Annotated in this window: 61 protein-coding genes and 2 tRNA genes (1 of these 63 only partly in view); 22 read left to right on the top strand and 41 right to left on the bottom strand. The window is 66.6% G+C overall.

The features are described 5' to 3' along the window. Positions 1-41: the end of an energy transducer TonB gene (locus tag U1H82_RS09245; protein WP_322964637.1), read on the top strand. 772 nt of this gene lie to the left of the window's left edge; only the last 41 of its 813 coding nucleotides appear in the window; its start codon lies off the left edge, out of view; it ends in the stop codon at positions 39-41. A gap of 4 nt (positions 42-45) precedes the next feature. Here U1H82_RS09245 and U1H82_RS09240 read toward each other — a convergent pair whose 3' ends face one another. The 5 genes from U1H82_RS09240 to glmM form a co-directional block, all read right to left on the bottom strand. Then, the gene (locus U1H82_RS09240) at positions 46-1,101 is read right to left on the bottom strand and encodes a 5-(carboxyamino)imidazole ribonucleotide synthase (RefSeq protein ID WP_322964636.1); all 1,056 of its coding nucleotides are present in this window, start codon (positions 1,099-1,101) and stop codon (positions 46-48) included. Between the two features lie 4 nt (positions 1,102-1,105). Then, on the bottom strand, positions 1,106-1,585 hold the full coding sequence (gene purE / locus U1H82_RS09235; RefSeq protein ID WP_322964635.1) for a 5-(carboxyamino)imidazole ribonucleotide mutase: 480 nt from the start codon (positions 1,583-1,585) through the stop codon (positions 1,106-1,108). 386 nt (positions 1,586-1,971) lie between these two features. Next, a complete protein-coding gene (gene gpmA, locus U1H82_RS09230; protein WP_322964634.1) occupies positions 1,972-2,658 on the bottom strand; it encodes a 2,3-diphosphoglycerate-dependent phosphoglycerate mutase in 687 nt (228 codons plus the stop codon). A gap of 57 nt (positions 2,659-2,715) precedes the next feature. After that, positions 2,716-2,940, bottom strand: coding sequence for a DUF1272 domain-containing protein (locus U1H82_RS09225; protein ID WP_322964633.1), 225 nt, complete (start codon positions 2,938-2,940; stop codon positions 2,716-2,718). Next, on the bottom strand, positions 2,940-4,280 hold the full coding sequence (glmM, locus tag U1H82_RS09220) for a phosphoglucosamine mutase (RefSeq protein ID WP_322964632.1): 1,341 nt from the start codon (positions 4,278-4,280) through the stop codon (positions 2,940-2,942). Before glmM ends, U1H82_RS09225 begins: the two co-directional genes overlap by 1 nt. Positions 4,281-4,377: 97 nt before the next feature. Between glmM and U1H82_RS09215 the strand changes: the two genes are divergently transcribed. Together U1H82_RS09215 and U1H82_RS09210 are read left to right on the top strand one after the other, a co-directional pair. Continuing rightward, positions 4,378-5,622 carry a dicarboxylate/amino acid:cation symporter gene (locus U1H82_RS09215; protein WP_322964631.1) on the top strand — a complete coding sequence of 415 codons (1,245 nt, stop codon included), beginning with the start codon at positions 4,378-4,380 and terminating at the stop codon, positions 5,620-5,622. Further along, the gene (locus tag U1H82_RS09210; RefSeq protein ID WP_322964630.1) at positions 5,619-6,611 is read left to right on the top strand and encodes an aldo/keto reductase; all 993 of its coding nucleotides are present in this window, start codon (positions 5,619-5,621) and stop codon (positions 6,609-6,611) included. Before U1H82_RS09215 ends, U1H82_RS09210 begins: the two co-directional genes overlap by 4 nt. A gap of 196 nt (positions 6,612-6,807) precedes the next feature. Here U1H82_RS09210 and U1H82_RS09205 read toward each other — a convergent pair whose 3' ends face one another. Further along, positions 6,808-8,394 (bottom strand): peptide MFS transporter, encoded by a 1,587-nt coding sequence (locus U1H82_RS09205; protein ID WP_322964629.1) that lies wholly within the window; start codon positions 8,392-8,394, stop codon positions 6,808-6,810. A 131-nt stretch (positions 8,395-8,525) separates the two neighbouring features. Between U1H82_RS09205 and U1H82_RS09200 the strand changes: the two genes are divergently transcribed. Next, entirely contained in the window at positions 8,526-9,116 is a 591-nt protein-coding gene (locus U1H82_RS09200; protein ID WP_322964628.1) for a nitroreductase family protein, read from the top strand. 83 nt (positions 9,117-9,199) lie between these two features. Next, entirely contained in the window at positions 9,200-9,556 is a 357-nt protein-coding gene (locus U1H82_RS09195) for a GntR family transcriptional regulator (RefSeq protein ID WP_322964627.1), read from the top strand. On the opposite strand, the gene U1H82_RS09190 is transcribed toward U1H82_RS09195, so the two are convergent. The 4 genes from U1H82_RS09190 to cobS form a co-directional block, all read right to left on the bottom strand. Then, positions 9,537-10,541 carry a PepSY-associated TM helix domain-containing protein gene (locus U1H82_RS09190; RefSeq protein WP_322964626.1) on the bottom strand — a complete coding sequence of 335 codons (1,005 nt, stop codon included), beginning with the start codon at positions 10,539-10,541 and terminating at the stop codon, positions 9,537-9,539. The two genes, U1H82_RS09195 and U1H82_RS09190, sit on opposite strands and share 20 nt — an antisense overlap. Positions 10,542-10,708: 167 nt before the next feature. Further along, positions 10,709-10,960, bottom strand: coding sequence for a ribbon-helix-helix domain-containing protein (locus tag U1H82_RS09185; RefSeq protein WP_322964625.1), 252 nt, complete (start codon positions 10,958-10,960; stop codon positions 10,709-10,711). Continuing rightward, on the bottom strand, positions 10,957-12,780 hold the full coding sequence (gene cobT / locus U1H82_RS09180) for a cobaltochelatase subunit CobT (RefSeq protein WP_322964624.1): 1,824 nt from the start codon (positions 12,778-12,780) through the stop codon (positions 10,957-10,959). The genes U1H82_RS09185 and cobT overlap by 4 nt, the downstream gene beginning before the upstream one ends. A 5-nt stretch (positions 12,781-12,785) precedes the next feature. Then, positions 12,786-13,790: a cobaltochelatase subunit CobS gene (gene cobS, locus U1H82_RS09175; RefSeq protein WP_294269930.1), complete on the bottom strand. Its 1,005-nt coding sequence runs from the start codon at positions 13,788-13,790 to the stop codon at positions 12,786-12,788. Positions 13,791-13,994: 204 nt separating this feature from the next. On the opposite strand from cobS, the gene U1H82_RS09170 reads away from it, so the two are divergent. After that, positions 13,995-14,759 carry a VOC family protein gene (locus U1H82_RS09170; RefSeq protein ID WP_322964623.1) on the top strand — a complete coding sequence of 255 codons (765 nt, stop codon included), beginning with the start codon at positions 13,995-13,997 and terminating at the stop codon, positions 14,757-14,759. Between the two features lie 160 nt (positions 14,760-14,919). Here U1H82_RS09170 and U1H82_RS09165 read toward each other — a convergent pair whose 3' ends face one another. Next, a complete protein-coding gene (locus tag U1H82_RS09165; RefSeq protein ID WP_322964622.1) occupies positions 14,920-15,534 on the bottom strand; it encodes a J domain-containing protein in 615 nt (204 codons plus the stop codon). Between the two features lie 40 nt (positions 15,535-15,574). On the opposite strand from U1H82_RS09165, the gene U1H82_RS09160 reads away from it, so the two are divergent. From U1H82_RS09160 to U1H82_RS09145, 4 genes are read left to right on the top strand one after another with little or no spacing between them, the layout of a single operon-like run. Further along, complete coding sequence (locus tag U1H82_RS09160) at positions 15,575-15,859, top strand: BolA family protein (RefSeq protein ID WP_322964621.1); 285 nt, start codon at positions 15,575-15,577, stop codon at positions 15,857-15,859. Position 15,860: 1 nt separating this feature from the next. Continuing rightward, positions 15,861-16,553: a glutathione S-transferase gene (locus tag U1H82_RS09155; RefSeq protein WP_322964620.1), complete on the top strand. Its 693-nt coding sequence runs from the start codon at positions 15,861-15,863 to the stop codon at positions 16,551-16,553. After that, on the top strand, positions 16,550-17,011 hold the full coding sequence (locus U1H82_RS09150; protein WP_322964619.1) for an NUDIX hydrolase: 462 nt from the start codon (positions 16,550-16,552) through the stop codon (positions 17,009-17,011). Before U1H82_RS09155 ends, U1H82_RS09150 begins: the two co-directional genes overlap by 4 nt. Next, complete coding sequence (locus U1H82_RS09145) at positions 17,004-17,903, top strand: pirin family protein (protein ID WP_322964618.1); 900 nt, start codon at positions 17,004-17,006, stop codon at positions 17,901-17,903. The genes U1H82_RS09150 and U1H82_RS09145 overlap by 8 nt, the downstream gene beginning before the upstream one ends. A 54-nt stretch (positions 17,904-17,957) precedes the next feature. Here U1H82_RS09145 and U1H82_RS09140 read toward each other — a convergent pair whose 3' ends face one another. The 11 genes from U1H82_RS09140 to U1H82_RS09090 all read right to left on the bottom strand — a co-directional run bounded on the left by U1H82_RS09140 (position 17,958) and on the right by U1H82_RS09090 (position 27,823). After that, positions 17,958-21,026, bottom strand: coding sequence for a TonB-dependent receptor domain-containing protein (locus tag U1H82_RS09140; RefSeq protein WP_322964617.1), 3,069 nt, complete (start codon positions 21,024-21,026; stop codon positions 17,958-17,960). Between the two features lie 288 nt (positions 21,027-21,314). Next, positions 21,315-21,390, bottom strand: a tRNA-Phe gene (locus tag U1H82_RS09135). Positions 21,391-21,421: 31 nt separating this feature from the next. Beyond that, positions 21,422-21,589: a DNA gyrase inhibitor YacG gene (locus U1H82_RS09130; RefSeq protein WP_322964616.1), complete on the bottom strand. Its 168-nt coding sequence runs from the start codon at positions 21,587-21,589 to the stop codon at positions 21,422-21,424. After that, positions 21,586-22,539 (bottom strand): ribonuclease, encoded by a 954-nt coding sequence (locus U1H82_RS09125; RefSeq protein WP_322964615.1) that lies wholly within the window; start codon positions 22,537-22,539, stop codon positions 21,586-21,588. The genes U1H82_RS09130 and U1H82_RS09125 overlap by 4 nt, the downstream gene beginning before the upstream one ends. Beyond that, positions 22,532-23,101, bottom strand: coding sequence for a Maf family protein (locus tag U1H82_RS09120; RefSeq protein ID WP_322964614.1), 570 nt, complete (start codon positions 23,099-23,101; stop codon positions 22,532-22,534). Before U1H82_RS09120 ends, U1H82_RS09125 begins: the two co-directional genes overlap by 8 nt. A 14-nt stretch (positions 23,102-23,115) precedes the next feature. Continuing rightward, positions 23,116-23,334 (bottom strand): translation initiation factor IF-1, encoded by a 219-nt coding sequence (gene infA, locus U1H82_RS09115; RefSeq protein ID WP_007403889.1) that lies wholly within the window; start codon positions 23,332-23,334, stop codon positions 23,116-23,118. Positions 23,335-23,465: 131 nt separating this feature from the next. Further along, a complete protein-coding gene (thiL, locus tag U1H82_RS09110) occupies positions 23,466-24,371 on the bottom strand; it encodes a thiamine-phosphate kinase (protein WP_322964613.1) in 906 nt (301 codons plus the stop codon). A gap of 10 nt (positions 24,372-24,381) precedes the next feature. Continuing rightward, complete coding sequence (gene nusB / locus U1H82_RS09105) at positions 24,382-24,837, bottom strand: transcription antitermination factor NusB (RefSeq protein WP_322964612.1); 456 nt, start codon at positions 24,835-24,837, stop codon at positions 24,382-24,384. A 140-nt stretch (positions 24,838-24,977) separates the two neighbouring features. Continuing rightward, a complete protein-coding gene (gene hisD, locus U1H82_RS09100; RefSeq protein WP_322964611.1) occupies positions 24,978-26,273 on the bottom strand; it encodes a histidinol dehydrogenase in 1,296 nt (431 codons plus the stop codon). Further along, positions 26,270-26,932: an ATP phosphoribosyltransferase gene (hisG, locus tag U1H82_RS09095; protein ID WP_322964774.1), complete on the bottom strand. Its 663-nt coding sequence runs from the start codon at positions 26,930-26,932 to the stop codon at positions 26,270-26,272. The genes hisD and hisG overlap by 4 nt, the downstream gene beginning before the upstream one ends. A gap of 177 nt (positions 26,933-27,109) precedes the next feature. Then, positions 27,110-27,823, bottom strand: a complete 714-nt coding sequence (locus U1H82_RS09090) for a murein L,D-transpeptidase catalytic domain family protein (protein ID WP_322964610.1) — start codon at positions 27,821-27,823, stop codon at positions 27,110-27,112. Between the two features lie 197 nt (positions 27,824-28,020). Between U1H82_RS09090 and U1H82_RS09085 the strand changes: the two genes are divergently transcribed. After that, positions 28,021-28,623 (top strand): L,D-transpeptidase family protein, encoded by a 603-nt coding sequence (locus tag U1H82_RS09085; RefSeq protein WP_322964609.1) that lies wholly within the window; start codon positions 28,021-28,023, stop codon positions 28,621-28,623. Positions 28,624-28,627: 4 nt separating this feature from the next. Here U1H82_RS09085 and U1H82_RS09080 read toward each other — a convergent pair whose 3' ends face one another. Both U1H82_RS09080 and ykgO read right to left on the bottom strand, forming a co-directional pair. Next, entirely contained in the window at positions 28,628-29,251 is a 624-nt protein-coding gene (locus U1H82_RS09080; RefSeq protein ID WP_322964608.1) for an HAD family hydrolase, read from the bottom strand. A 48-nt stretch (positions 29,252-29,299) separates the two neighbouring features. Next, entirely contained in the window at positions 29,300-29,425 is a 126-nt protein-coding gene (gene ykgO, locus U1H82_RS09075; RefSeq protein ID WP_003046794.1) for a type B 50S ribosomal protein L36, read from the bottom strand. A gap of 187 nt (positions 29,426-29,612) precedes the next feature. Here ykgO and U1H82_RS09070 point away from each other — a divergent pair, with 187 nt between their 5' ends. Both U1H82_RS09070 and U1H82_RS09065 read left to right on the top strand, forming a co-directional pair. Next, positions 29,613-30,230 (top strand): DUF4136 domain-containing protein, encoded by a 618-nt coding sequence (locus U1H82_RS09070; RefSeq protein ID WP_322964607.1) that lies wholly within the window; start codon positions 29,613-29,615, stop codon positions 30,228-30,230. A 4-nt stretch (positions 30,231-30,234) separates the two neighbouring features. Next, entirely contained in the window at positions 30,235-31,341 is a 1,107-nt protein-coding gene (locus U1H82_RS09065; RefSeq protein WP_322964606.1) for a M14 family metallopeptidase, read from the top strand. 242 nt (positions 31,342-31,583) lie between these two features. Here U1H82_RS09065 and pgmG read toward each other — a convergent pair whose 3' ends face one another. From pgmG to U1H82_RS09050, 3 genes are read right to left on the bottom strand one after another with little or no spacing between them, the layout of a single operon-like run. Further along, positions 31,584-32,969 carry a phosphoglucomutase/phosphomannomutase PgmG gene (pgmG, locus tag U1H82_RS09060; protein ID WP_322964605.1) on the bottom strand — a complete coding sequence of 462 codons (1,386 nt, stop codon included), beginning with the start codon at positions 32,967-32,969 and terminating at the stop codon, positions 31,584-31,586. Then, positions 32,962-33,231, bottom strand: a complete 270-nt coding sequence (locus U1H82_RS09055) for a DnaJ domain-containing protein (protein ID WP_322964604.1) — start codon at positions 33,229-33,231, stop codon at positions 32,962-32,964. Before U1H82_RS09055 ends, pgmG begins: the two co-directional genes overlap by 8 nt. Beyond that, positions 33,228-34,055 carry a division plane positioning ATPase MipZ gene (locus U1H82_RS09050; protein WP_322964603.1) on the bottom strand — a complete coding sequence of 276 codons (828 nt, stop codon included), beginning with the start codon at positions 34,053-34,055 and terminating at the stop codon, positions 33,228-33,230. The genes U1H82_RS09055 and U1H82_RS09050 overlap by 4 nt, the downstream gene beginning before the upstream one ends. Positions 34,056-34,130: 75 nt before the next feature. On the opposite strand from U1H82_RS09050, the gene panC reads away from it, so the two are divergent. Both panC and U1H82_RS09040 read left to right on the top strand, forming a co-directional pair. Beyond that, entirely contained in the window at positions 34,131-34,976 is an 846-nt protein-coding gene (gene panC, locus U1H82_RS09045) for a pantoate--beta-alanine ligase (protein ID WP_322964602.1), read from the top strand. Between the two features lie 75 nt (positions 34,977-35,051). Then, entirely contained in the window at positions 35,052-35,357 is a 306-nt protein-coding gene (locus tag U1H82_RS09040) for a hypothetical protein (RefSeq protein ID WP_322964601.1), read from the top strand. A gap of 72 nt (positions 35,358-35,429) precedes the next feature. On the opposite strand, the gene topA is transcribed toward U1H82_RS09040, so the two are convergent. From topA to plsY, 3 genes are all read right to left on the bottom strand, one after another. Beyond that, positions 35,430-38,024, bottom strand: a complete 2,595-nt coding sequence (gene topA / locus U1H82_RS09035) for a type I DNA topoisomerase (protein ID WP_322964600.1) — start codon at positions 38,022-38,024, stop codon at positions 35,430-35,432. A 451-nt stretch (positions 38,025-38,475) separates the two neighbouring features. Continuing rightward, the gene (dprA, locus tag U1H82_RS09030) at positions 38,476-39,555 is read right to left on the bottom strand and encodes a DNA-processing protein DprA (RefSeq protein ID WP_322964599.1); all 1,080 of its coding nucleotides are present in this window, start codon (positions 39,553-39,555) and stop codon (positions 38,476-38,478) included. Beyond that, positions 39,552-40,157, bottom strand: coding sequence for a glycerol-3-phosphate 1-O-acyltransferase PlsY (gene plsY / locus U1H82_RS09025; RefSeq protein WP_322964598.1), 606 nt, complete (start codon positions 40,155-40,157; stop codon positions 39,552-39,554). The genes dprA and plsY overlap by 4 nt, the downstream gene beginning before the upstream one ends. A 102-nt stretch (positions 40,158-40,259) precedes the next feature. On the opposite strand from plsY, the gene murI reads away from it, so the two are divergent. Then, positions 40,260-41,057: a glutamate racemase gene (gene murI, locus U1H82_RS09020; protein WP_322964773.1), complete on the top strand. Its 798-nt coding sequence runs from the start codon at positions 40,260-40,262 to the stop codon at positions 41,055-41,057. A 145-nt stretch (positions 41,058-41,202) separates the two neighbouring features. After that, positions 41,203-42,444 (top strand): 5-aminolevulinate synthase, encoded by a 1,242-nt coding sequence (gene hemA, locus U1H82_RS09015; RefSeq protein ID WP_322964597.1) that lies wholly within the window; start codon positions 41,203-41,205, stop codon positions 42,442-42,444. A 220-nt stretch (positions 42,445-42,664) separates the two neighbouring features. On the opposite strand, the gene U1H82_RS09010 is transcribed toward hemA, so the two are convergent. Together U1H82_RS09010 and U1H82_RS09005 are read right to left on the bottom strand one after the other, a co-directional pair. After that, positions 42,665-43,222, bottom strand: a complete 558-nt coding sequence (locus U1H82_RS09010) for a Uma2 family endonuclease (RefSeq protein WP_322964596.1) — start codon at positions 43,220-43,222, stop codon at positions 42,665-42,667. A 35-nt stretch (positions 43,223-43,257) separates the two neighbouring features. Beyond that, on the bottom strand, positions 43,258-43,704 hold the full coding sequence (locus tag U1H82_RS09005; RefSeq protein ID WP_322964595.1) for a hypothetical protein: 447 nt from the start codon (positions 43,702-43,704) through the stop codon (positions 43,258-43,260). 118 nt (positions 43,705-43,822) lie between these two features. On the opposite strand from U1H82_RS09005, the gene rpiB reads away from it, so the two are divergent. The 4 genes from rpiB to nrdR are packed head-to-tail and all read left to right on the top strand — an operon-like array spanning position 43,823 to position 46,254. Next, on the top strand, positions 43,823-44,266 hold the full coding sequence (rpiB, locus tag U1H82_RS09000; protein ID WP_322964594.1) for a ribose 5-phosphate isomerase B: 444 nt from the start codon (positions 43,823-43,825) through the stop codon (positions 44,264-44,266). A gap of 21 nt (positions 44,267-44,287) precedes the next feature. Next, positions 44,288-45,586 (top strand): serine hydroxymethyltransferase, encoded by a 1,299-nt coding sequence (gene glyA / locus U1H82_RS08995; RefSeq protein ID WP_322964593.1) that lies wholly within the window; start codon positions 44,288-44,290, stop codon positions 45,584-45,586. Between the two features lie 11 nt (positions 45,587-45,597). Then, entirely contained in the window at positions 45,598-45,789 is a 192-nt protein-coding gene (locus tag U1H82_RS08990) for a hypothetical protein (protein ID WP_322964592.1), read from the top strand. Continuing rightward, positions 45,790-46,254 (top strand): transcriptional regulator NrdR, encoded by a 465-nt coding sequence (gene nrdR, locus U1H82_RS08985; protein ID WP_322964591.1) that lies wholly within the window; start codon positions 45,790-45,792, stop codon positions 46,252-46,254. 75 nt (positions 46,255-46,329) lie between these two features. Here nrdR and U1H82_RS08980 read toward each other — a convergent pair. Then, positions 46,330-46,405 (bottom strand) — tRNA-Lys (locus U1H82_RS08980). Between the two features lie 20 nt (positions 46,406-46,425). Continuing rightward, a complete protein-coding gene (folK, locus tag U1H82_RS08975; protein WP_322964590.1) occupies positions 46,426-46,902 on the bottom strand; it encodes a 2-amino-4-hydroxy-6-hydroxymethyldihydropteridine diphosphokinase in 477 nt (158 codons plus the stop codon). Between the two features lie 22 nt (positions 46,903-46,924). Between folK and U1H82_RS08970 the strand changes: the two genes are divergently transcribed. Beyond that, positions 46,925-47,596 carry a uracil-DNA glycosylase gene (locus U1H82_RS08970; protein ID WP_322964589.1) on the top strand — a complete coding sequence of 224 codons (672 nt, stop codon included), beginning with the start codon at positions 46,925-46,927 and terminating at the stop codon, positions 47,594-47,596. Positions 47,597-47,732: 136 nt separating this feature from the next. Here the strand turns inward: U1H82_RS08970 and aguB are convergent, their stop codons facing one another. From aguB to rpsD, 7 genes are all read right to left on the bottom strand, one after another. Then, positions 47,733-48,581 carry an N-carbamoylputrescine amidase gene (aguB, locus tag U1H82_RS08965; RefSeq protein ID WP_322964588.1) on the bottom strand — a complete coding sequence of 283 codons (849 nt, stop codon included), beginning with the start codon at positions 48,579-48,581 and terminating at the stop codon, positions 47,733-47,735. 32 nt (positions 48,582-48,613) lie between these two features. Further along, positions 48,614-49,624: a hypothetical protein gene (locus U1H82_RS08960; RefSeq protein ID WP_322964587.1), complete on the bottom strand. Its 1,011-nt coding sequence runs from the start codon at positions 49,622-49,624 to the stop codon at positions 48,614-48,616. A 48-nt stretch (positions 49,625-49,672) separates the two neighbouring features. Next, the gene (locus U1H82_RS08955; protein WP_322964586.1) at positions 49,673-50,125 is read right to left on the bottom strand and encodes a hypothetical protein; all 453 of its coding nucleotides are present in this window, start codon (positions 50,123-50,125) and stop codon (positions 49,673-49,675) included. A 142-nt stretch (positions 50,126-50,267) separates the two neighbouring features. After that, positions 50,268-51,236, bottom strand: coding sequence for an agmatine deiminase family protein (locus tag U1H82_RS08950; protein WP_322964772.1), 969 nt, complete (start codon positions 51,234-51,236; stop codon positions 50,268-50,270). Between the two features lie 32 nt (positions 51,237-51,268). Beyond that, a complete protein-coding gene (locus tag U1H82_RS08945) occupies positions 51,269-52,912 on the bottom strand; it encodes a M28 family metallopeptidase (protein WP_322964585.1) in 1,644 nt (547 codons plus the stop codon). Between the two features lie 136 nt (positions 52,913-53,048). Beyond that, a complete protein-coding gene (locus U1H82_RS08940) occupies positions 53,049-53,417 on the bottom strand; it encodes a hypothetical protein (RefSeq protein WP_322964584.1) in 369 nt (122 codons plus the stop codon). 121 nt (positions 53,418-53,538) lie between these two features. Beyond that, the gene (gene rpsD, locus U1H82_RS08935; RefSeq protein WP_042490485.1) at positions 53,539-54,153 is read right to left on the bottom strand and encodes a 30S ribosomal protein S4; all 615 of its coding nucleotides are present in this window, start codon (positions 54,151-54,153) and stop codon (positions 53,539-53,541) included. Positions 54,154-54,194 lie beyond the last annotated feature (41 nt).

The following is a 54,194-nucleotide window of genomic DNA, read 5'->3' as shown; positions in this document are numbered from 1 at the left end:
CCCAGGTGCTGGTGCCGGTGACCTTCACCATTCATCGATAGGGTTTTACCGCGCCACCCGCGTAATATGCCCCATCTTGCGGCCCGGCCGCGCTTCGCCCTTGCCGTAAAGGTGCAGATGCGCGCCCTTTTCGGTCAGCGCGTCTTCCCAGGCATCGTCGCCGATCAGGTTTTCCATTGCCACCCGCGCGCCGGTCAGCGTCGTATCGCCCAGCGGCAGGCCGCAGATCGCGCGGATGTGGTTCTCGAACTGCGAGGTTTCGGCTCCCTCGATCGTCCAGTGACCGGAATTATGGACGCGCGGCGCCATCTCGTTGAAGACGGGGCCGTCCTCGGTCGCGAAGAACTCGCAGGCCAGCACGCCGACATAGCCCAGCTCTTCGGCGATGCGGATGGCGAGCGCGGTCGCTTCCTCGGCCTGGGCGGCGATCTCGGGCGGCGCAGGCAGGGTCGAGGTGCGCAGGATCGCATCGCGGTGGACATTGTGCGGCGGATCGTAGCGCACCGCCTGCCCGTCTTCCCGACGCGCGATCAGGATCGAGAATTCGTGGCTGAAGCGGATGAACCCCTCCAGCACGGCGGGGCCGCCGATCGCCTCCCAGGCGGCGGGGGCTTCGGACATGTCGCGGATCAGGACCTGGCCCTTGCCGTCATAGCCGAAGCGGGTGGTCTTCAAGATCGCGGGGCAGCCGATCCGGTCCAGCGCGGCGGTCAGGTCGGCGGCGCAGTTCACCTCGGCCCAGGGGGCGGGGCGGCCGCCGACCGTCTCGACGAAGCGCTTCTCGGCGATCCGGTCCTGCGCGACGCGTAGCGCGGTAGGCGAGGGGTGGACGGGGACTCGTTCAGCCAGCCATTCGACCGGCGCGACGTCGACATTCTCGAACTCATAGGTGACGACGTCGCAGGCGGCGGCGAAATCGGCCAGCACGACCGTATTGTGATAGTCGGCACGGGTCAGCGAGGAGGCGGTCTGTGCCGCCACGCTTTCATCGTCGGGGGCCAGGACATGGGTGCGATAGCCGAGCTGCGCGGCCGCCACCGCCAGCATCCGGCCCAGTTGGCCGCCCCCCAGGATTCCGATCGTCGAACCCGGCTTCAACATTGGCTTACCCTTGCGGATCGTTGGCGACGCTGTCGGTCTGGCGCTGGCGCCAGGCCTTCAAACGCTCGGTGAGGCCCTCGTCCGACAGCGACAGGATCGAGGCGGCGAGCAGCCCCGCGTTGATCGCCCCCGCCTTGCCGATGGCGAGCGTGCCGACCGGAATGCCGCCGGGCATCTGGACGATCGAGAGCAGGCTATCCATGCCCTTCAATGCCTTGGATTCGACCGGCACGCCCAGGACCGGCAGATGCGTCATCGACGCGGCCATGCCCGGCAGATGCGCCGCACCGCCCGCGCCCGCGATGATGACCTTGATCCCGCGATCGGCGGCAGTGGTTGCATAGTCGTACAGACGCTGCGGCGTGCGATGCGCGGAGACGACGCGGGTCTCATGCGCCACGCCCAGCGCGTCGAGCGTCTCGGCGGCATGCCGCATGGTTTCCCAGTCCGATGTGGACCCCATGATGATCCCGACCGACATCATATCCGCTGTTCCGCTCTGTCCCCCAGTGGCCCCGGTGCCGTGGGGGAAGCGGCGTGACTAGCGGGGCGCGGCGGGGGGGGCAAGTTTCCGTATGCGTTCGGGAATAACTTAGCGGATTTTGGGTTCGCGCGGAGGCGCGGAGACGCGGAGGTGGCGTATCCAGCCGCAAGGCTGGCCTATCAAACGCCAGGCAGAATAGGGGAGGGCCGGAGACGGCGGATGTCGCCGCCGCCCGCCATAACTCTCCGCGTCTCCGCGCGAACCAAATCTTCGCGCCTTCGCGGCTTCGCGCGAAATCAAAATTGGTTCACGCCAAGCCGCGATGACGCGAAGAGGAGCGAATGAGAGACGATCTTGGATGCGACGGCTCTCTGTCTCCCGATCGCTTAGCGCTCGGACAGGTAATAGCGGTCGGTCGGGGTCAGGTCGTCGGCCAGTTCATAGACGATCGGCTGGCCGGTCGGAATTTCGAGGCCGGTGATCTCGTCGTCCGGGATGTTCGACAGATGCTTGACCAGCGCGCGCAGCGAGTTGCCGTGCGCGGAGATCAGCACGCGGTTGCCGTCGCGCAGCGCCGGGGCAATGCGTTCGTCCCAATAGGGCAGGACGCGCCCGATCGTGTCCTTCAGGCTTTCGGTCGCAGGGACGGGCACGCCCGCATAGCGGCGGTCGTTCGACAGGTCGAACTCGCCGCCCGCCTCGGCCGGGGGCGGGGGCACGTCGAAGCTGCGACGCCAGATCTTGACCTGTTCCTCGCCATGCTTGGCCGCCGTCTCCGCCTTGTCGAGGCCGGTCAGCCCGCCATAATGGCGCTCGTTCAGCCGCCAATGCTTCTCGGTCGGCAGCCAGAGGCGGCCCATCACCTCCAGCGCCAGGTTCAGCGTCTTGATCGCGCGGGTCTGGAGGCTGGTGAAGGTCAGGTCGAAGTCCAGCCCCTTCTCGGCCATCAACGCGCCTGCCGCCCGCGCCTCGGCGGCGCCCTGCGCGGTGACGTCGACGTCCCACCAGCCGGTGAAGCGGTTCTCCAGATTCCAGGCGGACTGGCCGTGGCGGATCAGGACGAGCTGGGGCATGGAAACTCCTTCAGATTGATGGGGCCCGCATAGAGGGACGGGCCGCCAAGGTCGAGGTCAGCCGCGAAAACGGCCTTGCGTGGAGGCGGGATTGGCCTTCAGCACCCGGCCCATCCGCGTGGGCCGATCGAGCAGTTCGCCGCCGCAATCGGGGCAGATCTCGTCCAGTGCGTCGGCGCATTCGGCGCAGAAGGTCGTCTCCAGCGAGCAGATGAACGCGCCGCCCTGGCTCGGGGGCAGGTCCGTGCCGCAACGCTCGCAATCGGGACGCATCTCCAGCATCAGGCGGCCACCTCGCGCACCACGTCGCAGATGCGGTCAACCAGCGTCTCCACCTGGCGCTTGTCCTCGCCCTCGGCCATCACGCGGATGACCGGCTCGGTGCCGGAGGGGCGGATGACCAGGCGGCCGCGCCCGGCCAATTCGGCCTCGGCGGCGGCGATGACGCCTTGCACCTTTTCATGCTCCAGCGGCTTGCCGCCCGCGAAACGGACATTCTTGAGCAACTGCGGCAGCGGGTCGAAGCGGTGCAGCACCTCGCTGGCGGGCGCGCCCGACCGCTTCAGCTCGGCCAGCACCTGAAGCGCCGCGACCAGCCCGTCGCCGGTGCGGGCATAGTCGGACAGGATGATATGCCCCGACTGCTCGCCGCCGACATTGTAACCGCGCGTGCGCATCGCTTCGAGAACATGGCGGTCGCCGACCTTGGTACGGATCAGGCCCAGCCCCTGTGCGGCGAGATGCCGCTCCAGCCCGAGATTCGACATGACGGTGGCGACGAGGCCGCCGCCCGCCAGACGGCCTTCGCGGGCATAGCTGGTCGCGATCATCGCCATCAGCTGGTCGCCATCGACGACCGCGCCGGTCTCGTCGACGATGATCAGGCGGTCGGCGTCACCGTCCAGCGCGATGCCGATGTCCGCGCCGCTCGCCACCACCGTCTCGGCCAGTGTCTGCGGCGCGGTGGAGCCGACGCCGTCATTGATGTTGGTGCCGTTCGGCGTCACGCCGATCGCGACCACGTCCGCACCCAGTTCCCACAAGGCAGCGGGCGCGACCTTATAGGCGGCGCCGTTCGCGCAATCGATCACGACGCGCAGGCCGTCCAGGCGCAGCGCCTGTGGGAAGGTGGACTTGGCGAAGTGGATATAGCGTCCGGCGGCGTCATCGACCCGGCGCGAACGGCCGATCTTGCCCGAGGGGACGAGCGGTACATTCTGCTCGATCAGGTCCTCGATCGATTCCTCGTCCTCGTCGGACAGTTTGTAGCCGTCCGGGCCGAACAGCTTGATGCCGTTATCGGCGAAGGGATTATGGCTGGCCGAGATCATCACGCCGATGTCGGCGCGCATCGAATGGGTCAGCATCGCGACGGCGGGCGTGGGAAGCGGCCCCAGCATCACTACGTCCATGCCGACGCTGGTGAAACCTGCGACCAGCGCCGATTCGAGCATATAGCCCGACAGACGCGTGTCCTTGCCGATCACGACGCGGTGGCGGTGATCGCCGCGCAGGAAATAGGCACCCGCCGCCATGCCGACCTTCATCGCCATCTCGGCGGTCATCACCGGGCCGTTGGTCGCACCGCGAATGCCATCGGTGCCGAAATATTTTCTTGCCATACGGTCAGGTCCCTGGCGGTCTAAAAGAGGAAACACTTTGTGGTTGCGCCCCGTTTAGCGTGACCTTTCCAAAAGCTCAAAGACGCCAAAGGCCCTCATGTCGCGTGCCACGCTGATCCTCCTGTCGCTCGCTGCCGGTCTGTTGGTCGGGGTGGGACTGTCCGCCGTCTCGCCGGGGGCGGCGGGGTATGGCCTGCTGGTCGCAGGGCCGGTGGGGACGCTGTGGCTTAACGGGTTGCAGATGACGGTCATCCCGCTGGTCGTCACGCTGCTGATCACCGGGGTCGCCGCCACGGCCGAGGCGGCGCAGGCCGGGCGGATCGCCGCGCGGGCGATCGCGACCTTCCTGGCGCTGGTCACGCTGACCGCGACCATGGCGGCGTTCGTCACCCCGTTGCTGCTGTCGCTGGTGCCGATCCCGCGCGGGGCGGCGGAGGCGCTGAAGACGGCGCTGGGCCATGCCGCGCCCGTCGGGCCGACCCCGCCGATCGCCGAGTTCCTGTCCTCGATCGTGCCGACCAACATCTTTGCCGCCGCGACCAACAATGCGCTGCTGTCGCTGATCCTGTTCACGCTGGCCTTCGCCTTTGCGATCACCCGGATCGAGGGGGAGGGGCGTGGGTTGCTGCTCGGCTTCTTCGCCGCGATCCGCGATGCGATGCTGGTCCTGATCGGCTGGGTCTTGTGGCTGGCACCGATTGGGGTGTTCGCGCTCGCCTTCGGGGTGGGGGCGAGTGCGGGGGGCGCGGCGTTCGGAGCGCTGGCCCATTATATCGCGATCATCGCCAGCATCGGCGTCATCGTCATGCTGATGGCCTATGGCGTGGCACGGATCGCCGCGCGGGTGCCGCTGAGCCGTTTCGCCCGTGCGCTGGCACCGGCCCAGGCGGTGGCGATCTCGACCCAAAGCTCGCTGGCCAGCCTGCCCGCGATGGTCGAGGGGACCCGGACCCTGCGCATCGCCCCCGCCACCGCCGGGCTGGTCCTGCCGATGGCGGTGGCGATGTTCCGCGCGACCCAGCCCGCGATGAACGTCGCGGTCGCGCTCTATATCGCCGACTGGTTCGGGATCGTGCCGGGCATGGCCTCGGTCGCCGCCGCCGTGGTGGTCGCGATCCTGTGTTCGCTGGGCTCGGCCAGCCTGCCGTCGCAGATCACCTTCTTCGCCTCGATCGCGCCGGTCTGCGTCGCGCTGGGCGTGCCCGCCGCGCCTTTGGGGCTGCTCATCGCGGTGGAGACGATTCCCGACATCTTCCGGACGCTGGGCAATGTCAGCATGGACCTTGCCGCCACCGCGACCGTTTCTCGGGCAAGCGGCACGATTGATGAGGAACGCCCATGAAATATCGCACGCTCGGCCCCGACTTCGAGGTGTCCGCACTGGGCCTCGGCTGCATGCCGATGGCCGGTGTCGGTCGGAACATGTATGGCGAGGCGAACGAGGCGGAGAGCATCGCCACCATCCACCGCGCGATCGAACTGGGCGTGACCCTGTTCGACACCGGCGAAATCTATGGCCCGCTTGTCAATGAGGAACTGGTCGGCCGCGCCATTCGCGGCAAGCGCGACGCGGTGGTGATCGCGACCAAGTTCGGCTTCCGCTATGACGAAACCGGGATGACCGGCGTCGATTCCACCCCGGCCAATGTCCAGCGTGCCTGCGAGGGCTCGCTCAAGCGGCTAGGCGTCGAGACGATCGACCTGTTCTATCAGCACCGCGTCGACCCCAACGTGCCCATCGAGGATACGGTCGGTGCGATGGGGCGGCTGGTCGAGCAGGGCAAGGTGCGTCGGCTGGGCCTGTCCGAGGCGAGCGCCGAGACGATCCGCCGCGCCGCCGCCGTCCATCCGATCGCGGCGGTCCAATCGGAATATTCGCTATGGGAGCGCGATGTCGAGGCGGACATCCTGCCGGTGGTGCGCGAACTCGGTATCGGTTTCGTGCCGTACAGCCCGCTGGGGCGTGGCTTCCTGACCGGGCAGATCACGTCCCGCGACGACCTGCCCGAGGGGGATTATCGCCGCAACGATCCGCGTTATTCGGAAGAGAATTTCGACCGCAATCTGAAAGTCGTGGACGTGGTGAAGAGCATCGCTGCCGCGCATGATGCCAGCGCGGCGCAGGTGGCGCTGGCATGGCTGCTGGCACAAGGCGAAGACATCGTGCCGATCCCCGGCTCCAAGCGTCGCGTGACGCTCGAGGATTCGATGAAGGCGGCGGCGCTGACGCTGTCGGCGGAGGAGCTTGCCAGGCTGGATCAGGCATCGCCGCGTGGCGGCACGGCGGGGCCGCGTTATGGCGAACGAGCGATGGCGATGACGCGGCTGTGATTTGCGTTCGCGCGGAGACGCGGAGGGGGCGTATCCAGCCTTTAGGCTGGCTTTCGACAACAACGGTGCGGCAAAGCGGAACGCCGAACTACGCGAGCCGCTGAAGCGCGCCTCAACCTCTCTGCGCCTCCGCGCCTCCGCGCGAACAAAAGCAAAAAAGCCGGTCCGCCGCCCGAAACGACAGACCGGCCCATGGTCAAAGCGGCTTCTGCTCCAACCGCGTATCGACACCCGCCGCCGCCGGTTCGGCCAGTTCCTTGTCCCCCGCCAGCGCGGCGTCCGCCTTCAACAGGTCGAGATGCATCAGCCGGGCGATGAACGGCGACACGACCAGCACGACCACGCCGATCCCGATCGAGAACCAGCCGATCCGCGTATAGACGTCGAGCACCTTTTCGGGGCCCGCACCCTCGCCGCCGGTCGCCTGCGCGATCAGCCCGGCGATGAAATTGCCCGCCGCCGTCGCCAGGAACCAGGTGCCCATCATCAGCCCCGTCATGCTGGGCAGCGACAGCCGCGTCATCGCCGCCAGACCGACCGGCGAGAAGCACAGTTCGGCCATGGTGTGGATCAGATAGACCAGGATCACGAAGATCACCGGCGTCGGCATGCCCGCATAGGCCGCCGCCCCCGCGACCAGCACCATGAAGCCCGCGCCCACGCCGACCAGGCCGATGCCGAACTTGAACGGCGCGCTCGGCTCCCACCCGCGCTTACCCAGGATCGTCCACAGCGCGGCGAACAGCGGGGCGAGCAGGATGATGAAGATCGAATTGACCGACTGGAAGGCCGAGGCCGGAATGGTCCAGCCCAAGAGCGTCCGGTCGACCGAGCGATCGGTATAGAGGTTCAGCGACGACCCCGCCTGCTCGAACAGCGCCCAGAAGAGCGGGCAGAGCGCGATCAGGAAGAGGGCGGCGAAGATACGATCACGGTCGACCTTGGGCAGCTGGAACACCGCGCGCCACAGGATGAAAAGGACGGTGGCGGCGGCGAAGACGGTCAGCAGCGTGCCGACCGCATCCTGATGCTGGATCAGCTGCCACACGCCCAGCGTCGCGACGATCGCGCCCAGATAGATCAGCCATTCGCGCGACAGGCCCGCAACGACCGGTGCCCGCAGCGCAGGGAGCGAGGGCGCTTCGCCCGCGCCGTGCAATTCGCGCTTCAAGGCGATGAAGGCGACCAGGCCGAGCAGCATGCCGACACCCGCCGCGCCGAAGCCATAGGCCCAGCCGACCGTCTCACCCAGCACGCCGCACACGATCGGCCCCAGCGCGCCGCCCGCATTGATGCCCATATAGAAGATCGAGAAGGCCGGATCGCGGCGCATGTCGTCGCGCGCGTAGAGCTGTCCCACCAGCACCGAGATATTGGCCTTCAGGAAGCCGGTGCCGATCACGATCGCGGCGAGGGCCAGGTAGAAGCCCTCCAGATAGGCGCCCGTCGCCCCCTGTGGCCCCTCCATGATCGCGATCAGGATATGGCCGAAGGCGATGAACAAGCCCCCCGCCAGCACCGCGCGCCTCGCCCCCAGATAGCGGTCGGCCAGATAGCCGCCGATGACGGGCGTCACATAGACCAGCGAGGTATAGGCGGCATAGGTGCCGAAAGCCGGTTCGTCGGCGAACAGGAAATGCTTGGTCAGGTAGAAGACCAGGATGGCGCGCATTCCGTAATAGGAAAAACGCTCCCACATCTCGGTGAAGAACAACAGGAACAGGCCGCGGGGATGCCCCAAAACCGTCTTGCCGCGCGCGGCGGCCTCATACGCAGTCGCCATGCCGGCGTTCACTCCATCGGGATCGCCCCGGCGCAACCCGAAGGGCGCACGCGAAGGGCGTAATGGTTCAGTAACCTAACGCCAAAGCCGCGACTGTAAATATCATGCGCGACGACGTAAGGATCGATCCCATGACCGACATCGCTTTCAACGACCGTTCGACCCCGCTGACGCTGCTGGCGACCCGCCGCTCGGGCAAGCCGCGCGACCTGATCGCGCCGGGGCCGCAGCCGGAGGAACTGGCGCAGATGCTGACCATCGCGGCGCGCACGCCCGACCATGGCAAGCTGGCCCCCTGGCGCTTCGTGATCGTGCCGAAGGAGGCCCGCGCGAAGCTGGCGGAGGTCATCACCACCGCCTACCGCGCCGAACGGCCGCAGGCGGGCGCGACCGAGATCGCCGCGCTGGAGCAGTTCGCGCATCAGGCCCCCGATCTGGTCGTCGTCCTGTCCTCACCCCGCACCGAAAGCCATATTCCGCTGTGGGAACAGGAATTGTCGGCGGGCGCGGCGTGCATGAACCTGCTCCATGCCGCCCATGCCATGGGTTATGCCGGGGGCTGGCTGACCGGCTGGCCCGCTTTTTCGGATGCAGTGCGCGATGCATTCGGGGCCGCGCCCGAGCGGATCGTCGGCTTCGTCTTCCTCGGCACGCCCGGCCGCCCGCTCGACGAACGGCCGCGTCCCGACATGGCGCGAATCGTCTCGACCTGGAACGGATAAGCCGGGGTTCGGGGGCGGCGGTTTTGCAAACGATATCGGGATCAGGCCTCGACATCGTTTCTCCCATGCTGTATTAACTCGGCATGACAGCTCTTAGCGGCGACGACAGCCCGGTTTACATCCGCCTGCGCGGCACGATCGCGGCGGGCATCCTCAACGGCACCTACCGGACCGGGGATCAGCTTCCCTCGGTGCGCGCGCTCGCCGCCGAGCAGGGCGCGAACCCGCTGACGGTCGCCAAGGCCTATCAGAGCTTTCAGGACGACGGCTATGTCGAGGTGCGGCGCGGCGTCGGCATGTTCGTGATGCCGGGCGCCGCCGACCGGTTGCGCGCCGCCGAGCGGCAGAGCTTCCTGGCGGTGCAATGGCCGCGCATCCGCGACCATATCGAACTGCTGGGCCTCGACGCGACCGACCTGCTCAGCGCCGAGCGCGTCTGACCTTCGGGCGGCGGCCCCAGGCGATCAGCCCGGACATCGCGACCCAGGCGGCCAGCAGGCCGGTCAGCGTGGCGAGCGGATACCAGAGCCACGGCGCTCCCTGCCCCGTGTGAACCTGCCGGACCCAGGACAGCATCACCGGCCCCGTATGAGCGGGCGCGGCCAGCGCCTTGGCGCTGTCGTCGGCGACCTTGATAACGCGCGGTTCGCCATCGAAGTGTAGCGTCCAATCGGGCGATCGCTCGGTCGGCCATTCGATCCGGCGCAGCGGACCCTGCGCCCAGCCCCGCGCGCTGGTCACGACCCGCTCGACGGGCAAAGCGGCGCGGGCGATCGGCGGCGCGGTGGGCGTGCCGGTCAGGCCCGGCGACAGGACAAGCGCCAGCCCGGTCGCCGTCATGGCAAGAACCGGAATCGCCGACCACAAGCCGACCCGCCGGTGCGCGACCGACCAGCGGGACTCGCTGCGGGCGCGTTTCCTGGGGCGTTCGCGCGTCACCTGTGTCCAAAGTCCGGTCAGGCTCGCGAGCACCAGGCCGAGCCCGCCCAGCCCGGCGATCCACCGGCCCAGACCGGCCAGGAACAGCCCGTCATGCAGCCGCCGGGCCAGACCGATGCCGCCGCCGCCCTGCCATCCGCTCGCCAGCACCTGCGCGGTCAGCGGATCGAGGAACAGAAGGCGCTGGGCCCGATCACTCGTCCGGTCGAGCGTCACGACGACCGGCGACGATCCCTGCGCCAGCGATAGCGCGGCGATCCGCTCACCGGGGCGCAGGCGGCGATAGGCCGCGTCGGCATAGCGGGCGGCGGGGAGGCGGCTCTCCCCGGTGATCCGGTAGCGGGCGGGCGAGGCGATGCGCTCGATCATTGGCGCACAGGCCAAGATCGCGCCCGACAGCGCCAATGCGGCCGCGATCAGTCCGACCGCCAGCCCCAGCCAGCGATGGACCCCCAATCCCAGGTCGCGAGAGGATTTTCCGGCCACACAAACCCCGAAACAGACGGCGCGCCCTGCCGGAGCGGCGGAGCGGCGTCAATTGGCCGCTCACAAGCCAGCCCCCCATCCTCCGTCATTGCGAGCGCAGCGAAGCAATCCACTGTCCGGGCAAGACGCCTTGGATTGCTTCGCTGCGCTCGCAATGACGGGTGGGATCAGTCCTGGCGCCGCACAAACAACCAGGATCGGATCGCACTCGCCAGATTCGGCGGGTCGTCCGCGACGATGCGCAGCGCGTCGATCTCCGCCACCAGCGCCGACAGCGGCAGGCCGTGCGCCAAGGCCGCTTCCTCCAGCGCGGTCCAGAAGACCGGCTCCAGGCTGATCGAGGTGGCGTGCCCGGCGATGGTGATCGAGCGCTTCACCGGGCCGACAAAGCCATGCGCCGGGGCCGCGATCCGGCTCATTCGGTGTCGAACAGGCTGGCCAATTGCTCGATGATCGTGCCGCCCAGCTGCTCGGCATCCATGATCGTCACCGCGCGCGCATAATAGCGGGTCACGTCATGGCCGATGCCGATCGCGATCAGCTCGACCGGGCTCTTACTTTCGATCCAGCCGATGACTTGGCGCAGATGCCGCTCCAGATAGCTGCCCGAATTGACCGACAGGGTCGAATCGTCGACCGGCGCACCGTCGGAGATGACCATCAGGATGCGCCGCTCCTCGGGCCGCGCGATCAACCGGCTATGCGCCCACATCAGCGCCTCGCCGTCGATATTCTCCTTGAGCAGCCCCTCGCGCATCATCAGGCCGAGATTGTTGCGCGCCCGCCGCCATGGCTCGTCGGCCTGTTTGTAGACGATGTGGCGAATATCGTTCAGCCGCCCCGGCTGCGGCGGCCGCCCGGCGGCAAGCCAGGTCTCGCGGCTCTGCCCGCCCTTCCAGGCGCGGGTGGTGAAGCCTAAGATTTCGGTCTTCACCCCGCAGCGCTCCAGCGTGCGCGCCAAGATGTCGGCGGAGATGGCGGCAATGCCGATCGGCCGCCCGCGCATCGACCCTGAATTGTCGATCAGCAGCGTGACGACGGTATCGCGGAAATCGGTATCGCGCTCGATCTTGTAGGACAGCGACTGGCCGGGATTGACCACCACACGGGCGAGGCGCGCTGCGTCGAGGATGCCCTCTTCCTGGTCGAAGTCCCAGGATCGCGACTGCTGCGCCATCAACCGGCGTTGCAGCCGGTTGGCGAGCTTCGACACGGCCGACTGCAGATGCGCCAGCTGCTGGTCGAGATAGCCACGAAGCCGCGCCAGCTCGTCGGCGTCGCACAGCTCGCCCGCCGCGATCACCTCGTCATATTGGGTGGTCCAGGGCTTATAGTCGAACTGCGACGCCAGATCGTTGAGCGGGCGGTTGGGCCGAGTCGGCTGGCTGCCCTCGTCACCATCCTCGCCCGGCTCGCCGTCGAGATCGTCGAGCGAATCCTGGCTCTGCTCCTGCGATTCGCCGTCTTCGCTGTCCGAGTCGCGCTTCTCGGCGCGGGCCTCGACCTCGCCTTCGCCCTGACCCTGTTCGTCGTTATCCTCGTCGCTCTCGTCCTGCTGCTGCTCGTCCTCGCCCTCTTCCTCATTGCCGCCCTCATCGGCCTGGTCGGGTTCGGCGGGCGGCTCGGCGAGTTCGAGGTCGGCGAGCATCTTGGCGGTCAGCGACTGGAACGCCTTCTGGTCGTCCATCGCACCCGCCAGCGCGTCGAGATCGGTCGCGCCCTCCAGCCAGTCACGGACCAGCGCCAGCGCGGGCGCGGTCTCGGCGGGCGAAGGCCGTCCCGTCATCCGCTCGCGCAGGAGCAGGCCGAGCGCGGTCGACAGCGGCACCTCGTCCCGGTTGCGCGCCCGCGTCATCGGGTCGGAGCGCAGTCGTACGTCGAGCGCATGGGCGAGGTTGTCGCCGATCCCGGCATAACCCCGCGCGCCCAGCGCCTCGATCCGCGCCGTCTCGACCGCGTCATAGACCGCGCGCGCCACCGCCTCGACCGGCGCGGCCTTGGCATGGAGCGCGGTGTCGTGCAGCTTCAGCCGCAGCGCAAAGGCATCGGCAAAGCCGCGCGCCTCCGCCACCTGTTCGGGCGGCAGCGTGCGGCCCGGCATCGGCACGCGGATATGCTTGCCCGATGACGTCGGCGCATCGGCGGTGAAGGCGAGCTCCACCTCCGGCTCCTGCGCGATGGTGCGGGCCGTGCCGCCGAGGACCGCCTTGAACCGGTCGAGAGGGGTATCGTGCGCCAAGGGGATCAGGCCCGGCCGACGACGCTTTCGGGCAGGTCCTTGCCGAACACGCGCTGATAATATTCCGCCACCAGCGCGCGCTCATTCTCGTCGCACTTGTTGAGGAACGACAGGCGGAAGGCAAAGCCCGGATCGCCGAAGATCAGCGTGTTCTGCGCCCAGGTGATGACCGTACGCGGGCTCATCACGGTCGAGATGTCGCCGTTGATGAAGCCCTTGCGCGTCATGTCGGCGACGCGGACCATATTCTCGACCAGCTGCTTGCCGTCGGGCTTGTCATATTCGCCCGACTTGGCGAGCACGATCTGCGCCTCGGTGGCGGCGGGCAGATAGTTGAGCGTGACCACGATGTTCCAGCGGTCCATCTGACCCTGGTTGATCTGCTGCGTGCCGTGATACAGGCCGCTGGTGTCGCCCAGACCCACCGTATTGGCGGTGGCGAACAGGCGGAACCACTTGTTCGGGCGGATGACCCGGTTCTGGTCGAGCAGGGTCAGCTTGCCCTCGGTTTCCAGCACGCGCTGGATCACGAACATCACGTCGGGGCGCCCTGCATCATATTCGTCGAAGACGAGCGCGGTCGGCGTCTGGAGCGCCCAGGGGAGCAGGCCCTCGCGGAACTCGGTGACCTGCTGCCCGTCCTTGAGCACGATGGCGTCGCGGCCGATCAGGTCGATGCGGCTGATATGCGCGTCCAGGTTGATGCGGATGCACGGCCAGTTGAGGCGGGCGGCGACCTGCTCGATATGGCTGGACTTGCCGGTGCCGTGATAGCCCTGCACCATCACGCGGCGGTTGTGCGCAAAACCGGCCAGGATCGCCAGCGTGGTGTCGGGATCGAACACATAGGCGGGATCGAGATCGGGGACGCGCTCATCGGCCTCGGAGAAGGCGGGCACCTCCATATCGGTGTCGATGCCGAACAGGTCGCGCACCGACACCATCTTGTCGGGTGCATCGAGAATCGTCGTATCGCGGCTGTCGGGAAGCGTATTCGGGATGTTGGTCATCAGGCCCTCGTCTCGTCGCTCAACGCCTTAGGCCAAGGGCGGCTCCCTACTCAATGGCAAGGATCGCAGGAAGATGGCCGTTCGGCTCAAGCGGAGCGGTTGCGCCGGCCAGGCTTCGCGGTCATCCTCGCCCCTGTGATTCGAGGATTGGGTGCAGGCTAACAGCTTCTAAAATCGTGCGGAATCTGCGGAGGGGCAGGGGTGATGGCGAATTTCATCTGGTACGAACTGCTGACCGACGATGTCGCGGCGGCGCAGGCTTTTTACGGTGCGGTGATCGGTTGGCAGGTCGGTGACAGCGGTATTCCCGATCTGGATTACCGCATCGTCGCGACGCCGGAGGGCGAAGCGATCGGCGGCCTGATGCAGCGGCCCGAGGGCGCGCCCGGCAAGTCGGTATGGCTGGGCTATCTGCCCGTCGTCGATGTCGACGAAGCGCTGGGCGCGATCGTCGAGGATGGCGGACAGGTGCTGATGCCCGCCTGGACCATGGCGGGGGTGGGACGGATGGCGCTGGCGGCCGATCCGCTGGGCGCCCCCTTCTATATCATGGCGCCGCAGGATGCGCGGCCGTCGCGGGCGTTCGTCCCGCATGGCACCGACCCGGCGACCGGCCATGTCGTCTGGAACGAGCGCATCGCCAGCGATCCCGACCGGGCGCTGGCCTTTTTCGGGCGGCATTTCGGCTGGAGCCATCAGGGCGGGATGCCGATGGGTGAGCTGGGCGAATATCGCTTCCTGGCCGATGGGCCGGTCGTGCTGGGCGCGCTGATGGAATGCCCGCCGGGCGGTGAGCCGGGTTGGCATTTCTATGTCGCGGTGGACGATATCGACGCGGCGGCGGTGCGGGTGACCGACGCGGGCGGCACGATCGAGTTCGGACCGATGGAGATTCCGGGCGGGGACTATTCGCTATCGGCGCGTGATCCGCAGGGCGCGCGATTCGGGCTGGTCGGGCCGCGCAACTAAAATTCCTCCTCTGCAAGGGGAGGTGGCAGTCCGTAGGACGGACGGAGGGGTGTCACCATCAGCGGGGATACCCCTCCACCAGCTTCGTGTTCGAGCTTTGGTCTGCCGGGGGCAGACCAAAGCTCGAACACCCCCTCCCCCTGCAGGGGAGGAAAAGGGGTCACGCGAAGGCGGGTGCTTGACGCAGTTGCTGATAGGCCGCGATGACCTTTTGCAGCCGCCCTTCGTGGCTCCGGTCGCCGCCATTGCGGTCGGGATGATAGCGCCGCACCAGCTCGCTGTACCGCCGCCGTAGCGCGCTCCGGTCCGCATTCGCCTCCAGGCCCAGCACCTTCAGGCTCTCGCGATCCTGCCCCGACAGCGGCTTGCCGTCGCTGCGCTCGGGCGCAGCCTCGCGGCGATAGCGCGCGGCGATGGCATCCAGCGGATCGGAGAAATCGGCCCAGCGGGGTCCCGGATCGGTGCCCCCTTGCGCAAAGGCCCGCGTCTCGCGCTCCCAGCCCGCATAGGGGCGCTGGGCGCGGTGGATCTCGTCCGCGCTCATGCCGTCGAAGAAATTATATCGGCTGTTGAACGCGCGGACATGCTCCAGGCAGAACCAGCGGAACTGGCCTGGCCCGTCGCCGTTGCGCGTGCCCGCGGCCGGGGGGGCGCGGAACTCGCCCGCTTCGGCGCAACCGGCGTGATCGCACGCGCGCTCGCTATTCTCGACGCGGCCGTGGAAACGCGCGCCGGGTTTGTCCTTTGGGGTATCGCTGCTCGACCGACGCGCCACTGCTATCCGCTTGTCCCGAAAAACCGTCTATATAGGGGCCATGACCGATATCACCACCGCCCCTGTCGCCGACCAGATCACCGCCCGCCTGACCGAGGCACTGGCCCCCACCCATCTCGAGGTCATCAACGAAAGCGCGATGCATCGCGGCCATCTGGGCGATGACGGTACCGGCGAGAGCCATTTCCGCGTCATCGTCGAATCGCCCCTGTTCGCCGGGGAATCGCGCGTCGCCCGCCAGCGCCGGGTGAACCACGCGCTCGCCGATCTGTTGTCCGAGCGCATCCATGCGCTGGCGATCAGCGCGAAAGCCCCCGGAGAATAACATGTCCTATGACCTGTGGTACTGGCCCGGCCTGCCGGGACGCGGCGCGTTCGTCCGGCTGACGCTGGAGGCCGCAGGTCTGCCTTACCGGGACCGGGGCGTGGAGGAGGGGGCAGAGGCGCTGCTCGCCGATATGGAAAAGGGCGAACGTCCGCCCTTCGCACCGCCCTATCTCCGCGCCGAGGGCCAGGCGATCGCCCAGGTCGCCAACATCCTCCACTGGCTGACCGAGCGGCACGATCTCGCGCCGGTGAGCGACCGTGTCTGGCTCCACCAGTTGCAACTGACGATCAGCGACATGGTCGCCGAGGTGCACAACGTCCATCACCCGGTCGCGATGATGGCCTATTATCACGAACAGAAACCCGAGGCCGCCCGTGCAGCCGCACAGTTTCGCGACGAGCGCATCCCCAAATTCCTCGGCTATTTCGAACAGGTGCTGGGCGACCGCGACTGGATGGCGGGCGGGCGTTGGTCGCCGGTCGATACCTCGCTGTTCCAATTGGTCGCGGGGCTGCGCTACATGTTCCCCAGGCGGATGGCGGCGATCGAGAGCGACTATCCGGCGCTGATCGCGCTTCATGACCGGGTAAAGACGCTGCCCGGCATCGCCGCCTATCTGGACAGCGACCGGCGACAGGCGTTCAATGAGGACGGAATTTTCCGCCATTATCCGGAGCTTGATTCCGAATGACCCGTATACCCCGTCCCGCCGCGCGCATCCTGTTGGTGGATGGGGCGGGCCGGACCCTGATGTTCCGCTTCACCCCCGATGACCGGCCGCCCTTCTGGTGCACGCCCGGTGGCGCGGTCGATCCGGGGGAGAGCTATGAGGACGCCGCGCGCCGTGAACTCCATGAGGAAACCGGGCTCGACCGCGACTGCGGGCCACAGGTCGCGCGGCGGCAGGTCGCGTTCCGCACCATCGAGGGTGTCGAGGTCGAGGCCGACGAACGCTATTTCCGTGTCGATATCGACGCGCATGAAGTGAACGGCGCAGGCCATACCGCGCTGGAACAGCGGGTGATGCAAAGCTGGCGCTGGTTCACCCGCGAGGAACTGGCCGCGCACACCGAACCCTATTTCCCGACCGATCTGATCGCGCTGCTCGACGCCACGGAGCCGACGCCCACGGAGCAAAGCCATGTTTGACGATTTCCTGCTGCGCACCCTGCAACCCTCCAGCCACGATCTGGGCGGGTTCAAGGTCCATCGCACGCTGCCCAACAAGGAGCGGACGATGGTCGGCCCCTTCATCTTCTTCGACCAGATGGGTCCGGCGCAGCTGTTGCCCGGTTCGGGGATCGACGTGCGGCCGCATCCGCATATCAACCTGTCGACCGTCACCTATCTGTTCGACGGCGCGATCGGGCACCGCGATTCGCTGGGTAGCGATCTGGTGATCGAGCCGGGCGCGGTGAATTTGATGACGGCGGGAAGCGGCATCGTCCATTCCGAACGCTCGCCCAGCGAGATGCGGCCGCAGGGACCGACACTGTCGGGCATCCAGACCTGGCTGGCGATGCCCGAGGCGGTGGAAGAAATCGACCCGGCCTTCGAGCATATCCCCGCCGACGCGCTGCCGGAGATCGAGGGGCAGGGGGCAACCGCGCGGGTCATCATGGGTGAGCTGTGGGGCCAGCGTGCGCCGACTACGACCTATGCAGGCACCATCTATGCCGACATCGCGCTGGAGCCGGGCGGGAGCATTCCCATCGATTCGTCCGCCGAAGAACGCGCCGTCTATTGCGCGCTGGGCGAGGCGAGCCTGGAGGGCATGAAGCTGGAGCCGCAGCGGCTCTACATCCTGAAGCCGGGCATTGCCGCGACGTTGCGCTCGGAACAGGGCGGGCGGGTGATGCTGTGCGGCGGCGATGCCTTCACCACGCCGCGCCATGTCTGGTGGAATTTCGTCTCCTCCCGCCGCGAACGGATCGAAGAGGCCAAACGGGCATGGCGCGCGCGCGAGTTCCCGGCCGTGCCGGGGGATGATCTGGAGCGGATCGAGATTCCGGAGATTCCGAAGACCGTCAGCTATCCGTAATCCATAAGAAAAGGCGTGCGGCTGGTTTGCCGCACGCCTTCCTTGATCGCAGGATCAGAAGCGAGCCGATACGCCCGAATAGATGTAACGGCCGCGTACGTCGTAGAGCCCGCTGCCGCCACCCAGGCCGGTCGTATCGAGCGGCGGATGGCGATCGGTGACATTGTCGACACCGATATACCAGCTGAACTTGTCGGTGGCGTTCACCGCGACGCGAAGGTCGTGATACGCGACGACGGGGTAATATTTGTAATTGGCATAATAGGGATCGCTCGGCGGGTTACCGTTGAGCGAGTTATAATATTCGAATGCGCCGACATATTGGCGACCATTCCAACGCAGGCGATATCCCAGTTCGACCGGTCCGGTCTTCAGGCCGGTGTTGAGCACGAACCGATCGATCGGCGCGCCCAGATTGCCACGCACCCGCGTCCGGAAGCTCGGATCGCTCGGGTTCAGATAGTCGTCCCGCTGGATCAGGTGCGAATATTGCAGTTCCAGCGACAGACGGCCGATACCGTCGATCTGGTGGGTATAATTCAGATCGGCGTCGATACCTCGAGCCCGCAGCTGCGCATAATTGAGCGACGCGGCCAGCAGGGAGTTTTCGATGATCTGGAACGGGACTTCGCCATTGGGGCCGGTGCCGCCGGACATGTTGCGGCGGAACAGCGCGCAATAAGGATTGCTCAGGCTTGCGCTATCATAGCACTGGTTGATGATCGTCTGAGCGTCCAGCGACGAAATGACGTTGCGAACCTTGATGTTGTAATAGTCGACCGACAGCGTCAGGCCCGGCACCCAATGCGGCTGAAGCACCACGCCATAGGTGTAGGAATCGGACTTTTCCGCCTGAAGGTTGATGTTGCCGCCGCTCTTGAAGGCGAGCGAGTTGGAATATTGGAAATTATAGTTGGTCGGGCGTCCCGCCGATGCGCAGTTGGCCGCGCGATTGGTCGGGTTGGGACCGCCATTGATGTTGTCGGCGGAGCAGGGGTCGGAGATGAACGCATAGTTCTGACCCGCTGGCGTGTAGAGCTCACCCAGATTCGGCGCACGCACCGCACGCGCATAGTTTGCGCGGAAGTGGATGTCCTCGACCGGGCGCCAGTCGCCACCGACATTGTACGACCAGACGGTGCCCGCGCTGGTGTTATAGTCGGATACGCGTGCCGCCGCGCTGACGCTCAGTTCCTTCAGCAGGGTCACGTCCTTGATGAACGGAATGCGGACTTCGCCGAACGCTTCCTTCACGGCCAGCGCAGGCGCGGTGAAGGTCGGGATGGAGTTGTAGAAGGTATAGCCCTGTTCGACCAACGGGTCTTGGCGGTAATAGTTGGTTTCACGACGATATTCACCGCCGATCGAGAAGCCGACCGAACCGCCGGGGAGGGTGAAAAGCTTGTCCAGATTGCCGGTCACCGCGCCGGTCACGTCGAACTGGGTGATCTTGCCTGCCGAAGTCGTGCTCTGGAGCAGATAGGCACGCTGGGCGTTGGTGAACTGGCCGCCCATGACGTTGATCGGCGTGCAGGCCGAGACGTCGGCCGCCAGCACGGACGCATTGCCCGCCATGTCGGTGCCCGCCGCGGCAGGATTGACCTGGCTACGGCAGACGATCTGGCCGGATGCGTTGCGTACCGCATCATTGGCGAGCAGGAAGCGCTGGATGTTCAGATTGCCCAGGATGTTGGTCTTTTCCTGGAACTCGCCGTAATTGGCCGAGACGTCATAGTTCCAGCCATCCCAGAAATCGCCGCGTACGCCTGCCACCGCGCGATAGGTGTCGCGGAAGGAGCGTTCCGCCCGGACGCCGAGGCCGAGCATGACTTCACGAACGGCGAAGCTGGTCGCGGTGGGATTGTTCGCCAGGATGACGCCGCGTGCCTGGTCGGTCAGATACGGATTGTTGATGCTGATCCGTTCGCGCGGATCGCCAGTGAAGGTGCCGTTGATGAAGGCCGGGCCGCTGGCGCCTGAACCATAAACGGTGGTATGCGACCACGTCGCCTCGACATAGGGTTCGAACGCATCGCTGAAGGTATAGTGACCGATCAGGTTCAGGTTGACGCGATCAAGCTGCGGCTGAAGCTGAAACTGGTTACGGTCGCGGAAATTGTCGCCATTGCCGCCCTGGAAGGACCCCGTCGGACCGAGGCCGATACGCTGCCCGGTGATTGGCACCAGATTGCCGTTGGGCGTGAAGGTATAGGGGCAGTTGTAGAACGAGCCGTTGGGCGCCGTGCCACAGTTCAGCGCCGAGGTGCCGCCGAAGCGCACTACGCCGGTGGTGCTGTAGGACGCGTTGCGCACGTCATTGAACAGGATGTTTTCAGGCGAGCTGGCCGTTCCCGAACCGGCCGGTAGGACCTGCACGAAGCGCGATTGCTGGGCCAGATAGGGGCGCGAGGTGCCGAAATACTGGTTCTGATGGGCAAATTCCGCGTTGATCGCGATATTGCCGCGGCCTTCCGAGAAGTTCTTGCCCGCCAGCACGCTGACGAATTCCGATCCGGCGTCCTTATAGCTGCTGACGCCGCCCTGCCCGCGAATTTGCAGTCCGTCGAAATCCTTCTTCAGGACGAAGTTGACCACGCCTGCGATCGCGTCCGAGCCATAGACGGCCGAGCTGCCGCCCGTGACGAACTCGACGCGGTCGATCAGATCGGTCGGGATCGTATTGACGTCGACCGAGACGCCCGAGTTGAGGATATCGCCCGCGACATGACGGCGTCCGTTGACCAGAACCAGGGTACGTTGCGGCCCGAGGTTGCGCAGGTCGAGCAGGTTGAGGCCGGCCGTGCCCAGGAAGCGGGTCGAGTTGGACTGGCTGAACGTCGAGGCCAATTGCGGCAGTTGGTTCAGCTGGTCGCCGATCGACACCTGACCGGTCTGGAAGAAGCGTTCGCCCTCGACAGTCGTGATCGGAACGGTCGAATCCAGGTTGGGACGCGAGATGCGCGATCCGGTGACCACGACATCGGCGACAGCATCAGCGTCCTTTTGCGAGGTCTTCGCATCGGTGGACTGGGTGGTCGATCCGGTATCCTGAGCCTGTGCCAGTACCGGCTGAGCCGTGAACACGGCAAGCACGCTCGCACCCGCAAGCAGATGGTTTCGCATTTATAACCCCCTTTTGGTTTTCTGAGGTCAGGAAACCACAAGATTCTCGTATTTAGAAATATTTTTACATAGATTGGAAACATAGCGCGGCTCTGTGGCAAAGCTGCACCACAATATGAAAAATTTTTCATCTTTGAAGAGTGTTTCGACTGCGTTCCAGCCGCTAGCGGGCCCGGCCCGTGCGAACATGGGCAAGCTCAAACTCGGACAGCAATCATCGCTCCGCGACCCAGCGTCATCGAGGGCGCAAGGGAAGCGGGCTTTGCTACACCAATAATGTCAGGAAAATGGTGCCCAAGGGCGGGATCGAACCACCGACACTGCGATTTTCAGTCGCATGCTCTACCAACTGAGCTACTTGGGCCCACACCGCGATTGCGATTGGAGGCGTGCCTTTACGGGTGGCTCTGCCCCATGTCCAGCCCCTCTTCGTCATTTTCTTTGAGCGGAATGCGATAACCTTCGCCCAGCCATTGCAGCAGGTCGCGATCCTTGCACCCGCGCGAGCAGAAAGGTGCGTGTTCGGCGGCGGTCGGCTTGTCGCAGATCGGGCAGGTGGTCATGCGTCACGGTCCAGTTGCAGCGGGCGACCCGTGCGGCGCGCGCATTCCGCGCGCCAGTCGGGATTCGCCATCAGGCGATCATAGAGGGAGCCGGAGAGCCGGTGCACGGGCGCGGGGCCGGGCGGCTCGCGTTCCCATTGGCGCAGTAACGCACGGGCGCGGGCGCCGATGGGGTCGATGCCCAAACGCTCGGGGATCGACGCGCGCGGGCGCGGGCGGACGATCTGGAGGAAGCCGAAGCCGTTGACCGCCGTCCGCTCGAAAGGGAGGGGGAGGGCGGCGTCGAGCGCCTCGGCCACCGCCTGGCGCGGGCCCTTGCCCTCCAACGTGGGGAAGTCGATGCCGATCGACCCGCCGATGCCGTGGCGCAGGATCGCCTCACCCACCGCGCGCGCGGCGGCGATCGCCAGCGGTTCGTGCGGGGGGGCGCCGTCGACGTCGAACAGCGTCATCGCCGGGGTGGACGTCATGCGCAGCACGCCTGCGCCGAAGCCGATCTCGCCGGTCACCGCCTCGTCGAGCAGTTCGGACCAGCCCGCCGCTTCCAGATCGTCTGGCTGATGCGGCAGCAACGCGCGGACGGGAACGTCGCTCGCCGTGATTCGGGCGCGCAGATCGGCGCCGGGGGTGGGACGCGCGTTTTCGGGTGCGACCTGCGCCTTGGGCAGTTTGGAGCGGCCGCGCTCGGGAATCGCCTCACGCGTGACGATGACGGTCAGCGCGGCCCCTTGCGTCACCCCCTTGGGCACCGGTGCCAGCAACACGTCGCCGCCTTGCGCCAACGTCACCCGCCCCTGTCGACCGGGGAGCAGCTCGACCAGTCGCCCCTCGGCCACCGTGCCGACGGTCAAGGTGTCGGTCAGCTCGATCGCGGCCTGGACGATCCGGCCATTCGCGACCAGCGCGGCGCGGGCCTCGCCGATCCCGGCCTCATAGAGCCATTCAGACAAGCGGCAGTCCGGCGGCTTTCAACAGGGCGCGGGTCTCGAACAGGGGCAGGCCGACCACGCCCGAATGCGACCCTTGCAGGAAGCGGACGAATGCCTCGGCACGACCCTGGATCGCGTAACCGCCCGCCTTGCCCAGCCCCTCGCCGCACGCGATATAGGCGTCGATCTCCTCTTCGGAGAGCGGCTTGAACGCGACGATCGTGTCGGCCAGCCGGGTGCGGACCTTGCCGGTCGCGTCGATGACGCACACCGCCGACAGCGCATGATGCCGCCGCCCGGACATCAGGCGCAGCAGCGTGCGCTGCACGTCTTGCGTTTCGGCGGGGGGCAGGATGCGACGGCCCAGCGCGATGGTGGTATCGCCCGCGACGACGATCTCGTCCTCGGCACGGTCCACGGCTTTCGCCTTTTCCTCGGCCAGCCGCAGCGCGTACACACGCGGCAGTTCGGCGGCGCGGGGCGCTTCGTCGATATCGGGCGAGGCGACTCGGTCGGGCACGACTCCCAGCCGCGCCAGCAGATCGCGGCGGCGCGGGGAAGAGGATGCAAGGACGAGCGGCATGTGGGGCCGGTCGCTCACTTGAAGCGGTAGGTGATCCGGCCCTTGGTCAGGTCGTACGGCGTCAGCTCGACGAGCACTTCGTCGCCGACCAGCACGCGGATGCGGTTCTTGCGCATCTTTCCCGCCGTATGCCCCAGGATCTCGTGATCATTCTCGAGCTGGACGCGGAACATCGCGTTGGGGAGGAGTTCCACCACGCGGCCGCGCATCTCGAGCAGTTCTTCCTTGGCCAAAAAATACCTCGGTTCGTCGTGTTATAGGGTATGGAGAAGAGGCGCCGCCATAGCCGCAAAGGCGTCAAAAGGAAAGGCGCACCGAATCGACCCATGATATGGGGTCGGCGGGTGGGTTCGGCAAGGCGCGGTCAGCGCTCGGCCTGATGCTCGAATCCCAGTCGCGGAGGCAGCGGAACCGGGCCGGCGGCATCGCTCAGCGACAGGCCCTTGGCTGGCCCGAAACAGCCGATGCGCGTTGCCGAGACCGGCGGCACTCCGCCAGCGGGCAGGGCGAAGAGCAGTTCGTAATCGTCCCCCGCCGTCGCGGCGGCCAGTCGCGCGGTGCGATCCTCGCCGCCCTGCGCCCGCGCCTCGACCGACAAGGGTATGGCGTCGAGATCGATCGAGACGCCCAGACCGCTCGCCGCTGCCATGCGGCTGGCATCGATCAGCAGGCCGTCGGACACGTCCATCATCGCATGGACCAGCGGTGCCAGCGCGCGGCCCTCAGCTAGGCGCGGCTGCGGTCGGCGATAGGCGCCCAGCAATGCCGCCGGGCCCGCTTTCCCTTGCGCGATCGCCAGCCCCAGCCCGGCGTCGCCGATCGTGCCGGTGACCCACAGGCTGTCGCCCGGCATCGCGCCGTCCCGCGAGGGGGCGGCGGCATCGCGGCCGAAGGCGGTCAGGCTCAGCGTGCGGGGGCCGCGCGACGATACCGTGTCGCCGCCGATCAGCCGCGCCTCGAACCGGGTGAGCACGGCCGCCAGCCCATCGAGAAAGGCGCGGTCCCAGGCGTCATCGCCCAGCGGATAGTTGAGCATCACCCCCTCGACCAATGCGCCCTTGGCGGCCAGGTCGGACAGGTTGGTCGCGACCAGCTTCCACGCGACATCGCCGGGCGGGTCTTCGGCGAGGAAATGGACGCCCTCGACCAGCGTGTCGGTGGTGACGACCAGGGGTGCAGCGTCCAGCACCGCGCTGTCGTCCACCAGCCCGCGCGCACCGGGATGCAGCGGCATCCGGCGCAAGCGGGCGATGAACTCCGCCTCGGTCATCGCGGCAGGATCAGGCGCGCGCGACCTTGGCGATCGCGTCGAGCAGGCCGTTGACGAAGCCCGATTCGCGCTTCTCGTAAAAGGCGTGGGCGACATCGACATATTCGCTGATGACCGCGCCCACCGGCACGTCATGGCGCGCGATCAGCTCATAGGTCCCGGCGCGCAGGATCGCCTTCATCGGCTTGTCGAGCCGGTTCAGCGTCCAGCCCGAGGCGAGCTTGTCCTCGACCATCCGATCGATCTCGCCCAGGCGGGCATGGACGCCCTTGACGATGTCATCGAAGAAATCGGTGTCGGCATCGGCATATTCGACGTCTTCGATCGTCGCGCCGATGCGGTGATTGTGAAATTCGTGGAGCAGCGCCGCCAGCGGAGTCTGCTCCATGTCATGCTGATAAAGCGCCTGGACGGCGGCAAGGCGCGCGGCGGCGCGCGCCTGGGTACGGGCGTTGGGACGAGTCATGCGCGGGCCTTTACGCGCCTGTCACCGATCCGTCACGCCTTTTGGGTGAGGGCCAAGGGCCGAACCCCAAATCCTCCCCAAGCTCGCTTGGGGAGGGGGACCATCGCGCCAGCGATGGTGGAGGGGCAGGGCGAGGGAGCTTACCGATTCAATCGCAGCCGCAGCGCCACCGACCTGGCATGGGCGGGCAGTCCCTCGGCATGGGCCAGTGCCACCGTTGCGGGGCCCAGTTCGGCCAGCGCCGTCTCGTTCAGGCCGAGGAAGCTCGTCCGCTTCATGAAGTCCAGCACCGACAGGCCGCTGGCGAAGCGGGCGCGGCGACCGGTCGGCAGGACGTGATTCGGTCCCGCGACATAATCGCCGATCGCCTCGGGCGTGTGGCGGCCCAGGAACACCGAACCGGCGTGGCGCAGACGATCGAACAGGCCCTGCGGATCGTCGACCGCGAGTTCGAGATGTTCGGGCGCGAGGCGGTCGACCAGCGGCATCGCGGCCTCCAGCGACTCGACCACGATGATCGCGCCGTTCGCGTCCCAGGCGGTGCGCGCGACGCTGGCGGTCGCCAGTTCGGGAATCTGCCGGTCGACGGCCTCGGCGACGCGGGTCGCGAAGTCGGCATCGTCGGTGAACAGGATCGACTGGGTGACGGTGTCATGCTCGGCCTGGCTCAGCAGGTCGGCGGCGATCCAGTCGGGGTCGTTCTTGCCGTCCGCGACGACGACGATCTCGGAGGGCCCCGCCACCATGTCGATGCCGACCATGCCATAGACCTGGCGCTTGGCCTCCGCGACCCAGGCGTTGCCGGGGCCGGTGACGACATCGACCCGCTGGATGCGGCCAGCGCCGTAAGCCAGCGCGCCGATCGCCTGTGCGCCGCCGATCCGCCACACCTCGTCCACCCCCGCCAGATGCGCGGCGGCGAGGACCAGATGGTTGATCTCACCCTTCGGGGTGGGCGTGACCATGACCAGCCGCTCGACCCCGGCGACCTTGGCCGGAATCGCGTTCATCAGCAGCGAGGAGGGATAGGCCGCCCGTCCGCCGGGGACATAGATTCCAGCCGCATCCACCGCCGTCCAGCGCGCGCCCAGGCGGACGCCCTGCGCATCGACATAGTCGGTGTCGGTCGGTTTCTGCTTCTCGTGATAGGCGCGGATGCGCGCGGCGGCGAGGTCGAGCGCGGCGCGCAGTTCTGGCTCCAGCGCCTCATAGGCGGCGCGGCAATCCGCCGGTTCGATCCGCCAGCCCGTCTCGGCCAGGTCGTGCCCGTCAAACTGCTTGGTGAAGGCCGCCACCGCCGCCTCGCCATCGTCACGGACCGCGCGCAGGATGACCTGCACGTCGCGCGCGACATCGGCATCGCTCTCGCGCCGGGCGTCGACCAGTTCGTCAAAAGCCGCCGCAAAGCCCGGTTCTTGCGTGTTCAGCCGGATCATGCCGTTTCCCTTTCCGCCACGGCGCGGCGGAACGCCTCGACCAGCGGCACCACCTGTGCGCGCGTCTTCATCGCGGCGCGATTGACGACCAGGCGCGAGGTTACGTCCTCGATCACCTCGACCTCGACCAGTCCGTTTTCCTTGAGCGTGCGGCCGGACGACACCAGGTCGACGATGCGCGGCGCCAGACCCAGCGTCGGGGCCAGCTCCATCGCGCCGTTCAGCTTGACGCACTCGGCCTGCACCCCGCGCGCAGCAAAGTGGCGGCTGGTGATGTGCGGATATTTGGTCGCGACGCGAACATGGCTCCAGCCGCGCGGATCATCGCTTTCCGCCATCGCGACAGGTTCGGCGACCGAGATGCGGCAATGGCCGATCTTCAGATCGACCGGCGCGTAGAGTTCCGAATAGCCGAACTCCGACAGCACGTCCGATCCGACGATCCCCAGCTGCGCCGCGCCGTGCGCGACGAAGGTGGCGACGTCGAAGGCGCGGACGCGGATCAGCTCGATGCCGGGGACATCGGTGGCGAAGCGCAGCGCGCGGCTGTCCTTGTCGGTGAAGGCCGGTTCGGGCCGGATGCCGGCGGCGGCGAGCAGCGGCAGCGCCTCGGCCAGGATGCGTCCCTTGGGGACGGCGATGATAAGCGGCTGGACCATGAGGATCGGGGGCTTACCGGCGCGCAACCGGGATCGCAATCTCGTTTCCCTTCCGCCCCTGCAAGGGGAGGTGACAGTCCGAAGGACTGACGGAGGGGTGTCACGGTCGGCGGGGACACCCCTCCACCACCGCTTCGCGGCGGTCCCCCTCCCCTTGCAGGGGAGGATTTTGAGAAGTTACACCTTGGCGGCGTAGATCATCCGGCCGGGGCCGAGATTGGCGAACACGCGGTCCAGCTCATTCTCGCCCACCGCGAAACAGCCCTGGCTGCGGCCCAGCATGCCGTGGGTGCGGATCATGTCGCGATTGGCGTACCAGGCCGAGTGAACCACGATCGCGCGGCCCAGTGCATTGTCGTTGGTCGGGTCCAGCCCGATCAGACGCTGCGACCGGCCATGTTTGCCGACATAATAATTGTCGGTCAGGAAGGCACCTTCGCTGCTGGCGTTCGAGTTGAACGCATTGGAAAAGCGCTGGACATAGCCGCTGTGCGACGGGTCCGATCCGCTGCCGTGCGAGACGAGCAGCGACTGGCTCTTGCCGCTGATGAGGTCGACCAGGTGGAGGCGCGGTTCGGACGAGCCGACCGCGAAATCGACGATCGCCATCCGGTCGCGCTGCCGGACCTGCGAACCATGCTTCTGCAGCGAGGCCATCGCCTGGCGCAGCAGCGCCGGTCGGACGACCCGCGACGACGCCAGGATCGCCTGCGGCACCGCCGGAACGGTCGGGCGGCTGGGGATCGGTGGCTGTCGCACCGGGCGAAGATCGCCCGCCGTCAACCGTCCCCGAGCGCTGGCCGCGCCAGGGATCGCCAATGCCCCGGCCAGCACCAGCGCGTTCTTCAACAGCGCGCGCCGACCCGGCGCCGCGTCCAGATTATCGTGCATTATGGTCCTTCAACCCCAGAAATCCCGCGACTCCCAAATAGCAGATGATGGGCCATTTTTCTGCCCAGCCCCCTATCGGTTGATCGCTTGGTTCCATCGATTCGCCGTAAGTTCCGTCTCACTGCAAAAATTTTCGCTTGGCACAAATTGTCGCTTGACGGGTTTAAGAATTTGTGAACTCGCCAAGGAAAAGGGATATGAAGGCTTTCGCTTTTGCCGCCCTGTTGGGTGCGACGACGCTGGGAATGGCCGCGCCTGCCATGGCGGAAGAGGGCCCCGCCACCGCCACCGTGGCGCAGGCCGCCGCCGCGCTCGCCCCGAATCGCTTCGTCTGGGCCGACCCGCAGATGGCCGCCGTCGATCCGATCGCGCAGCCGGTGACGGTGGTGGTCAGCCTGCCGATGCAGCGCGCCTATGTCTATCGCGGCGAGACGATGGTCGCGGCCGCCTCGGTGTCGACCGGCAAGGATGGCAAGGATACGCCGGTCGGCATCTTCCCGATCCTGCAGAAGCGCGAGATGCATCGCAGCAACCTGTATAATGATGCGCCCATGCCGTTCATGCAGCGGCTGACCTGGGACGGGGTGGCGCTCCACGCGGGCAACAACCCCGGCTTCCCCGATTCGCACGGCTGCATCCGGTTGCCCGCCGCCTTTGCCAAGAAGCTGTTTTCGATCACCTCGGTCGGGACCAATGTGATCGTCACCGATCAGATGGTCGGGGATCATTTCGACCCGATGCTGCTGGAAACCGAAGCGTCGCGGGCGAATCAGGCGCAGATGGCGTCGCTGGCCCGGTAAATGTTCAGCCCGCGATCAACCCCAGTTCGCGCAACTGCGGCCGCAACGTCGCCACATCGGTAAAGTGCAGCGCATGGATGCCCAGCGCTGCGGCGGCCTCGATATTGGCCTGGTTGTCGTCGATGAATACCGCCTGCCCAGGCGTCAGTCCGAACCGGTTGAGCGCAAGGGTATAGATGGCAGGGTCGGGCTTCACGAGCTTCTCGTCGCCCGACACCACGATGTCGCGGAAGCGATCGAACAGCGCCGATTCGCGCGCCCGGAAGGGTGGCCAGAATTCATGGCTGAAGTTCGTGATCGCGAACAACGGCACGCCCGCGGCGTCCAGTTCGCCGACGAGTTCGTGCATCCCGGCAATCGGATCGCCGATGCTCTCGCCGAAGCGCGGGCCCCAGGCGGCGATCAGCTCGCGATGCTGCGGGTATAGCGCAATCAGCTCCGCCGAGGTGTCGGCGAAGTCGCGTCCGGCATCATGCTGGAAATGCCACTCGGTCGTGACGACATCCCGCAGAAATGCATCGAGCGCCCGATCGTCCGCGATCAGGCGCCGATACAGAATCCGGGGATTCCAGTCGTACAGTACGCGACCGACGTCGAAAATGACGGCGGTCGGCCGATCAGAACGCATCCCGGACGAAATCACGGGCGCGTCCTGTTCGATCAGCCCCAAGGGTGATTAGCCCTGGCGCGCCTTGAACCGACGGTTGGTCTTGTTGATGACATAGGTGCGGCCGCGACGGCGGATCACGCGGTTGTCCCGGTGACGATCCTTGAGCGACTTCAGGGAATTGCGGATCTTCATGATCGATTCGCTTCTTTTGAACTGGAGGGTGATCTGGAAAGCGTCGCCGCCTAGTGGCAATGACCGTTCAAGTCAAGGTTCGGCATGACATCCCGGTCAGGATCGACACGGCCTCTTCCGCCGCAGGATCAACCCCCATATGTCATGCGTTGCCCATCCGTAACATCCTTGAAGGTGTCGTCGACCCATGAAAGCCCGCTCGCTCCTGATCCTCGCGGCCGCCGCCGGTACGCTGGCCGCCTGTTCCACCACGGGCGGGCGCCTGCCGCCGACCGAGGTGATCCGCTATCACCTGGGCGAGCCGATCGCGCGCGGGACCGTCCGGGTCGAACCGCTGTCGAACACCGGCCCCGCCAGCATCGAGTTCAAGACCTATGCCGCCGCGGTCGAGACCGCGCTGCTGCGCAACGGCTACACCCTGCCCCAGGGCGATGCGCAGCCGGATTATATCGCCACCGTCTCCTTCACCCGCGCCAACCGGCTTGGCCCGCCGCGTCCGTCGCCCTTCTCGATCGGGCTGGGCGGCGGCAGCTTCTCGGGCAATCGCGGCGGCGGTGTCGGTCTGGGCGGGGGCGTGAGCTTCCCGATCGGCAAGAGCCGTCCGCAGGAGCTGATCGGCACCGAGCTGTCGGTCCAGATCAAGCGTCGCGCCGACCAGTCGCCGATCTGGGAAGGCAGCGCGCGCTACATCGCGCCGGTCGAGACGCTCGCCAAGGTCGATGCGCAGACACAGGCCGCCAAGCTGGCCGATGCGCTGTTCACCAAATTCCCCGGCGAATCGGGCCGCACGATCGAGGTGAAGTAAGGCGATGACGCTGACCATCAATGCCGCGTTCGACAGCGGCAATATCCGCCTGATCGGGATCGAGGGCGACCGGGTCGACCTGGAAATCGTGAACGACAAGGATTCGGACTTCTATCAGTGGTTCTATTTCCGGGTCGGCGGCGCGAAGGGGCGGACGCTGACCTTCCGTATCCTGAACGGCGCGGGGTCGGCCTTTCCCGATGGCTGGCCGAACTATCAGGTCCGTGCCTCGACCGACCGGCAGGATTGGCGGATGACGCCGACCACCTATGCCGATGGCGTGATCGAATGGCAGTGGACGGGCGAGTCGGACCTTGCCTGGTTCGCCTATTTCGAGCCCTATACGATGGAGCGGCACAACGACCTGATCGCGCGAATCGCGGCAAGGGGCGTCCATCACGAGGAAATCGGCCAGACGCTGGACGGCCAGGCGATCGATTATTTCCGGATCGGCGAGGGGCCGAAGCAGGTGTGGCTCTATGCCCGCCAGCATCCGGGCGAATCGATGGCCGAATGGTGGATGGAAGGCGCGCTCGACTGGCTGACCAGCCCGGTGGCGGCCCCTTTGCTGGCGGCGGCGACCGTCCATGTCGTGCCCAATATGAACCCCGACGGCACGCGGCGCGGGCATCTGCGCACCAATGCGGCGGGCGTGAACCTCAACCGCGAATGGCATACCCCCAGTGCCGCGCGCAGCCCCGAAGTGCTGTGCGTGCGCAACCGGATGGACCAGACCGGTGTCGACTTCGCGATCGACGTGCATGGCGACGAGGCGATTCCGGCGAACTTCATCGCCGGGTTCGAGGGGATTCCCAGCTGGACCGAAGAGCATGGCGCCAAATTCTATGAATTCGGCCGCCGCCTGGCCGCGCACACGCCCGATTTCCAGACCCAGATGGGCTATGAAAAGGCGAGTGCGGGCAATGCCAACCTGTCCATGTCGACCAACCAGCTCGCCGAGCGGTTCGGTGCGGTGTCGGTGACGCTGGAAATGCCGTTCAAGGATCATGATCCCAACCCGGACGCGGTGCATGGCTGGTCGGGCGAACGCTCGGCCAGGCTGGGCGTGTCGTGCCTGGAGGTGCTGTCGGAAATGATCGGGCATATCTGATCGCGCGGGGCGGGGGCCTCGTGCCTCCGCCCTCTTTGATTCCCTTGGCCTTCTTCGCTCAGGTCGAACGGGCGGGCGATAGGGTTCGCGCAGAGGCGCGGAGGCGCGGAGGGCGCAGAGGTGTCTGGTCCTGCCGCGAATGCGGCATCATCATCGCCGTTGAATGAATACGGGCGCTATCGCACGGGCGGCCTCTCCGCGTCCTTTGCGCCTCTGTGCGAACAACTTCGCTGCTCCGCAAGCTATCGCTGCAGGCCCTCGACCGCGAGATAACCGTCCAACTCCGCCAGCACCCGCGCCAGCCCGTCGTCATCCGCCGCCTCGGCGCGGACGGTCAGTGCGGCTTGCGTATTCGACGCGCGCAGCAGCCACCAGCCATCCGCCGTCCGCACCCGGACGCCATCGGTATCGTTGACCGTCGCTCCTGCGGCCCGCAGCGCGTGGGCCACGCGGGTCACGATGGCGAACTTGTCCGCCTCCGCGACCGTGATCCGCGTCTCGGGAATATCGACCATTACGGGCATCGCCCCGCGCAATTCGGTCATCGAGCGGCCCGAGAGATGTGCCGCACGGATCAGGCGAATCGCGGCGTAATGCGCGTCGTCAAAGCCGTACCATTCGCCCGCAAAGAACATATGGCCCGACATCTCGCCGCCCAGCGGTGCTGCGGTTTCGACCATCTTGGTCTTCATCAGGCTGTGTCCGGTCTTCCACATGACCGGCTGTCCGCCCAGGCGTTCGATATGGTCGAACAGCGCCTGGCTGGCCTTCACATCCGCCACGATCGGCGCACCGGGATGCTCCGCGAGCGTCGGGCCCGCGAGCAGCATGAGGATCTGGTCGCCCCAGATGACCCGGCCCTGTCCATCGACCGCGCCGATCCGGTCGCCATCCCCGTCGAAAGCGAATCCGAAATCGAGCCGTCTCTCCGCCACCAAGGCCTTGAGCGCGTCTAGATTGGCCTCGACCGTCGGATCGGGGTGATGATGCGGGAAATGACCGTCCACATCAGTGAACAGCGTATGATGCTCACCCGGCAGGCGCTGGACCAGCTTGTCGATGACGGGGCCCGCCGCGCCGTTGCCGCAGTCCCAGCCGATGCGATACGCACCCCCGGCATAACCCGCGACCAGCCGGTCGACATAGGGGTCGAGGATGTCGACACTCTCGACCCGGCCGGTTCCTTCGGTCCAGTCGCGCGCGTCCGCCATGCGCGCCAGATCCTGCACATCCTCGCCGAAAAAGGGACGGTGGCGCAGCACCATCTTGAAGCCGTTATCGTCGCGGGGGTTATGGCTGCCCGTTACCTGTACGGCACCGTCCACCCCTAGCGTCGCTTCGGCGAAATAGACCATTGGGGTGGGGCCGACCCCCAAGCGCACGACATCGACGCCGCTGTCAGTCAGCCCCTCGACCAGCGCGGCTTCCAGCGCGGGTGAGCTGATCCGCCCGTCACGCCCGACCGCGACCCGCCTGCCGCCCGCGCGCCGCACACGGGTCGCAAAGCCGCGCCCCACCGCATAGGCGGCGGCTTCGTCCAGCGTCTCGGGCACGGTGCCGCGCACGTCATACTCGCGAAGCGCGGTGGGATGGATTCGCGCCGTCCGCTCAGCCCCAGGATCAGGCATCGCGACGCGCCAGCAACAGGTCGCGCGCGGCATTGACCCGCCGCGTCAGATCGGCCGAGCCGCCGCGATCGGGATGGACCTGCCCGATCAGGCGGCGATGCGCCTGGCGAATCGCCTCGGCATCCGCGTCCGGTGGCAGGTCGAGGATCGCCAGCGCGTCCGCCTCGTCACGGGGCAGACGGGGCGCGTGTTTCGGCTTGGTCGGACGCGGCATGTAGCGCCACACCAGCCAGATGACCGCCAGCGCGATCAGCCATTTCATGCGGCGGCGTCTGCCGCGTTCCTGCCGGTCGCTGCGCCCGGTTCCGCCCATGCTTCGGGCAGTTGCAGCGCCGCCATCATCTCGCGCAGCTCCTGCCGCGCCGCGACATGGCCCAGGCCCATCGCGCCGAATTCCTTGGCGTCGATCATGGTCAGGCCGTTGGGGAACATCTCACGATAGATGACGCGCTCGCCAAGACCCGGAATCACGCGGAAACCGACCCGGCGCGACAGGTCGACCAGCGCATCCGACACGCGGCGCATGTTGCGCGCCTCGATATGCTGCAACCGGTTGCGCAGCACGACCCAGTCGATGGTGGTGCCATCGGCGCGCGCCCGCTGCTTGCGCGCGTCCCAGATCAGTTCGGAGTAGAAGCTGGGGCGCGTGACCTGGAACGTCTCCGGGTCGACCTGTCCGATCAGGTCGAAGTCGACGAAGCTGTCGTTCATCGGCGTGACCAGCGTGTTGGACAAGGCCGCCGCCGTCCGCGCGAAATGGTCGTCGCGGCCCGGCGTGTCGACGATCAGGAAGTCGGCATCCTGCGACAGGCCGAACCAGAGCTCTTCGAACCCTTCCTCGGTCTGGCTGCTATGCGTCGCATGGACCGGCATGGGCAGCTTGTGCCCGGTGCGCCTGATCGTCTCGGCCCGATTGTCGAGATAGCGGCCCACCGTCCGCTGTCGATGATCCAGATCGAGACAGGCCACGCGCGCGCCTTTCGCGGCCAGCGCGATCGCGACATGAACCGCCGTCGTCGATTTGCCGGTGCCACCTTTTTCATTGGCAAAGACAATCACGTGCGTTGAAGATAGCCGTTCCGGCAACTTGTCGCTTCCTTATTGATCCCCGTTGCCACCCTACATAGAAGCCCTCGGCGTGGGGAACGAGGGGTAAAATCAGTGCAAGTCATTCGGGATCGCGAAGCCTTGGTCGAGGCGCTCGCCGCTCTGCGGGCCGAGGGCGCGCGCGTGGCGTTCGTGCCGACCATGGGGGCGCTCCACACCGGCCATATCGCGTTGATCGAGGCGGCGAAGCGGCCGGGGACCAAGGTCGTGGCGTCGATCTTCGTAAACCCGAAGCAGTTCGGCGCGGGCGAGGATCTGGGCCGCTATCCCCGGCGTGAGCAGTCCGACATCCGGATGTTGACCGAGGCGGGCTGCGACCTGTTGTGGATGCCGAGCGTCGAGGTGATGTATCCGGAGGGGCATGCGACGACGATCCGCGTCGAGGGCGTCAGCGAAGGGCTGGAGGGGGCATCGCGCCCCGGCCATTTCGACGGCGTCGCCACCGTCGTTGCCAAGCTGTTCAACCAGGTCGGGCCGGATGCCGCCTATTTCGGGGAAAAGGATTTCCAGCAGCTGGCGGTGATCCGTCGCATGGTCGCCGATCTCGACTTCCCCATCGACGTGGTGGGCGTGCCGACCCAGCGCGACGATGACGGTCTCGCCCTGTCGTCGCGCAATATCTATCTCGACGAGGAACAGCGGGCCAAGGCGGTCGCTTTGCCGCGCGCGCTGGGCGTCGCCGCGCGTGCGATCGGGCGGGGGGAGGAAACGGTGACCGTTTTGGCCGATGCCCGTGCCACCCTGACCGCCGCCGGCTTCGAGGTCGACTATGTCGAACTGGTCGATGCCGAGACGCTGACTCCGGACCCCGCCGCTGATCGACCCCGCCGCCTGGTCGCCGCCGCACGCATGGGATCGACCAGACTGATCGATAATATCGCTGTCATCGATCCGTCATGAGTTAACCAATTTGTGACCGTTTTGGCCATAGACCTGACGCTCGGACGCAGATGTGTCCGAACAGAGGGGTAGGATATGGCCAATAGCAGCAAATCCGCACAGTTCCTGATGGAAAGCCGGTTCGCCGACCAGGTGGCGACCGATGACGGTGCGACGATGTACGACATGGGGGTCGCCTATTCGACCGGTTCCGGGGGCAAGTGCCTGGACCTGATCGCGGCGCACAAGTGGTTCAACCTGGCAGCGGTCGCCGGCTTCCTGCCCGCGCAGATCGCGCGCGCTGAAGTGGCCAGCGACATGACCGCGCGCGAGATCGCCGAAGCGCAACGCCAGGCCCGCGCCTTCCTGCACGGCAATATGCCGCACATGCGCGCGGCCTGATGATCCTGACCACCGCGCGCTGATCCGCCCGAAAGGGGCGGGGAGGATCAGCTCACGGGATCAGGTTCGAACTCAGGCGTCGCTCGCCTTCTTCGCCGCGGCTTTCTTGGCCGGAGCCTTTTTGGCTGGCGCTTTTTTCTCCGTCGATGCCTTCGTACCCGACTTGGCGGGGGCCTTCTTGGCCGCAGCCTTCTTCGCCGGTTTCTTGCGCGCCGGAGCGGCCGCTGCCCGTGCGTCGATCAGTTGCGCGGCTTCCTCCAGCGTCAGCTGGTCCTTATCGACCGTCTTGGGGATGGTTGCGTTCGTCTCGCCATCGGTGACGTAAGCGCCGTAGCGCCCTTCCATCAGCTTGATCTCCGCCTCGGTGCGCGGATGCTTGCCCAGCACCTTCAGCGGTTCGCGCGAGGCGGTGCCACGCGCCGCCCGTCCGCCGCCCGCCGCCGCTTCGGCCAGCTTGACCACGGCGGCGTTCATGCCCGTTTCGAACACATCGGCGGTCGAGGTCAGGCGCGCATATTTGCCGCTATGCGCCAGATAGGGGCCATAGCGCCCGATCGACGCGGTGATCGGCTCGCCGGTTTCCGGGTGGTTGCCGATGGTGCGCGGCAGGCTGAGCAGCTTGAGCGCCCATTCCAGGTCGAGATCGACATCCTTGGGGATCGAGGCGCGCTTGGCGTCCTTGCCCTCGCCTAGCTGGATATAGGGGCCGAACCGCCCCGACTTGCGTTCGACCGGTAGGCCGGTTTCGGGGTCCTGGCCCAGAGTCTCCGGCCCGCTATCCTCACCAGCCCCTTCGCCGCCCTGCGCGAATCGGCGGGTATATTTGCACTCAGGGTAATTGGAGCAGGCGATGAAGGCACCGAATCGGCCGCCGCGCAGGGCCAGCTTGCCCTCGCCGCAATTCGGGCACAGGCGCGGGTCCGAGCCGTCCGCCTTTTCGGGGAACAGGTAAGGCGCCAGGAACTGATCCAATTCGGCGGTAATCGCCGAAGGCTGCTGCTCCATCACCTCCGAGGTGCGCGGCTTGAAATCGCGCCAGAAGGCGTCGAGCACCGCCTGCCACTGGGCGCGGCCGCCGGACACGTCGTCCAGCTCCTCTTCCAGCTCGGCGGTATAGTCGTAACCGACATATTTCTCGAAGAAGCGTTCCAGGAACGCCGTCACCAGCCGCCCGCTCTCCTCGGCGAAGAAGCGGTTCTTCTCGACGCGGACATAGGCGCGGTCCTTCAGCGTCTTGATGATCGAGGCATAGGTCGACGGCCGCCCGATGCCGAGTTCCTCCATCCGCTTGACCAGCGACGCCTCGGAGAAGCGCGGTGGCGGCTGGGTGAAGTGCTGCTCGGCCTTCACGTCCTTCTTGGCGGGCGCATCGCCTTCGCGCAGGCGGGGGAGGCGGCGCGCTTCCTCATCCTGGCTGTCGTCCTGGCCTTCTTCGTACAGCGCCAGATAGCCGGGGAAGAGCACAACCTGGCCGGTCGCGCGCAGCACATGGCGGCCGGTGCCGTCGGCCATGTCGATGGTGGTGCGCTCCATCCGCGCCGAGGCCATTTGCGACGCCAGCGCGCGCTTCCAGATCAGGTCGTAGAGACGGCCATGATCGCCCGAACCGGCGCGGTCGCGGGAGAAATCGGTCGGCCGGATCGCCTCGTGCGCTTCCTGGGCGTTCTTCGCCTTGGACTGGTACATGCGTGGCTTGTCGGGGACGTAAGACGCATCATAGCGGTCGGCCACCGCCTTGCGCGCCGCCGAGATCGCCGAACCGTCCATCTGGACGCCGTCGGTACGCATGTACGTGATCGCGCCGTCCTCGTAGAGCTGCTGCGCGATCCGCATCGTGTGATCGGCCGAGAAGCCCAGCTTGCGCGCGGCCTCCTGTTGCAGGGTCGAGGTGGTGAAGGGCGGCGGCGGGTTGCGCGTCGCGGGTTTGGTCTCGACCGACTGAACCTCGAAACGGCCCGCCTCGACATCGGCCTTGGCACGCGTGGCGTCGCCCTCGTTTCCGATCGACAGGCGGTCGAGCTTCTTGCCCTCCCACTGGACCAGACGCGCCACGAACGGCGTGCCGTCCTGTTCCATATCGGCCGTGACCGACCAATATTCCTGCGGCCGGAACGCCTCGATCTCGCGCTCGCGCCCGACGATCAGGCGGAGTGCGACCGACTGGACGCGGCCCGCCGACTTGGCGCCGGGCAGCTTGCGCCACAGCACCGGCGAGAGGGTAAAGCCCACAAGATAGTCGAGCGCGCGGCGCGCCCGGTAGGCGTCGATCAGGTCGGTATCCAGCTCGCGTGGATTCTGCATCGCGTGCAGGATGGCGGGCTTGGTGATCGCGTTGAACGTCACCCGCTCGACCTTGTCGGGCAGCGCCTTGCGGTTCTTCAGAACCTCCTGAACATGCCACGAAATCGCCTCGCCCTCGCGATCAGGGTCGGTGGCGAGGATCAGGCGGTCGGCCTTCTTGGCCTCGTCGGCGATCGCCTTCAGCTGGCGCGCCTTGTCCGCGTAATTCTCCCACTCCATCGCGAAATTTTGGTCCGGATCGACCGAGCCGTCCTTGGGCGGCAGGTCGCGGACGTGACCATAGCTCGCCAGGACGCGGTAGTCCGAACCCAGATATTTCTCGATGGTCTTCGCCTTGGCGGGCGATTCGACGATGACAAGCTGCATGAGTGGTAAAACTACGTCCCTTACGTGTGTACGCGAGGATGGGGAGGGGGCGGGGGGCCGTCAAGCGGGGTTGGTTCGGGTGTGGCGGGTGTCGGGGCGTGGCCTTCGACTTCGCTCAGGCGGAACGGGTGGTGGGAAGTTGGGTTCACGCGAAGACGCGAGGACGTGAAGAAGATGTGTTCGCGCGGAGGCGCGAGGACGTGAAGAAGATGTGTTCGCGCGGAGGCGCAGAGGACGCGGAGGTGTTTCGCAGGGGGGCAGCGCCTGTTTTCTCCTCATGGAGATTGAGATGCTGCATTCGCGGCAAGCCAGACACCTCTGCGTCCTCTGCGCCTCCGCGTGAACTCATTCCTACCTCCCGTTCAGCCTGAGCCCTTCGACTGGCTGGCAAGCCAGCCGCTCAGGATGAACTTCGGCGCTGTACGCCGAAGTCGAAGGCCATGTTCACACCTCACCCCAGCGCCACCCGGCCCCCGGCATGGCGTTCCAGCCGTCCGGCCAGTTCCAGTTCCAGCAGGATCGTCTGGACGATGGCGGAGGGCCGCCCGCTCTGGCGGATGAGTTCGTCGACCGTCACCGCGACCGGGCCGAGCAGATCGCTCACCCGTTGCCGGTCTGCGTCGCTGGCATCTTGCGGCGGCGGGGGCGTGTAGCGGCTCTCGGGCGCGCGGACCATGCGCGGGTCGATCGGGCGGATCTGCTCCAATATGTCGCCCGCCGACTGGATCAGCGTTGCGCCCTCGCGAATCAGCATGTTGCAGCCCTGCGCGCGCGGGTCCGCCGGATGACCGGGCACCGCCATGACCTCGCGGCCCGCCTCGCCCGCCAGCCGTGCGGTGATGAGCGAGCCGGAGCGCGGCGCGGCCTCGACCACCACCGTCCCTTGCGCGAGCCCGGCGATGATCCGGTTGCGCGACGGGAAGTGGCGGGCGAGCGGCTGCGTCCCCGGCGGCTGTTCGGCGATCAACAGGCCGCGCGTCGCCACCTCTTCCTGCAACCGGGCGTTTTCGGGCGGGAAGGCGATGTCGATGCCGCTGGCGATGACGCCGATCGTACCGCCGTCGAGCGCGCCGATATGCGCCGCCGTGTCGATGCCGCGCGCCAGACCCGAGGTGACGGGGATGCGGTGGCTCGCCAGATCCTGCGCCAGCCCACGCGCGAACCGGCAGGACGCGGCCGAGGCGTTGCGCGCGCCGACCAGCGCCACCCCGCCGCGCCGTGCCAGCGCCATGTAGCCGCGCACGATCAGCGCGGGCGGCGCGGTGTCCAGTTCGGCAAGCAGCGCGGGATAGTCGGCCTCGCCCAGCATCACATGCCGCGCGCCCAGCCGCGCGACCGTCTCGATCTCGCGGGCGATCAGGGCGGGGTCGGCGGCCTTGGGGGCTTCGCCGCCGCCGCGCCGGGCCAGGCCGGGCAGGGCGTCGAGCGCCGCTTCGGCCTGACCGAAGCGCGCCATCAACTGCCGCCAGGTGACGGGGCCGATGCCATGCGTCCGCAACAGCCGCAGCTGTGCGAACCGGGCGTCGCTCACGGCTTTTTGCGGCCGATGCGGGGTTCGGTGCCAGCCAGCAGCCGCTCGATATTCGCGCCGTGTTTCCAGATGACGATCAGGGCAAGCGCGATCAGCATCAGGACCAGGTCGAACCGCCCGAGCATGGCGGCGGCGAGCGGCGCGCTGAGTGCCGCGACCATCCCCGCCACCGCCGAGATACGGATGGTGGCGAGCAGCCCCAGCCAGACGACCGCATAGACCAGCCCCAGCGGCCAATAGAGCGCGACCACCACACCCATCAGCGTGGCGACGCCCTTGCCGCCCCGGAACTTCAGCCAGAGGGGATAGCAATGGCCGATAAACGCCGCTGCGGCCGCCAGCGCCTCCTCACCGGGCAGCCAGTGGCGGACGATCAGGACAGCGGCGACGCCCTTCAGCATGTCGAGCAGCAAGGTCGCGGCGGCCAACCCCTTGCGGCCGGTGCGCAGCACATTGGTCGCGCCGATATTGCCCGATCCGATGCTGCGCAGATCGCCTGCACCAGCCACGCGCGTCAGGATGATGCCGAAGGGAATCGACCCCAGCAGATAGCCGATCAGCAAGGCCCAAGTCGGCGGCCCCCAGATGATTTCGGTCGGCAATAGTCTTCCCCTGTGCTCCGGGACAGACATAGAACATGCGCCGTGCCCTGTCCAATCCGGCGGGTGCTGGTTTCGGCGGATCAAGCCGCTTATGAGGTGGCGATGACCGATCCGCGCCCCATCCTGTTCTTCGATTCCGGTGTGGGCGGACTGTCGATCGCGGGGCCTGCCCGTGCCGCCCTGCCTACCGCGCCCTTCGTCTATGTCGCGGACAGTGCGGGCTTTCCCTATGGCGAGAAGAGCGAGGCGGAGATTGCCGGGCGGGTGCCCGCCCTGCTCGGGCGGCTGGCGGAGCGCTATCGCCCGCGCCTGATCGTGATCGCGTGCAACACCGCCTCGACCATCGCTCTGCCTGCGGTACGGGCGGCGCTGGATCTGCCCGTGGTCGGCACGGTCCCCGCCATCAAGCCCGCCGCCGCGATGAGCGTGACGCGGACGATCGGCGTGCTGGGCACCCGCGCGACGGTGCGCCAGGCCTATGTCGATGATCTGGCGGCGCGATTTGCGGGCGACTGCCATGTCCTCCGCCATGGCTCGGCCGCCCTGGTTGAACTGGCCGAGGCCAGGCTGCGCGGCGAGGCGCTCTCGCCTGATGCCTTTGCGGCGGTGCTCGACGGGCTGTTCGGGCAGGCGGGGGGCGAATCGATCGATGTGATCGTCAATGCCTGCACCCATTTCCCGCTGGTCGAGGCCGAGCTGGCGGCGGCGGCACCGCATGCGGTGCGCTTCGTCGATGGCGGGCCGGGCATCGCGCGGCGCATCGCCCATCTGACCGCGGGACAGGACTGGCCCGACTCGCCCGGCGAGGGCGTGGCGGTGTTCACCCATCTGGGCGAACGCGAGGCGGCCTTGCGGCCCGGACTGGCGGCCAGAGGCTTTTCGCGGGTCGAGGCTCTATAGTGGGAAGGACGCCGTTCCAACGCGGTGAGAACCATCCGCATCAGGAACCCTTGGGGGCTTGGGACAATATGTCCACCATGATCGATCACAGTGAGCGCAGTTCCCGACTCGATTCATTCACGGCTTGCGCCTACATTCGCATCCTATGAGCATCGACGGTACGGACGCGCGCGTGGATTATTCCCGCGTCTTCACCCAGGCGATCGACCGCCTGCACGCCGAGGGACGTTACCGCGTCTTCATCGACATCCTGCGCAACAAGGGCATGTTCCCCAATGCGCGCTGTTTTGCCGGGCATAACGGACCCAAGCCGATCACGGTCTGGTGCTCCAACGACTATCTGGCGATGGGACAGCATCCGAAGGTCATCGCCGCGATGGAGGAGGCGCTCCATGACGTGGGCGCAGGCTCTGGCGGCACCCGCAATATCGGCGGCAACACGCATTATCATGTCGATCTGGAAGGCGAGCTGGCCGACCTGCACGGCAAGGAAGCGGCCCTGCTGTTCACCAGCGGCTATGTCTCGAACGAGGCAACGCTGGCGACGCTGGCGAAGATTCTGCCCGGCTGCGTGATCTTTTCCGACGAACTCAACCATGCGTCGATGATCGCAGGGATTCGCAATTCGGGGTGCGAGAAGCAGGTCTTCCGTCACAACGATCTGGCACATCTGGAGGAACTGCTCGCCGCTGCCGATCCGGCGGTGCCGAAGCTGATCGCGTTCGAAAGCGTCTATTCGATGGAGGGCGATATCGCCCCGATCGCGGCGATCTGTGATCTCGCCGACAAGTATAACGCGCTGACCTATCTGGACGAAGTGCACGCGGTCGGCATGTATGGCGCGCGCGGCGGCGGCATTTCCGAGCGCGATAACGTCGCCCATCGGCTGACCGTGATCGAGGGGACGCTGGGCAAGGCGTTCGGCGTGATGGGCGGTTATATCGCGGCCGACCGGATGATCGTCGACGTGATCCGCTCCTATGCGCCGGGGTTCATCTTCACGACCTCGCTGTCGCCGGTGCTGGTCGCGGGCGTGCTGGCGAGCGTGCGCCACCTGAAGCAAAGCTCGGTCGAGCGCGAGGGGCAGCAGGCCGCCGCCGCCAAGCTGAAGGCCATGATGCGCGAGGCGGGCCTGCCCGTCATGCTGGGCGAGACGCATATCGTGCCGGTGATGGTCGGCGACCCGGTCAAGGCCAAGAAGATCAGCGACATCCTGCTCGCCGAATATGGCGTGTACGTCCAGCCGATCAATTACCCGACCGTGCCGCGCGGCACCGAACGCCTGCGCTTCACGCCCGGCCCCGCGCATGACGAGGCGATGATGGCGGAACTGGTGTCGGCGCTGGTCGAGATTTGGGAGCGGCTGGAGCTGAAGATGGCGGCGTAAGGCCGCGCTGTCTTTATCGTGTTCGGGCGAAGCCGCGACGAAGGATGGTTCGCGCAGAGGCGCGGAGGGCGCAGAGTTTTGCCCGGCATTACGCGTATCGCTTTTCTCGCCTGCCTGTTGAAAGTGTCATGCAGGTCGCGATCAGGCGTGACACCTCTGCGTCCTCCGCGCCTCCGCGCGAATAAAAATCTTCGCGACTTCGCGACTTCGCGTGAACCCATTAATCGAGTGTGATTGCCGCCTCGCATCCCGGCAGGGCAAGGCGTTCGCCGAAACAGACGGTATGGATGTCGGTATATTCGCCATCCACCGGTTCGGCTTGAACATGGATGACGCGCCGCACGCCGTCGATCGCCCAATAGGTCGGGATGCCCGCGCGAGCGTAAAGCATCCGCTTCAACCCAAGATCGCGCGATTGCGTCGTTTGCGCGATTTCGATCACCAGCAATAGATCATCGGACGTCAGGAACCGATCTTCAATCACCACGTCCTGCAACAGTGCCGCATCACAAGAAACGACCGTAGAGTCGTCGAGCACGACGCCGGCTGTCCCCAGCACCCTGTTCGGGGAAACGGCAGAGGCCAGCTGGACGATAAGCTTTGTCTGTATCGCGGAATGGCCGCTCATCGGCAGGTCCAGCCGCTCCAGCCTGCCTGCGACCAGTTCGACGACCATGTCGGCGAAGGCACCCCTTCTAGCCATCCGCAGAAATTCGGCCGCGTTGAAGCGTGCATTGCAATAAGTCGGGGGCAGGTCCTGCAAAGTCACGTCGGCCATCCTATCCGGGTGATGTTCGCAAACCTGGCCACACCTCATTTCCGGCAATAGCCCTCGCCCGGCTTCACCGTCAGGCATTCGGTCTTGCCCGCCAGATATTTCAGGCCCGTGGCATCGCCGTTGGTCGGGCGCAGCGTTTCGCGCACGCCGCCCCGTTCAAAGACGATGGTGTCGCCGACCTGCTCACCGCGAAACTCCCCCTTATGGTCGAGGTCCCACTGCATTTCCATGCGATAGCGGCCCGGCGTCGCGGCATGTTTGATGTCGAGGAACATGCCCTCCACCCCGACCCAGCGGCCGACATAGTCCGGCGCCTTTTTCTTCGGCAGGCCGGTGAAGGTCGAGCCGTCGCCTGCCGGGCCCGCCGTGGCGGCGGGGCTGGGGCTGTTCGTCGTGGCCGCCGCGTTCTTCACGTCGTCCGGCGTTTCCCGCGAGCAGGCGGTCAGGACACAGAGGGCGGACAGGATCAGAATGCGCTTCATGGCGCGCAGAACCCTTCAATGCTGGCACACGTTCCGTGACGCGAAGGGGTAGCCATAGGCCCCGCGCGCGCGTAAAGGCGCGGGCATTCCAACCGACCCTGTCAGGAGCGCCCGTCCCATGCGCATCGCGATCGCATCCGATCATGCCGCCGTCTCGCTGAAGACCGTGCTGGCGGAATGGCTGCGCGGGGAGGGGCATGAGGTGCTCGACCTGGGCACGGACGGCACGGCCAGCGTCGACTATCCCGATTTCGGCCGCGCGATCGGCGAAGCGCTGGCCGATGGTCGCGCCGAGCGTGGTGTGGCCCTGTGCGGCTCGGGCATCGGCATCTCGATCGCGGCCAACCGCAACCCCGCCTGCCGCTGCGCGCTGGTGTCCGAGCCGCTGTCGGCCGCGCTCGCCCGCCAGCATAACGACGCCAACGCCATCGCCATGGGCGCACGCGTCATCGGTGAGGAAATGGCCAAGGCTTGCCTTACCGCCTTCCTGTCCACCCCGTTCGAGGGCGGACGTCATCAGCGCCGTGTCGACATGCTGTCCACCGCGCCCGCCCAGAATTGAACGCCCGAGGATACGCACCCCATGAGCACGCTTAACGACGTCCAGCCCGCCGGTTTCTTCACCCGCACCCTGGCCGATGCCGACCCCGCCGTCTTCGCCGGTGTCGCCCACGAGCTGGAGCGCGAGCAGACCCAGATCGAGTTGATCGCCTCCGAGAACATCGTCTCCAAGGCGGTGATGGAGGCGCAAGGCTCGGTCTTCACCAATAAGTACGCCGAGGGCTATCCGGGCAAGCGCTATTATCAGGGCTGCGCCCCGTCGGACGAGGTCGAGCAGCTGGCGATCGACCGCGCCAAGCAGATCTTCGGTTGCGACTTCGTCAACGTCCAGCCGCATTCGGGCGCGCAGGCGAACGGCGCGGTGATGCTGGCGCTGGCCAAGCCCGGCGACACGATCATGGGCCTGTCGCTCGACGCGGGTGGCCACCTGACTCACGGCGCCAAGGCGGCGCTGTCGGGCAAGTGGTTCAACGCGGTCCAGTACGGTGTCGATCCCGAGACGCACCTGATCGATTATGACGCGGTCGCCCGGATCGCGCGCGAGAGCCAGCCCAAGATCATCATCGCGGGCGGCTCGGCCTATCCGCGCGTGATCGACTTCGCCAAGTTCCGCGCCATCGCGGACGAGGTCGGCGCGTATTTCATGGTCGACATGGCGCATTTCGCGGGCATCGTCGCGGGCGGCCTGCACCCGACCCCGTTCGGCCATGCCCATGTCGTGACCACCACCACGCACAAGACGCTGCGCGGACCCCGTGGCGGCATGATCATGACGAACGACGAAGCGATCGCCAAGAAGATCAACTCGGCGGTCTTCCCCGGCCTTCAGGGTGGCCCGCTGATGCACGTCATCGCCGCCAAGGCGGTCGCGTTCGGCGAAGCGCTCCAGCCGGAGTTCAAGACCTATATCGCGGCGGTGGTCGAGAATGCCCGCGTGCTGGCGGCAACGCTGAAGGCGCGCGGCGCGAACCTGGTCGCGGGCGGCACCGACACGCATCTGGCACTGGTCGACCTGACCCCGCTGGGCATCACCGGCCGCGATGCCGATGAAGCGCTGGAGCGGGCGGGCATCACCTGCAACAAGAACGGCATCCCCAACGATCCGCTGCCCCCGATGAAGACCAGCGGCATCCGCGTCGGCTCGCCTGCGGGCACGACGCGTGGTTTCGGCGCGGCCGAGTTCGAACAGATCGGCCATATGGTTGCCGATGTGCTCGACGGTCTGAAGGCCAAGGGCGAACATGGGGACCCAGAGGTCGAGGCAAACGTTCGGACCCGTGTGCGTGAGCTTTGCGCGCGCTTTCCGATCTATCAGGGATAAGGACGTTCCGAATGGCCAAGTTCGACCAGAAGATTTCCGAGGTGCAGAACGACATCAAGTCGACCCCTGGCCTGGGCAAGAGCATGGCGAAATGGGGTGCGCTCGGCGCCGTGGTCGCGATCCCGGTGCCGTTCGTCGGCCCGATCTTCGGCGCGGCGGCGGGTGCCGGTTACGCCTATTTCAAGGCAAAGAAGAAGGCCTGAATGCGCTGCCCCTTTTGTGGCCATGAAGACAGTCAGGTAAAGGACAGCCGCCCCACCGAAGATGGGGCGGCGATCCGCCGTCGCCGCCAATGCGAAGGCTGTGGCGCGCGCTTCACCACGTTCGAGCGTATCCAGTTGCGCGAACTGACCGTGATGAAGAGCGAGGAGCGGCGCGAGCCGTTCGACCGCGAGAAACTGCTCCGGTCCATCGCCATCGCCACGCGCAAGCGCCCCATCGACCCGGTGCGGGTGGAAAAGCTCGTATCCGGCATTCAGCGCCAGCTGGAGACGAGCGGCGAGGGCGAAGTATCGTCCAAGCGGATCGGCGAGATGGTGATGGAGGGGCTGAAGGGTCTCGATTCGGTCGCCTATATCCGCTTCGCCAGCGTCTACCGCGAATTCGGCGAGGCCAAGGATTTCGAGGCCTTCGCCGGCACCGTCGAGGAAGTGGCACGCGGCGAATAAGGGGCGGTGCGCCCTGCGCTGTTCCGACGATCTGTGATCGGGCAGGGCCGCGATACGAACCCTGAAACAACCCCGTGGTGGGTCCGCCGGGACTCGAACCCGGGACCTCTCGATTAAAAGTCGCTTGCTCTACCAACTGAGCTACGGACCCGCCATCGGGGTGGAAGCGACCTAGGGGCGTGGACGCCTGCGGTCAACACCATGTCGCAAATGTCGCACATAGCGGCCGTCGCGCGGGTCGCGCCAGTCGGGGGCGATGGCGGCCAGCGGGTGCAGCACGAAGTCGCGCGCCGCATAGGCCGTGTGCGGCACGACCAGCCCGGCCGAGCGCCATCGCCCCCCCGACCACAGGATGATGTCCAGGTCGATCACCCGCGCGCCCCAGCGTTGCCCCCGTCGCCGTCCGAAAGCGCGCTCAATCGCCTTCAGCTGCGTCAGCATCTGCGGCGGGGTGAGGGGACTCTCGACCAAGGCGGCGGCATTGGCGAAGGCGCGAATCGAGGGGCCGAGCGGCGCGGTGGTGAGGATCGGCGATACGGCATAGACACCCGGCAGGGCCGCCAGCGCCGCGCGAATCTCGTCGCGCGGGGCCCCATGCCGCCCCGGGCGGTTGGAACCCAGCGCGATGGCATAGCTTGTCGTCGTCATGCCACCCGACTACCCGAGCGTGATGCCTGACGCATCCTTTCCCGTAATCCCCGCGCCCCTGGTCCCGATTCAGCCGCCGCGCGACTGCCCCCTCTGTCCCCGGCTGGTCGAGGTCCGCCACGCGGTCGCCGCCGAATATCCCGGCTGGTGGAACGCCCCCGTCTATCCGTTCGGCGACGGCGAGGCGTGGCTGGCGGTCGTCGGCCTGGCGCCGGGCAAGCATGGCGCGCATCGCACCGGCCGTCCCTTTACCGGCGATGGCGCGGGGCCGCTGCTCTATGGCACGCTCGCCAAATTCGGTCTGGCCGAGGGCGCGTTCGCGGCGAAGGTCGATGACGGGCTGACGCTGAACGGCGCGGTGATCCTGAACGCGGTCAAATGCCTGCCGCCCGAAAACAAGCCGACGCCCGATGAAGTTCGCACCTGCCGGTCGTTCCTGGAGCAGGAACTCGCCGCGCTGCCCAAGCTGCGAGTGGTCATCGCGCTGGGCCAGATCGCGCATCAGTCGGTGGTCAAGGCGCTGGGCGGCCGCCTGCCCAAAGCGCGATTCGCGCATCTGGCCGAACACCGGATGCCGGGCGGGCCGGTGGTGCTCGATAGCTATCACTGCTCACGCTACAACCAGAATACCGGACGCCTGACGCCCGAGATGTTCGAGGCCGTGTTCGCACGCGCGGTGGAGTTGCGGGGCTGAACCATCCTCCCCAAGCTCGCTTGGGGAGGGGGACCGCCGTGCAGCGGTGGTGGAGGGGCAGCCCCCTCTCGATAGCGCGACACCCCTCCGTCAGCGCTACGCGCTACCACCTCCCCTTCCAGGGGAGGAATTTGCGTCAGATATCCTGCACCAGCCGCCCGTACAGCTCCGGCCGCCGGTCGCGGAAAAAGCCGAAGGCGGCGCGGTGGCGCTTGACCCGGTCGATATCGAGCGTGGCGACGATCACCCCCTCTTCCTCACGGTCCAGCTCGGCCAGGATGTCGCCGCGCTCGTCGCAGATGAAGCTGGTGCCGTAGAAGGTCTGGCCATGCTCGCAACCGACGCGGTTGGCGGCGACGATCGGCACGACGTTGGAGACCGCATGGCCGACCATCGCACGGCGCCACAGGCGGGCGGTGTCGAGGCTGTCGTCATGCGGCTCGCTGCCGATCGCGGTCGGGTAGAACAGGATTTCGGCGCCCATCAGCATCATCGCGCGCGCCGTCTCGGGATACCATTGGTCCCAGCAGATGCCGACGCCCAGCTTGGTGGCGGGGCCGTCCCACACCTTGAACCCGGTATTGCCGGGGCGGAAATAGAATTTCTCCTCATAGCCCGGTCCGTCCGGGATATGGCTCTTGCGATAGACGCCCGCGACCTTGCCGTCCGGTCCGATCATCGCCAGCGAGTTATAATGGTGCGGGCCGTCCGCCTCGAAGAAGCTGGTCGGGATATGCACCTTCAGCTCGGCCGCGAGTTGCTGCATCGCGCGGACGGCCTGATGCTCGGCGGTCGGCTTGGCGTTGGTGAACAGCCCTTCGTCCTCGACGCGACAGAAATACTCGCCCTCGAACAATTCGGGCGGCAGGATCACCTGCGCGCCTTGGCCGGCCGCCTCACGGACGAGGCGCGAAACCTCGGCGATGTTGCGGTCGATATCGGCGGTGAAGGCCAGTTGCAGCGCGGCGACGGTGATCTGGGTCATGCCCCGCCCTTTAATGGCTCAAGCGCCGGGCGTCACCCCGCTTCCGCGCCCAACCGCGCACGCAAGGCGTCGAGAAAGGGGCCGGGCGCGTCGAGCCGCAGCGCCACCGCGCGCACCGGCTCGCGCCGCCATCGCGATCGTGGCGGCTGGGGCGTGGACAGGCGAAGCAGGATATTGGGCCAGGCGAGCAGCGCGATGTTCCAGCTATCGGGCGCGCGGACGCTATCGCCATCGGGATGCGCCTCCACTCCGGCGATCGCGGCATAGGGAATGGTGCGGTCGACCAGCAGCCCGGCGCGAAGCCGCACGCCCGTCTCGGTCAACAGGATCGGCGACAGCCGCAGCGATTTGATAAGGCCGATCAGATAGAGAAGCGACACATCGCTGAGCACGAACAGAACCAGCGCCGCCGTCCGGCTCCAATGCGCGACGAGCAGATGGGTGACGCCGATCTCGATACCGGACAGCAACAGCAGCGCGATCATCATCGGCTGGAGATGGCGGTGATAGGCAAAGCCCCGCGCCCCCGCCGGTATATCGGGTGCCGCGCCCCAGCGGAACAGCGCCAGATGGAGCAGCCGGACCTCGCCCACCGCCAGTCGCGGGAGCGGTCGCGGGAGCACTTCGCCCAGCAGGGCCAGCCAGCGCTCCGGATCGGCGCGGTTCCAGTGCCGGACCCGCGCCGCCACCCGCCACAGACCCCAGCCGCCATGCAGGCCGATCGCCATAACCGGCACCGCCACGACCCATGGCATGGCGAGCAACGCCGCCCGGACCGTTGGCGGCGACAGGCTGAACACCGCCATGCCCGCCGCCGCCATCGCGGCGATTCCCGCCTGCCAGCCGGGCCGCCGCGTCCGCGCCAACAGCCCCAGCATCATCGCGTCGGAGGCGATCCACAGGAACAGCAGGGCCGCGACGCGCGGATAAGCCGCCGCGATCGGCAGGCGTAGCAGGGCGGCGGCAACGGCAATGACCAGCGGCGGGGCGAACACGGCCATCCACGGACGATCGGCATGGCGGAGGGATCGGACGGCGGTCATGGCGACTCCCCTGATCTGAGGCAGGGCGATGCTAGACCGTAGCGCCCGTCACGTCGATCGGGGCTGAATCGCCACGGGATCGAACAGGATGTGACGCAGGACCACCGGATAAAAACTCTTCATCTTCCGATCGCACAGCGCCATCAGGCGGCGGTTGAGCTGTCGCGTCACGATGACATAGTCCTGCCATCGCTCTTCGATCATGCGTGCGGTCCACACGCCGATATGTTCGGAATAGGCCAGGCGCAGATCCCGTGTCTCGACCACGATCGCCTCGCATCCCGGAATACTTGCCATCAGCCGTCGTTCGCGTAGCGGTGTCAGCAATACGTCGTCTTCGGTTTTCAGGTGTTTTGTGATGACCTGGGCGATCCGCGTGCGCGCTGGTCCCAAGCGGGGGGCCGCCTCGACATAGCTCTTGTCGAACAGCATCAGGAGATCGTCGACCGCGCGTGCGATGTCGTCATGCTGAGCCCGGAGCAGGTCTATCGTGGCTTTCAAGGCATGACTCCCCTGCTGGAATGATAATCGGGGTTGGTACGCCGATGCAGGTTTATCGCGGGTAAAGATTTTGCCCTCCTACCGGGCATGAAAAAGCCCGCGCTTCGCCGAGGAAGCGCGGGCCCGGTCATGGTCGCGGCGTTCAGGCGGCGGCCGGAATCTGCTGCGAGATGCAGTGGAAGCTGCCGCCGCCGGTCAGGATCGCGTCGGCGCGCAGGCCGACGACCGCACGGTCGGGGAAGATCGCCTGGATGGCGGCAACACCCGCTTCGTCATTCTCGCTGCCATAGAGCGGCACGACGACCGCGGCATTGCCGATATAGAAGTTCATATAGCTGGCGGGCACGATCTCTTCGTCGCGCAGCACGCGGCCGGGGGAGGGGATGGCGACCACCTCCAGACCGGCGGCCAGCGCATCGCGCCTGGCGGCGGCATAGACCTGCCAATTGGGATCATTCTCGGCCGCTTCGGGGATGGCGATGCGGTTGGGGCCGACGAAGCGCGCCAGATTGTCGACATGGCCGTCGGTATGATCGTTGAGCAGCCCATTGCCCAGCCAGACGATCCGGGTCAGCCCCAGATCCTTGGCCAGGCGATCGGCGATCTCGCCCTCGTTCAGATCGGGATTGCGATTGGGGTTGAGCAGGCACTGGCGCGTCGTCACGACCAGCCCGGTGCCGTCCCCGTCGATCGCGCCACCCTCCAGCACCCAGTCGCAGCGTGTGGCGGCAATCCCGCGATCCTCGGCCAGCCGCGCGCCGACCGTGTCGTCGCCGGGCAGGTCGTATTTGCCACCCCAGCCGTTGAATTCGAACAGCCGGGCCGATCCGTCGCCGGTGATGATGGGGCCGGTATCGCGCAGCCAGATATCGCCAAAGGGCTGGACCACGACCTCGGCCGCATCACCCGCCATCTTGCGCGCGGCATCGGCCGCCTCGCCATCGGCGGCGACCAGGATCACCCGCTCGCCCCGGCCATCGGCATGGACGGCGCGGGCAAAGGCCAGCACTTCCTCGCGCGCGGGCTCCAGATCGTCTTCCCACAATTCCGGGTGGCTGGGAAAGCCGATCCATACGGCGTCATGCGGGGCCCATTCGGGCGCCGGGGGCATGGTCACAGCGGGCGTGGTCACGGTTGGCGTGGTCACTGGACGTTCTTCCTGCTTTGATCGCGAATGGTGCGAAATTCGGCGGTGGGATACCAGTTGGGCCACAGGCCCGGCCGGTCGGCCAGCGTCCTGCCCAATTGATAATAGACCGTCAAATCCTCGACCGCGCCCGACCAATCCCAGTTGGGATCATATTCGTCCGATGGCTTGTGATAGCGGTGCGCGACATAGTCCTCCGTCGCCGCCTTGCCCGCCGCGACGCCGCCCATCACCTTGTCCTGCCCCGACCCGCCGTCGAGCATCGGCACGCCCAGTTTGGCAAAGGAGAAATGGTCGGAGCGGTAATAGCTGCCGCGTTCCGGATTGGCCTCTTCGCCGATATAGCGGCCTTGTGCGGTGACCAGGGCCTTGGCGATGTCCTCGATCTCGGACTTGCCCTTGCCGACCAGCACGAAGTCCTTCGATCGGCCGGTGACGTTCAGCCCGTCCATGTTCACGCCCCCCACGGTGTGCGCGAGCGGAAAGACCGGATGCTGCGCATAATAGGCCGAGCCGAGCAGCCCGCTTTCCTCCGCCGTCACCGCCAGGAACGCGATCGAGCGCTTGGCCGGTCCCGCCTTGGCTTGCGCCTCGGCCAGTGCGACGAGGCCCGCGACGCCGGTCGCATTGTCGAGCGCGCCGTTGCAGATATCGTCGCCGTCCACCGCGTCGCAGCGGCCCAGATGGTCCCAATGCGCCGAATAAAGCACGTAATCGTCCGGCTCGGTGGTGCCGGGCAGCACGCCGATGACGTTCTTCGATGCCTGACGCCGGATGGTGTTGGTGAAACCGCCTGACAGGGTCAGGCCCAACGGCACCGCCTTGAACCCCTTGGTCTGCGCCGCCTTGGTCAGCGTGGCGAGGTCGCGGCCCGCCGCTTTCAGGATGCGCTCGGCGACCGGCTGTTGCAGCCAGCCGATGATCTGGCTCTGGTCCTGATGGTCGCCCGGCTCGTCCAGTTCGAGCTGCGGCCCGGTCCAGGAGGATTGCACCACTGCCCAAGGGTAGGCGGCGGGCTCGGTCTGGTGGATGATGAGCGCGGCGGCGGCGCCGTGCCTGGCGGCATTTTCGAACTTGTAGGGCCAGCGGCCATACCAGGTCATCGCCCGCCCCTCGAACGGGCCCTCGCGTCCCATGGTCTGCCAGTCGGCGTCGTTGATGAGGATGACCACCGTCTTGCCGCGCACATCGACCCCGGCATAATCGTCCCAGCCCTTTTCGGGCGCGGTGATGCCATAGCCGACAAAGACCAGTTCACTGTTCTTCACATCGATGCGCGGGGTCACGCGATAGGTGCCGACGACCATGTCGGTTCGATAGGCCAGCGGGATGGGCGCGCGCCCCGGTGCATCTGGGTCTTTGACGGTGAAGGGCTGGACGTCGGTCGCGGTGATCTCGACCATCGGCACGTCCTGGGTCCAGCGGCCCTTGTCACCGGGTTTCAGCCCCGCCTTTTGAAAGCGGTCGATGATATAGGCGACCGTCTTGTCCTCGGCCGGGGTGGTCGGCGCGCGGCCTTCATATTCGTCGGAGGACAGGACTTGCGTCACGGTCTTCAGCGTATCGACCGAGATGGCGGGCCGCTCCTGCGCCATGACGGTGCCGGACAGCAGGAGAGACAATAGGACCAGACGGCGCATGACGAACATTCCCCTTATGTTTTGGGATGTTGTGCCCGGCGAGGGCCGGCGGGGCAAGCGTGCCAGGCGGGGGGCGAGCCGTCACGTGGCGATCATGAAGCGGTCCTGCAACGCCATGCTTCTGGGCGGCGGCCGGTCAGTCGCCCAGGGAATAGACGGACTCGAATTTGCCGTCCTTCAGGCCGCCGATCACCCAGGCCGTGGATTTGCCGTTCGCATAGGTGACGGTGTATTTCTCGTACCGCTGCCCGTTCGCGTCTTGCGCCTTGTCGAACGTCATCGATTGGATCGCGCCTGCCGTTCTCAGGGCCGGACCCATTTGCGGCAATTGTTGGCGACAGGCCTTGAGCAGTTCCTCGCCCATCAGCGCCTCGGGGCAGGTGCCGCCCGCGACGGCGGTCAGCATCGTGCGAAGCTGGCCGGAATAGCGCCCCTGTTCGGCCGTCTGGGCGGTGGCGGCGGTCGTCATCGTCAGTGCCGCAACGGCGATCAAACCCAGGCGCATCGATACCCTCCCCTTTGAATGGGCGGAGTATGCGCGCGCCCCTGATATCCGGCAAGCGAGGCGCAAACAAAAAAGGCGGCCCCGAAGGACCGCCTTTTCATATTCGGTAGAACCCGAAAACTTAGCGCGAATAGAATTCGACGACCAGGTTCGGTTCCATCTTCACCGGATAGGGCACCTCGTCCAGGGTCGGGATGCGGGTCAGCGCGACCTTGGTGTTGCCGTCGGCGGTGACATAGTCGGGCACTTCACGCTCGGCGAGCTGCTGTGCTTCCATGACCAGCGCCATTTCGGTCGCCTTCGAACCCAGCGAGATTTCGTCGCCGACGAAGCAGCGACGCGACGCGATGTTGCACTTCACGCCGTTGACGCGGATGTGGCCGTGGCTGACCAGCTGGCGCGCGGCGAAGATCGTCGGCGCGAACTTGGCGCGGTACACGATCATGTCCAGGCGCTGCTCGAGCAGGCCGATCAGGTTCTGCGAGGTGTCGCCCTTCATACGGGCGGCTTCCTGGTAGCAGGCCTTGAACTGCTTCTCGGTCACGTCGCCATAATAGCCCTTCAGCTTCTGCTTGGCGCGCAGCTGCAGACCGAAGTCCGACATCTTGCCCTTGCGACGCTGACCGTGCTGGCCGGGGCCATATTCACGCTTGTTGACGGGGCTCTTGGGGCGGCCCCAGATGTTCTCGCCCATACGGCGATCGAGCTTGTACTTCGCGCTCTGACGCTTCGACATGTATAATCCTTGGCAATTACGAACGACGTTGGTCCCGGTAT

Origin of the sequence: Sphingomonas fuzhouensis, from assembly GCF_034659795.1 — a bacterium.
Classification (GTDB): Bacteria; Pseudomonadota; Alphaproteobacteria; order Sphingomonadales; family Sphingomonadaceae; genus Sphingomonas; species Sphingomonas fuzhouensis.
This window is presented reverse-complemented; position numbering and strand designations above follow the sequence as displayed.

Bases quoted from the DNA above. Each gene is read 5' to 3' on its own strand.
- U1H82_RS09240 (WP_322964636.1), bottom strand. From the start codon at position 1,101: ATGTTGAAGCCGGGTTCGACGATCGGAATCCTGGGGGGCGGCCAACTG.
- purE (WP_322964635.1), bottom strand. From the start codon at position 1,585: ATGATGTCGGTCGGGATCATCATGGGGTCCACATCGGACTGGGAAACC.
- gpmA (WP_322964634.1), bottom strand. From the start codon at position 2,658: ATGCCCCAGCTCGTCCTGATCCGCCACGGCCAGTCCGCCTGGAATCTG.
- U1H82_RS09225 (WP_322964633.1), bottom strand. From the start codon at position 2,940: ATGCTGGAGATGCGTCCCGATTGCGAGCGTTGCGGCACGGACCTGCCC.
- glmM (WP_322964632.1), bottom strand. From the start codon at position 4,280: ATGGCAAGAAAATATTTCGGCACCGATGGCATTCGCGGTGCGACCAAC.
- U1H82_RS09215 (WP_322964631.1), top strand. From the start codon at position 4,378: ATGTCGCGTGCCACGCTGATCCTCCTGTCGCTCGCTGCCGGTCTGTTG.
- U1H82_RS09210 (WP_322964630.1), top strand. From the start codon at position 5,619: ATGAAATATCGCACGCTCGGCCCCGACTTCGAGGTGTCCGCACTGGGC.
- U1H82_RS09205 (WP_322964629.1), bottom strand. From the start codon at position 8,394: ATGGCGACTGCGTATGAGGCCGCCGCGCGCGGCAAGACGGTTTTGGGG.
- U1H82_RS09200 (WP_322964628.1), top strand. From the start codon at position 8,526: ATGACCGACATCGCTTTCAACGACCGTTCGACCCCGCTGACGCTGCTG.
- U1H82_RS09195 (WP_322964627.1), top strand. From the start codon at position 9,200: ATGACAGCTCTTAGCGGCGACGACAGCCCGGTTTACATCCGCCTGCGC.
- U1H82_RS09185 (WP_322964625.1), bottom strand. From the start codon at position 10,960: ATGAGCCGGATCGCGGCCCCGGCGCATGGCTTTGTCGGCCCGGTGAAG.
- cobS (WP_294269930.1), bottom strand. From the start codon at position 13,790: ATGACCAACATCCCGAATACGCTTCCCGACAGCCGCGATACGACGATT.
- U1H82_RS09170 (WP_322964623.1), top strand. From the start codon at position 13,995: ATGGCGAATTTCATCTGGTACGAACTGCTGACCGACGATGTCGCGGCG.
- U1H82_RS09160 (WP_322964621.1), top strand. From the start codon at position 15,575: ATGACCGATATCACCACCGCCCCTGTCGCCGACCAGATCACCGCCCGC.
- U1H82_RS09155 (WP_322964620.1), top strand. From the start codon at position 15,861: ATGTCCTATGACCTGTGGTACTGGCCCGGCCTGCCGGGACGCGGCGCG.
- U1H82_RS09150 (WP_322964619.1), top strand. From the start codon at position 16,550: ATGACCCGTATACCCCGTCCCGCCGCGCGCATCCTGTTGGTGGATGGG.
- U1H82_RS09145 (WP_322964618.1), top strand. From the start codon at position 17,004: ATGTTTGACGATTTCCTGCTGCGCACCCTGCAACCCTCCAGCCACGAT.
- U1H82_RS09140 (WP_322964617.1), bottom strand. From the start codon at position 21,026: ATGCGAAACCATCTGCTTGCGGGTGCGAGCGTGCTTGCCGTGTTCACG.
- U1H82_RS09130 (WP_322964616.1), bottom strand. From the start codon at position 21,589: ATGACCACCTGCCCGATCTGCGACAAGCCGACCGCCGCCGAACACGCA.
- U1H82_RS09120 (WP_322964614.1), bottom strand. From the start codon at position 23,101: ATGCCGCTCGTCCTTGCATCCTCTTCCCCGCGCCGCCGCGATCTGCTG.
- thiL (WP_322964613.1), bottom strand. From the start codon at position 24,371: ATGACCGAGGCGGAGTTCATCGCCCGCTTGCGCCGGATGCCGCTGCAT.
- nusB (WP_322964612.1), bottom strand. From the start codon at position 24,837: ATGACTCGTCCCAACGCCCGTACCCAGGCGCGCGCCGCCGCGCGCCTT.
- hisD (WP_322964611.1), bottom strand. From the start codon at position 26,273: ATGATCCGGCTGAACACGCAAGAACCGGGCTTTGCGGCGGCTTTTGAC.
- hisG (WP_322964774.1), bottom strand. From the start codon at position 26,932: ATGGTCCAGCCGCTTATCATCGCCGTCCCCAAGGGACGCATCCTGGCC.
- U1H82_RS09090 (WP_322964610.1), bottom strand. From the start codon at position 27,823: ATGCACGATAATCTGGACGCGGCGCCGGGTCGGCGCGCGCTGTTGAAG.
- U1H82_RS09085 (WP_322964609.1), top strand. From the start codon at position 28,021: ATGAAGGCTTTCGCTTTTGCCGCCCTGTTGGGTGCGACGACGCTGGGA.
- U1H82_RS09080 (WP_322964608.1), bottom strand. From the start codon at position 29,251: ATGCGTTCTGATCGGCCGACCGCCGTCATTTTCGACGTCGGTCGCGTA.
- ykgO (WP_003046794.1), bottom strand. From the start codon at position 29,425: ATGAAGATCCGCAATTCCCTGAAGTCGCTCAAGGATCGTCACCGGGAC.
- U1H82_RS09070 (WP_322964607.1), top strand. From the start codon at position 29,613: ATGAAAGCCCGCTCGCTCCTGATCCTCGCGGCCGCCGCCGGTACGCTG.
- U1H82_RS09065 (WP_322964606.1), top strand. From the start codon at position 30,235: ATGACGCTGACCATCAATGCCGCGTTCGACAGCGGCAATATCCGCCTG.
- pgmG (WP_322964605.1), bottom strand. From the start codon at position 32,969: ATGCCTGATCCTGGGGCTGAGCGGACGGCGCGAATCCATCCCACCGCG.
- U1H82_RS09055 (WP_322964604.1), bottom strand. From the start codon at position 33,231: ATGAAATGGCTGATCGCGCTGGCGGTCATCTGGCTGGTGTGGCGCTAC.
- U1H82_RS09040 (WP_322964601.1), top strand. From the start codon at position 35,052: ATGGCCAATAGCAGCAAATCCGCACAGTTCCTGATGGAAAGCCGGTTC.
- topA (WP_322964600.1), bottom strand. From the start codon at position 38,024: ATGCAGCTTGTCATCGTCGAATCGCCCGCCAAGGCGAAGACCATCGAG.
- murI (WP_322964773.1), top strand. From the start codon at position 40,260: ATGACCGATCCGCGCCCCATCCTGTTCTTCGATTCCGGTGTGGGCGGA.
- hemA (WP_322964597.1), top strand. From the start codon at position 41,203: ATGAGCATCGACGGTACGGACGCGCGCGTGGATTATTCCCGCGTCTTC.
- U1H82_RS09010 (WP_322964596.1), bottom strand. From the start codon at position 43,222: ATGGCCGACGTGACTTTGCAGGACCTGCCCCCGACTTATTGCAATGCA.
- U1H82_RS09005 (WP_322964595.1), bottom strand. From the start codon at position 43,704: ATGAAGCGCATTCTGATCCTGTCCGCCCTCTGTGTCCTGACCGCCTGC.
- rpiB (WP_322964594.1), top strand. From the start codon at position 43,823: ATGCGCATCGCGATCGCATCCGATCATGCCGCCGTCTCGCTGAAGACC.
- glyA (WP_322964593.1), top strand. From the start codon at position 44,288: ATGAGCACGCTTAACGACGTCCAGCCCGCCGGTTTCTTCACCCGCACC.
- U1H82_RS08990 (WP_322964592.1), top strand. From the start codon at position 45,598: ATGGCCAAGTTCGACCAGAAGATTTCCGAGGTGCAGAACGACATCAAG.
- nrdR (WP_322964591.1), top strand. From the start codon at position 45,790: ATGCGCTGCCCCTTTTGTGGCCATGAAGACAGTCAGGTAAAGGACAGC.
- folK (WP_322964590.1), bottom strand. From the start codon at position 46,902: ATGACGACGACAAGCTATGCCATCGCGCTGGGTTCCAACCGCCCGGGG.
- U1H82_RS08970 (WP_322964589.1), top strand. From the start codon at position 46,925: ATGCCTGACGCATCCTTTCCCGTAATCCCCGCGCCCCTGGTCCCGATT.
- aguB (WP_322964588.1), bottom strand. From the start codon at position 48,581: ATGACCCAGATCACCGTCGCCGCGCTGCAACTGGCCTTCACCGCCGAT.
- U1H82_RS08960 (WP_322964587.1), bottom strand. From the start codon at position 49,624: ATGACCGCCGTCCGATCCCTCCGCCATGCCGATCGTCCGTGGATGGCC.
- U1H82_RS08950 (WP_322964772.1), bottom strand. From the start codon at position 51,236: ATGCCCCCGGCGCCCGAATGGGCCCCGCATGACGCCGTATGGATCGGC.
- U1H82_RS08945 (WP_322964585.1), bottom strand. From the start codon at position 52,912: ATGCGCCGTCTGGTCCTATTGTCTCTCCTGCTGTCCGGCACCGTCATG.
- U1H82_RS08940 (WP_322964584.1), bottom strand. From the start codon at position 53,417: ATGCGCCTGGGTTTGATCGCCGTTGCGGCACTGACGATGACGACCGCC.
- rpsD (WP_042490485.1), bottom strand. From the start codon at position 54,153: ATGTCGAAGCGTCAGAGCGCGAAGTACAAGCTCGATCGCCGTATGGGC.